Source organism: Vibrio sp. 10N.237.312.B06, assembly GCF_041464685.1.
Classification (GTDB): Bacteria; Pseudomonadota; Gammaproteobacteria; order Enterobacterales; family Vibrionaceae; genus Vibrio; species Vibrio tasmaniensis_A.
Genome location: NZ_JBFSPI010000006.1, coordinates 57,672 through 101,492, shown reverse-complemented (window position 1 = coordinate 101,492; position 43,821 = coordinate 57,672). Strand labels below are relative to the sequence as shown.

Here is a 43,821-nt window from a genome sequence, read left to right as displayed (position 1 = left end):
GCCCTTAGAGGGCGTCACCCAATAAGCCTCCGGCTCCGCCGGAGGTCATTTAACTGCTGCTTGTGCAGTCGTAAGGATGTTCTCACGGCCGCCCATGATCTCTACGAACGCTTTAGCACGTTGCTCGTAAGCCATTGGCTCTAATTGCCATGGATCTGCTTCGAAGAAACCGTTGTAACCAACGTAGATCTGACGAACAGCATGTGCAACGGTACCGTAGTGCTCTCCTAACCAAGGGTGCTCAGCAAGGTGCTTAGGAAGTTTAACGACTTCAACTAGCTCGTCCGGCGTCATACCTTTGTTCATGTAACGGATAGTTTGGTCATGCGTGTATTGAATCGCATCACGGTAAGCCGTTAGTACGTCAGCTACCGCTTCTTTACCTTCAACTGGACGACCGTGAGAGTTAATCATGATCTCAGTGTCGAACTTACGCATTACGTCGATGCCCTTGAACCACATTGATGGGTCACGGAATTTAGTACCACGAATAGTGTGAAGATTAGGGAAGTTCTCTCCTTGAAGTACTTCCGCAGCGTGCAGGATTTTCTGATCTGGGAAGTAAACCACTAACTCATCTTTCGTTTCAGATGGCACGTTCTCAATGTGCATTTTCACGCCAGCGATTTCGATTTCGATGTGGCTTTGGCTTGGTACAAGCAGGTTTGGTTCGATGAACGAAATTGCACCTTGCATGAAGCGTGGGCCAAGGCCGTCATTTACTGTACCGTGCTCACCTTCTTCTACGTGCTTAGCACCTGTGTAAGAAGTGCGGTGACCAAATAGAGTACCTAGGTTTGAAGACCAGTTAGCCACTGCAGCTGTTAGGCCTTCTTCAGCGATGATTTTTACTTCACCTGATGCTACTTCTTCGTCAGTAACCCATGCACGCACGCCAGAGATGTGGTCGATGTGGTTGTGAGAGTAGATGATTGCTTTAACCGGTTTGTCTGTGATTTGACGGAACTGCTCTTTAACCGATTGAGCCATTTCTACTGACTCGCCTGGATCAACAATGATGATGCCGTCAGTACCTTCAATCATGACTGGTGTGTCTAGACCGAAGCCGTAACCAAGGTAAATATTGTCATCTACTTGGATGATAGCTTGGTCCATTTTACGACCATGCTTGGTTAGGATTGGATGAACGTGGTCAGATTCTGCAGTGTAAGCTAGAGAATCGCCCGTTTTAGAAACAACCTGGATACGTTCGCCTTTACCCCAGAACATGTTTGACTTGTGTTCGAATAGAACCTCGCTTTTGTAGCGTGCATCAAGATCGATGTTTTGGTATTGAGCTGCGTTTGCCGTTTGAAGTTCTTGGCCTACTTTCGATACTGCTTCAACAGTGGGTGTTGCTGATGCAAAACCAGAAGCAAATAGAGCGCTTGCGATAGCAACAGGAAGAGCCATTTTTTTGAATGTATTAGTCATGATAGTGACCTTATATTTGGATACAGGAATTGGATTTCTTGACTCAAATAATAGAGAGGGTAGAGGTCGCTATCTACACGCTAATAGTATTTCAATGTATCGCTTTTGCGATGATTGGATTATCATTGATATTGTTTTTTCGATTTATATCGGAGGTTAAATTAGGAAGATTGGTTTGTGATAGATACAAAAATGCCCTGAAAACTAGGGCATTTCTTAAAGAACTAAAAGTAATATTTTCGATTATCTAAGTGCTTACCAAGCTCCTAAGTAAGACTTGTAAGATTGCAGGCGAACTGTTGCTGCGCCGATTACATCGATGAAGCCCCAGAACGGATGCGGCTTCTCAGCCGAGATCCAAGCCGCGCCAGTTGAACCAATAGGGATGTTGTAACCTTCTGGTTCGATGATCTCAAGTACGATAGTACGACCTAAAGCATTACCGTTTCTTACTACGTGTTGACCGACACTTTGTGGCCCCTGAAGTGGAGAAATACTCGACTCACCGGTACCTGCGTTAAAGCTGTGTACTTTTGCTCGGAACACGTGGCCTGGGTATGCATCAACGAAGAACTCAGCGAAGTCTCCTACTTGAACATAGCCATAAGTTTGGTCTGAAATACGCATCTCAAGAAACTTTTTGCTGGTGTTGTAGAGGTGCATGTTACCCATGACAGAACCTTCAGCAATATTCACTATCGATACCTGACCGTCAAATTCCGCTCTAATGGTTTTCTTTTCTTGCGCCCAATTTACTTTTTGTAGATCGGCTTTTAGCGACATAAGTTCAGCGTGCAGCACTCGAAGATCGGAGTCGTACTTTTCTACGTCACGCATATTGAAGATTTCAGGTGACGTTTCAGCACGCTCTAAGTCGCGATTCATTTGCTTGATCTCTTCTTCTTTCTGAACAATTGAAGATTCGATCTTCGCTTTGTCTGCGGCAGAATCGATGTCGACGAGCGTGTAGATTATGTCGCCTTCTTTAACCATTTGGTTGTGATCAACAAGCACTTTGTCGATCTGTTGGCCGAAGATAGGTGACATAACCGCGTGTGGTGCTTTCACTGTGGTTGAGTTCGTTAAATCAACGGGTGCCCACAAGCGAGAGATAACCGCTAATACCGCAAGAATCGTTACACCGCCAATGGCAGCCCAGGTATAGTTTTTGAAGTTCTTCTTAAGTGCGCCTGTCGCAAACAGTGACCATACAATTAGGATGTATGGAATCATCATCTCTTTCATTATGCGACCTCTTTTTCTGTAGGGGATGGTTTTGTTGGAGCCTTTTCTTCTGAAGCCTGTTCTTTTGAAGGCTGTTCTTTTGAAGGCTGAGCTTCTGAAGACGGTTCTACTGGAGACTGTTGTGTTTGAGACGGCTCTGTTACCGATTGTTCAGGTGATACGTGGACAGCGGCTGTCTCTGTACTGGTCGTGTCTTGTTTAGGCTGTACACCACGGCGAATCACATCACTCAGTGATTGACCAATATGCTTCCAGTTCGCCAATGCGATAACCAAAGCGATAACCCAGAATGTTTTGCTGATGAAGAGCCCGCAAAGTGACAGTGCAAACACGATTTGTACGTGAGCGCTTTTGTGCTCTTTTGCTTTATGCACTCCCAGTTCATGCAATTGCCACATGCCGTAAACACCGGCTAATACCACAGCAATGGTCACTGAGAACAAGTAACCAGAGAAGTATTCCATCTGGAAGAAGTTCATCATCATTTCATTGGGATGGTTGTTGAATTGAGACATGTCAATGTCTTTAGAATGGATAGTGCCTAACGGTGCAAGAGCCCATGCACCAGCAAACATCACCGCCATAAACAGGCAGAATTTAATCAAGACCATAGCAACGGCCCAGATCTTCTGGAAAACGATTTTTATAAAGTTCATATCTCAACCTACATCAATAAGAAGAGAGAATTTGCAGCCTAGAAGTCACCTTTAATGACATCTTAAAAAGTAGATGTCTATTATGTGGAGAGATTGGTGCTCATAATAAACAAAAGTAATAGATGATATTTAAAGTGATATTGCTCAGTCCAGACAACCGATTCTCGGTATCAAGAAGCGAATATGCTCCTCTACAAATCAATTCTTATTGTTAGCCTGAAACGCAGGTTGAATGACGATGCACTGTTGAACGAAATATTAGGCTCGTTCTTTTAGCTATTGTCTTCTTTACGTGTAATACCTCGTCTGTCGAGGGGATCTTCCATGGCAATTGACATAGTGTTGTAAAACATTTGTCAGCATTCTGTTTGGGCTAAGAATTGATTTGTTAGCAGGATAATAGGAAGAGTTTTGACCAGTATCTACCCAGAATTACGATTTGATAATATCGTAATTACGATTAGTAGTTTTAACTCTAAATCGGTAGATCGATTTATTTGAAAAGGCTCATATACAGATAGAAAACATTGTTCATTAACTTGGTTTGGATCATAGAAGTCGATGAAAAGTACTAAAAAGACTGGCCTAAAATATTGAATAAATTAGACCAGCTCTAGGGAGGATTTTAATCGATTATTTGAACGGGTTTAATGTAACAGGAGCAATAAAGAATTTTAGGTTCCAATCTGGTGCATATGGCACATACTCAGCTGGGTTGGTCGTATTAACATTTGCGTCTGGTTTCATTACGTAATATTGAAGTTCTACACCCCAACGAACAGGCATCGGTCCAATCTTAAACATATCGATATAGCCTAACCCGACAGGTACAGTAAATTGGTCGGAACCATCTTTTGTCCAATCAATTTGAATATTAGGCGTCATACCAATTAACGCGGTGTTGCTGACACGATAGTTTAAGAAGTACTGGATGTCCGCTTGATTGGTTGATTCAGTAACGCTGTCGCTACCGCCTACATCCCACCATTGCTGAGCTAAGAAACCAACGTTCCAGCTTTCAATACTTGCTGGGTTACCGGTTTCTTTACCAAGGCGAGCGACCATTGCCGCAGGGCCTACTTGCCATTTATCTTGGGTTAAACCATCAGTACCAGTTGGCATGATCACCGTTGGACCAACACCCCAAATCCAGCCGTCATCACGGTTAGGCGCTGCCATTGATAGAAAGACGGTGTCTCCCATGCCATTTGTACGACCTTCAAAGAAATCACCGTCTTCACGGTCACCTGGTGAACTGTAGTGGTTGGCTACCAGACGGTTCACCAAGTTCCATTCGCTATCCATGATAGGAACAGGCATTACTGGTTGAAAGCTGAAACGGTTTTGCATTTCATGGTGGCCATCTTCTTTCTCAAGAAAGGTGTAATCATTCTGAGTGATTAGCATCCATACGTCAGATACCGGGTTAGCCGATTTTTTTGCGGCTTCCTGAACTGAGAGTTGTTCCTTTTCAGCCAGCGCAGAACCAGAGTAAGCGATAGCCGCACCGCTTAAGAGTAGGGAAATTATTTTAGTGTTTTTCATATTGATACCGAGGGTCATTATTTTGGTGCCATTGTAGTATTCACAAAAGGAATGTATATGTACCGAACGGAAACTCAGTGTCATGTAATTTGAGACAATGTTGTGGTTTCAAAGCGCGTTGCATGAAGTACGCCCCATTATTAAAGGGCTTACGGAGAAGGGAGGGCTTTATTGTCTCAATATATGAAGATTTATTGAGGGTTGATGAGTGTGAGTAAAGTCTGGTTAATATGCTATTTATTAGCAAAATAATCGATGCGTTATACCTTTAATAAATGTTTTTATTGACGATATTTAATCGTTTTTACGATAGCATGGTGTTTATGGTCGCCTAACGAGTAATGATATATGAGCAACGAAATCCCCAATTTCAACCTACTTGCTGTGTTTTCTGCGGTGATGGAGCAGGGCAGTTTAAGTAAGGCTGCGGAGCAACTCAGTACCAACCAATCGACCATCAGTACCGCGTTAGCCCGCCTAAAAAAAGAGATTGGCCAAGAGCTTTTTGTTCGTAAAGGAAGAGGTGTTACGCCTACTTCTTATGCTCAAAGTTTGTATGAACAAATCAAAACGCCGATTCATGAATTGAATGATGTATTTCAGTCGATGGCTAATTTTGATGAGCAATCCTCTGAACGTAAGTTTGTGATTTCTTCACCTGAGCACTTACAGTGGATTTTACTTAATAGTTTCGCGGCGCTTCCCAATCAAAACTTGTCGCTAGAAGTCTTTGACCAACCAGACAGTGATGAGCGTATTTACGAAGACCTTTTGACTCAAGAGTTCGATGCAATGATCGATATTGTGGTACCTGAACACCCAAGCATTGTTAGTGAAACTCTATATGAAGGCGAGTTTGTTATTGTGTGTAGAGAGGATCACCCGAGAATCCAAGGTGAAATCAGCGAAGCGCAATTCATGAATGAAAAGCATGCCGTATTAGATAGAACACGGCGGAAAGTTCGCAGTTTAAATCACTACACATCATTGGATTTATCTAAGCGTAAAATCGTGTTTCACGGCCGATCACTGTTCAGTAATATCTTGCTATGTAGCCAATCGGATTACATCACCGTAGTGCCTTTATCTATGGCTGTGCAGTTTCAAGAAAGGCTAGGTTTACAGTTGTTTAAGCCACCTTTTGAATATCAGCCTATATCTCACTATTTGATTTGGTTAAAGAAGCAGAATAATGACCCTGCTCATAAATGGTTCCGAGAACAAGTCATCAGTACATCAGATGCGATGTCGAAGACGCTTAAAGATAGGCGTTTGCGGTTTTAATTGAGAGTCTAACTCGAAGGGAAGCATTGGCTTCCCTTTTTTGTGTCATTGAGTTCGTGCTAGTCATAAATTTCATAACAAAAAATTATCACATTGAGAATTTTTGATAATTTCCTTGATTCCTCGATGAATCGTATTATTTCACTCAGAGATTAGTGGATAACCTCCACTCAAAATCATAACGGCGCCATGCTTGTGGTGCCAATAAGGGTGAAATATGAAATTCCTACACACAATGATCCGAGTTGCTGATTTAGACAAGTCTATCGAGTTCTACACCAAGGTATTGGGAATGAAGGAACTTGAACGCCATGAAAACAAAGACTACCGCTACACATTGGTTTTTGTTGGCTACGAACAAGGCGGCACGACTATCGAGCTAACGTACAACTGGGATACTAACGAGTACGAGATGGGCAGCGCGTTTGGTCATTTGGCATTGGGTGTGGAAGATATTTACGCCGCATGCGACAAGATCAAATCACTGGGTGGCAACGTCACTCGTGAAGCGGGGCCAGTAAAAGGTGGCTCAACGCACATCGCATTTATCACAGACCCAGATGGCTACCAAATCGAACTGATTCAACTAGGTTAATCGAGGATATAACAATGACAAACGCACTATTTCAACCAATTCAACTTGGTAGTATCGAACTTAAAAACCGTATTGTTATGCCACCGATGACGCGTTCTCGCGCAACGCAACCTGGCAATTCAGCAAACGATATGATGGCGTCTTACTACGCTCAACGCGCTTCTGCAGGTTTGATTATCGCTGAAGGCACACAAATTTCACCTATGGGTCAAGGTTACGCTTGGACTCCGGGTATCTACTCTGATGAGCAGATTGCGGGTTGGAAAAAAGTCACCGATGCAGTACATGAAAAAGAGGGCGTTATCTTCGCTCAACTTTGGCATGTAGGCCGTGTAACACACCCAGACAACATTGGTGGTGAACAACCAATTTCGTCTTCTGCACTTAAAGCAGAAAACGTAAAAGTATTCATCGATAATGGCACTGATGAGCCGGGTTTTGTGGATGTGGTTGAACCTCGTGAGATGACGAAAGAAGACATCAAAAACGTGGTTGGTCAATACCGCCAAGCGGCTTTGAACGCGATTGAAGCGGGCTTTGATGGTATCGAACTTCACGCCGCGAATGGTTACTTGATTAACCAATTCATCGACTCTGAAGCAAACAACCGCACTGACGAATACGGTGGCTCAATTGAAAACCGTTTACGTTTCCTAGGTGAAGTGGTTGAAGCTATGGTCGAAGCGATTGGTGCTGACCGTGTAGGTGTTCGCCTTGCTCCGTTCACATCGTTGAATGGTACGGTTGACGCTACGCCAGTAGAGACTTACACAGCGGCGGCGGTGCTACTTAACTTATACAACATTGTTTATCTACACGTTGCAGAAGTCGATTGGGACGACGCACCTGAAACGCCAAAAGCGTTTAAAGCAGCGGTTCGTAAAGCTTACAATGGCGCGCTGATTTACGCAGGTAAATACGACAGCGAGCGCGGCGAAAAAGCGGTTGCTGAAGGCGTAACTGATATGGTTGGTTTCGGTCGTCCATTCGTAGCAAACCCAGATCTACCCGCTCGTATTCAAAATGGTTACCCATTAGCAGCGCACGATCCAAACACATTGTTTGGTGGTGCTGAAAAAGGTTTAACGGATTACCCAAAATACGCAGGCTAAAAATAGCTGCCTGAAGCTGAGTATTGAGATAATATCTCGATCCTGTTGAATGTTTATAAAAAGCAACCTGCAGAGTCGGGTTGCTTTTTTTGTTATTGGACCAAGTAAGATGACGAAAGCGATGCGCGGAGAGCTTTATCTCCTATTTGCTACCCTGTTAGCTGGGATTGGATGGATTGCATCTAAACTGGTGGTGTTAGAAATGCCTGGGCCAGTGTTCATTGGTGTGCGATTCTTCGTCGCTAGTTTGATTCTTTTGCCATTTTGTATTCATCACATTCGTAAGCTTTCGCTTAAGCAGGTACTTTCTCTTTGCGGCGTTGGCTTGTTGCTGTCTGCTTCATTGCAAGTCTGGGTGTATGCAGTATTGATGACGGAAAGTTTGTCGGAAGGAGCGTTTATCATGAGCTTAGCTATGATCATCGCGCCGTTTGTCTCTTGGGTTATATTTCGAGTTAAGCCTAATCGTGCCTTCTGGATGTCATTTCCAATTGCGATTATCGGTATGTTGCTACTGACCCTAACTAACGGTTGGCACGTTGAGCAGAGTCAGCTCTATTTCCTATTAGCATCGATGTTGCTTTCGGTTCACTTTGTCATGAATAAGCGAGTGATTACTAATATCAAACCTATAGCTTCAATTTGCGTTCAGCTTTTTGTGGTGGGTGTTAGTGGGTTAGCGTTTGCTTCGATGACCACTCAACCAGAGTTTGAAATAACTCAAACCTTAATATTCTGGTTTATCGTCTCAGCGGTTGTCGCGACATCGATCCGTTACTTATTGCAAACTGTCGGTCAGCACTCCGTGAACATGGAAGTGGCGGCATTGATCATGATTCTTGAGCCGGTGTGGACATTGTTATTGAGTGTCAGCGTGTTGGAAGAAACGGTTGAGATGCAAAAGCTACTAGGCGGAGCGGTAATTATTGGTTCGCTATTTTGTTATATCAAATGGTCGAGACGAAAATAAAACACTCGGCGCAAGGCCGAGTGCTCGTTGGTTGTTAGCGCATGTTTATAGCTCATTAAGCATGTACTAGCAGTAAGCTCCGGTCACAGTAAGATCAGATTGCTGCGACCATCTTTTGAAGTAGCTTGATCATCTGCTGTTGTTCTTCAGCGTCCAACTCATTCATCAGTTCTTTGTTTAAACGAGTAGGGATTGAAATCAACTGTTCTTCGAGTGCTTTCCCTTTTTCCGTTAAGTAGATTCTGAAAGAACGACGACTGTTTGGATCGGCTCTGCGTTCAACCAGCTCAAGCTTTTCTAGCTTGTCTAGTGTGCGAGTCGTCGTTGAATTCTCGACTTTGGACTTTGCCGCGATATCACGCTGAGTAATACCTTCCTCTTCCCATAGGCACATCAAGGTTGGCCAGAGCGCAATGGTTAAGCCATGTTCTTTCAATTCTGTGTCGAAATCTTTGCTCGCTTTATTGGCGATCACGTTGATCATCCAACCAAAGCTATTTTGCCTATCAAATTCTTGTGACATCCGTCAGTACCTAATTCTTACGATGACATTACAACTATTGTCATCGTAACTAATACCGATGCAATTAGCACCAACATTGCTTCGTTATTTGATAAAAAAGCGAATTGACTGCTAATTTTGAATTAATCGCGAATCGTGACCTTGGTAATCATAATATCTTCGCAAGGTACATCTTCGTGTCCCCAGCGAGTGGTCGTTGGAGCGACAGCAATCTTGTTGACCACGTCCATGCCTGCCGATACTTTGCCAAACACTGCGTAACCCCAACCTGCGTTGCTGGTCGCGGTATGGTCAAGGAAATCATTGTCGTCAAGGTTGATAAAGAACTGCGCCGTTGCTGAGTGTGGTGCGTCTGTACGAGCCATTGCCACTGAGCCAATCACGTTCTTTAGTCCACGATTTGCTTCATTGACGATAGGTGCGTGTGTTGGCTTCTCTGTCATGTCGATAGTGTGTCCACCACCTTGAATCATGAAACCCTCAATCACACGGTGAAATGTGGTGCCTTCATAGAAGCCTTCTTGGCAGTATTTAAGGAAGTTTTTTGAACTTACTGGCGCTTTCTCAAGGTTAAGTTCAATTTCGATGTCGCCAAAGTTAGTGGTCAGAATAATCATAAAGGTGCCCAATGTTCGAGTACTAATATTTGAGTACTACAGAGTAGTGGATGACGTAATAGGGTGCAGTATATGAGAAATAACGGCGGATGCCAGTGAACAGTGATTTTGACGTGTATTCAAGGGCGATCTGAATGATCTTCGAGCGTGCCATTGCGCGCTCACTTCACTCGTATAGACAAGAAAGCCAGCGAACAGGTCGCTGGCTTTTGAGCTTTTAGAGACTATCGCTTTTGATTAAAGCGTTAGAAGGTAATTCACCAGCTGGTTGTACTCTTCGTAGCTCTTGATTTGATCCGGTTTTACGATGTATTTGTTGTTAACTAATACGCCCGGAACGCCAGTTAATGTGCTCGCATCAAACTGCTTATCAAAACGCTTCTGCATTGAGTTAACTGCGAAACCGTTGTAGGCCGCATCAAACTTCTTCGCATCTACACCGTTATCAATGAAGATCTGGCGCAGTTCCGCTTCGTTTCTTGGGGTCTGTTGCTTCTCGTGAATTTTGGCGAACATTGCTGGAACCATATTGTCTTCAGCGTCGAGTGCAATCATGGTCGCGTAAGCTTTTGCCATAGGCACAGCCATGTCGTTGCCCATAAACGCTACGTGCACTTTTTGAAAGCTTGCTGATTCCGGTAGGTCTTTCTTTAGGTACTCAATGACGCCTTCAAACTTGTAGCAATGAGGGCAGTAAAACGAGAAGAACTCGGTAACGACTGGTTTATCTGCTTTCGCTACGGCGAGGATCTTGTAGTGAGTACCTTCTTCAAACTGAGCGGCATTAATTGAAGCGCTCATGATCAGAGCTGCGAATAGGCTAAATAGCTTTTTCATGTGTTTATTTCCTAAATTTGGATGTCATTGTTTACAGCGATAGAGCTGTATTAGTAATACGTTGGCAAGCGTTGCCAAATAGGGACAAACAATTAAGAAATAGGAGGGCGGTAAGGAGCTTGTGGCGACATGATTGCCTTGTGTGAAGGCTCTTTCTCGATTAAAGCCAATGAACCAATTTGGGTATCAAAAGACTCTGACACAATCAACGGTGGCATTTTAAGCAAGCATACAGAGCCACAGCAGTGGTGTTCTACATTGGGTTGCGCGCTGGAATATGGGAATGAGTCACTGGTGTCGAATGAGGAATCGGTGTTCTGCGATAAGGTTGATAGATTTTGAGTTGCCTGCATAGCATTGGCGTTCGCGATACTGTCCACACTGATGGTGGCCACTAACATAGCGAATAGCATAAAAGCATGTACCCAAATTTTGCTTATCAACTTTGGCATGAAATATTGGTCTTTGTGTCCGAACTAAGGTTGGTATGAATCACATTCTGCAACCGCTAAACAAGAAAGCGTGAAACGAGCGCATGATACATCACTCGTTTGCGCATCTCTAATTAAACCCAACAAAACTTAGCAGAGCTCAACTTTTATTAAGCTTGGTACTGTTTAAGGAACATCTCGACGCTGGAATTAATGATTATTTGTTTGTGCTGCTTATCCGGAGAGGGCGCGTGACCAATGATCTGTGGCCAAAATGCAAAAGATTTCAGCAGGGCGATAAACTGAGTGGATGCATACAATGGGTCGAGTTCAACCAAACGACCATCAGCCAATGCCGCTTTGATCCAAGTCGTCAGGCCGCTTTCTGCTTGAGAATATTTTTCCATCGCTTGATGCGCGAGTTCTGCGTTATGAAAATATTCAGAGAACAGTACGCGAGATAAGTCGATGAAACCTTCAGACTCGAGAAGCTCAAGTTCTTGGTTGGCTATAGAGGTAAGTTGTTCATCTAGCGGTTGTTCGGCTTGATAGGGGAACTGAGTCGCTGCGAGTGTTTTGCTCCAAATGCTGTCTAAAATCTCATCCAGTAGCAGTTCTTTGCTGGCAAAATGGTTGTAAACCGTGCGCTTTGATACTTCCGCGCGGCTCGATATTTTATCCATGCTGGTGGCTTTATAGCCATGCTCGGTGAACTCTGCGATGGCAGCGGCCACGATAGATTCGCGTTTTCTTTGGCTTAGTGTTTTTTTTACCGTCATCTGGATATTACTCAATATGTCGCGGTTAGCATTGCATACTCTAATTTTACACCAGTAAGTTTACTTTTAGAATACCAATCAGTGTATTGGTAATTAGCACGCTAGCACCTGAATCGCTTTGCAATGAACTGCGGGTGTCATAGAATCGAAAACGTATTCGAATTTTATTGATATCAACGGAAGAGAATAAACAATCAATGAGTAGTATTTTAGAGTGTATTCGTACAGTTGGACGAGGGGAAAGAGGTCGTAAGCCTTTGTCGTTCGAACAAGCCTACCGCATCATGGATGAGTATTTAAGCGGAGAGGTCGGTGACGACCAAATGGCTATGCTACTGATGTTGATTCGTGTGCAGAATGAAACCAATGAAGAGATCGCAGGCTTTGTAAAAGCGTTTCAATCTCGAGTGCCAGACTTAGGTGCTGATATCGATTGGCCGTGTTATGCAGGTAAGCGTAACGATAACGCCAGTGGAAAGCCTTGGAACCTGTTGGCAGCAAAAATTCTAGCTGACAACGGCTATAAAGTATTAATGCATGGCTACATGGACAAACCCAGTGGTCGTACGCATGCCGAAACGCATTTAGAATGTGTCGGCGTTCGCAGCGCGCAAGATCCGCAAGACGCAAAGCAGATTCTAGAAGCCGATGGTATTGCTTACTTGCCTTTGGCGAACTTCGCCCCACAAGCTCAAACTATGATTGGTTGGAAACATCGTTATGGACTGAGAACTCCGATTAATACCGTTGTTCGTGCATTGAACCCTGGTGGTGGACGTTTAGGCTTGCGTGGCAGCTTTCACCCTGGATTCCCACAGCTTCATGCAGAAGTTGAGCATGTGATTGGCAATAAATCCCACTCGGTGATTTCATTTAAAGGCATGAATGGCGAATCAGAATACAACCCCAAGGTAAGCCAAACTGTCTGGATGAGTTCTCCTGAAAAGGTGGAATCTTTCTACTGGGAAGGCACGATGAATGCTGAGCTGCCTCTACCTTCTGAATGTGTACTGGGTACACCGGAAGATGAGATGGATCTGATGGCGAATAGTGTTGTGGATAGTATGACGGCAATTTTATTCGCAGAAACGCACGATAAGGCTGAAGCTTACTCAAAGGCAGCGCGTTTGTGGGAAGCCTATTGCACTCGTTAGTAGCTACTAGCCAGTCGTTAAGAGCTAGCAAATAACGTATAGCGATTGAAATCGTGAATGAGAAGGTCAGCGAATGCTGGCCTTTTTCGTATATTTACCGTGGTAGGTATTCGCTGTTGAATTAAGTAGGCAATCATTGTCAAGGTGATTGCCTACTCATAACATGTTATTCAACGGTGTTCTGTGCTGTTGACCATGCTGCTTAAGCTTGCCGAACAAGACATGCGTTATGACTGCGCTATTTTAGGAATAGGCCGAAGTCGATCTCTTGTTCTCTTCCGTATTTAACCAGTTTCACTTTCAAGTTGTGTTCTGCTGCAAGATCAATAGCTAAGTTAGACATGCGCTTTATCTCATTAAAACAGCTTGAGATTAGGGGCTTTTCTTGGTTGTCGACAGTAGCGATAAGTGTGTTCTCTGTACCTTCGTTGTCTGCATAAACATACGCGTACATGTTGTTGTCGTGTTGCATAAATTACCTAAGCTGAGCTTTTTATTATTAGTGTGATGAAGGTTACAGTATTTATGTATTCAGGCTAGCTTATGGGAGGAATCAAAGGTAAGAGTTTGTAAGCGGTGTTTAAATTTTTGCTTCATAGGCATGCGTGCAAGCCTTTTGTTACCTCGTTTTTTGCTTTGGTAGGTTTTGCCTATCAATAAAATTGTTGAAATCCATTTAGTAAAATCAAGATTTTAGACAACAATTAAGGTAACACGATAGAAAAATCGATAACAAAACGTATTTTAGGGAGAACGCAATGCATTCTATTAAAGTGAAAGATTACATGACGCCGCAGGTTGTGACATTCACTCCTGATATGCCGTTAAGTCTCGCGTTAGACAGAGTAATGCGCAGCCATCATATGGGTGGTCCAGTCATTGATGATAATGAACAAGTGATTGGTTTCCTTTCTGAACAAGATTTACTCGAGAAGTTAGTGAAGGTGAGCTATTTCTGCCAAGACACGCATATTGTAGGTGATTGTATGTACCAAGAAGTTCTCTCGGTATCACCAGAATTATCCATTATTGAATTGGCAGATATGATGCAAGTTGGAAAACCCAAAGCTTATCCAGTACTCGATAACAAAAAGCTAGTGGGAATGATCACTCGAACCGATGTTTTGAGAGCAATCGGCAAGAACTTAGATGAATGCTTTAAACATCAGGTATAGTTTTAAACATCATGTATAGTGGTGTGTTAAGAACGATTATTTTTCTCAATACCCTCAATTGAAAAGGCGCACTAGCGCCTTTTTTCTTTGTAGAGCTTTTCTTGGTGGATCTTTTTTGTCGATCCCTAGTTTGTGGCTGACTAGCTTATAGAGCTTTATTTTGTGGTGTTCCAACTTTTGGAGGTTTCATGTCAAATCAAACTGCGAAGTTTGTAGAAGGTTCAACGATGCGCCACATATTGGTGATGTCGGGGGCTGGCTCTGTTGGTTTGATGGCGTTATTCGTGGTCGATTTACTCGATATGTTGTTCATCAGTATGTTGGGACAAGTCGAATTGGCCGCGGCTGTTGGTTTTGCAGGCACACTGACATTTTTCTCTACCTCCGTTTCGATCGGTACTTCTATTGCTATGGGTGCGTTGGTTTCCAAAGCTATTGGTTCAAAGAATCAAGAACACGCTCGAAACCTCGCTACTAGTATTATGCTGACTGCTTTTGTCATCAGTTTGACGATTACTGCGGTGATGTTCGCCTATATCCCAGAGCTACTTGCTGCGATTGGTGCAAAGGGGGTTGCCGCAGAGCGGGCGCAAGCTTACCTGCAAATCTTATTGCCAAGCGGGCCATTTCTAGCGCTAGCGATCTGCGGGTGCAGGCTTGAGAGCTGCAGGTGATGCCAAACGTTCGATGTGGGCGACCTTGTCGGGCGGCATTGTTAACGCGATTCTCGACCCTTTGTTTATTTTTGGTTTTGGTTGGAACATCGAAGGGGCGGCTATCGCTTCTGTCTTTGCTCGTTTTTCGGTACTCTTTTTCTCGCTTTACCCTTTGATTCGCAGTCACCAGCTGGTGGCTCCCCCTTCTTTTGTACAATGGCGCATTAATATTCGACCAATATTGGCTATTGCGCTGCCTGCTATTATCACCAATACCGCAACGCCTATCGGTAATGCGATTGTAACGACGGGGATTGCACAATACGGAGAGGATTTTGTCGCGGGCTTTGCCGTGATAGGTCGTCTGACGCCGGTTTGTTTTGCGGTTATCTTTGCTTTGTCTGGCGCTGTGGGCCCTATTATTGGGCAAAATTTTGGTGCAGAACGAATGGACAGAGTAAAAGAAACACTCAACAACTCATTGTTGGTTACTACGGCGTACACCATCGCCGTTTGTATTCTCTTATACTTTGTCCAAGACTATGTGATCCAAGGCTTTAGCCTACAAGGTGATGCAGCAATTATTGTTGCCGCATTCTGTACCTATGTGGCGTTAACCTTCACCTTCAACGGCGCACTGTTTGTTGCCAACACGTCTTTTAATAACTTAGGTAAACCGCTTTACTCGACAGCACTGAATCTGGGTAAAGCCACTCTCGGTACATTGCCGTTCGTTTACTTAGGCTCGCAATGGTATGGCGCATTGGGTGTGCTGTATGGGCAAGCTTTGGGCAATGTTTTGTTCGGAATACTCGGTACCCTAGTGCTTCGCTATCATATTGCCGAGCTTATGCAAGGTTCCCAAGTTGATCCTGTAGAAGACGATGTGTCGATAGTCAGCTTGAATACACAACCATTCTGTTCACATGATGCCGTTCTTATTGATGATGTATCGGCGAACAGAGAAGAGTGTAAAGAGCTCAAGTCGCAATAACAGCGACACTCCAATATAGATTAGTTGGTTTGTAAATTTCTTCTTGGTCTTGGACAATTTGTTCTTGACCTTGGAGTAGTCTCCAAGGTTTATACTTTTGTTGTACTTAAGGTTCTGTTGCTCATGAGTGAGCAATAACCTCAAGGCTTTTGAGTATTAAGGAGATACATTATGTGCGCAAAACACGCAGCGTGCCGCTCAACAAAAGTGGACGTTCAACCACAAGCGACTGGAGCAAGTTGCTCTAGCCCTAAAATTTCAAGCATTACCGCAGCAGGTACTTCATCTTCATGTTGCAGCTCTTCTGCTACTGCGTCTTCATCGTCAGGAGATGATTGTTGTGGTTCAGACAGTGGAGAAGAAGACAGTCAGTCCTCTACTCAAACTTTAAATGCCCAATTTTCTAAAAGTTGGTTGGTCTCAGGAATGGACTGCCCAGCTTGTGCTAAAAAAATAGAGAAAGCCGTTAGTAACATTGAAGGTGTTATTCAAGCCAAAGTTCTCTTTGCCACCGAAAAGCTAGTTGTGAAATTCGACAATGAAAGTCTTGCCGACACCATTGAACAGGTCTCTATCAAAACGGGCTTCCCTCTTTCGGAAGTTGGTTCTAAAAAAGAAAAACAGCACCCCGAGACTTTTTGGCAAGCTCATATCCAACCTAATTTACAAATTATAGCGATTGCAGCCGCAATGCTCTTCGCAGCACTGTTGAAAAGTACTTCTCCTCAACTAAGTGAAGGTTTGTTTACCGTAACCTGTTTGCTTGGTTTGTATCCAGTGGCCAAGAAAGCAGTTCAGTTGGCACGTTCAGGTACGCCGTTTGCAATCGAAACCTTAATGAGTGTTGCCGCGCTCGGTGCTTTATACCTTGGCGAAACCGCTGAAGCTGCGATGGTTCTGTTACTGTTTTTGATTGGTGAGCGTCTAGAGGCATTTGCTTCATCAAGAGCAAGAAGTGGTGTTCAAGCCTTAATGGCACTGGTGCCAGAAAATGCCACCAAGATTATCAACGGCGACCGTGTTGACGTTGCAGTAAGTGAACTTGCTCCTGGTGACGTGATTGAAGTGGCGGCGGGTTCTCGTTTACCTGCTGATGCTCAACTTATTACCGACGCTGCGAGCTTTGATGAAAGTGCGCTAACGGGTGAGTCTGTTCCTGTCGAACATATAGCAGGCAACAGCATCATGGCTGGTGCTGTGGTGGTCGATAAAGTCGTTCGTATCACCATCACGTCAAAACAGGGTGAGAATGCGATCGACCGTATTCTTCACTTGATTGAAGAAGCAGAATCTCGTAAAGCACCGCTTGAACGTTTCCTCGATAAGTTTAGCCGCTGGTATACACCGTTAATGATGTTAGTGGCTCTTTTGGTCATCATCACCCCACCATTGCTGTTCGCGCAGCCTTGGGAAACCTGGGTTTACCGAGGTCTAGCTCTATTGTTGATTGCTTGTCCGTGTGCGTTGGTAATCTCGACACCTGCTGCAATTACTTCTGGTTTAGCAGCAGCGGCGAAACGTGGCGCATTAATAAAAGGCGGCGCGGCACTAGAGCAGTTAGGGAAAATTCAAACGATTGCCTTCGATAAGACAGGTACGCTGACTGAAGGTAAGCCTCAGGTTACGGATATTCAACCTCTATCAGGTTGGAAACAAGACGCGATGCTTCGTGTAGTTGGGGCGATTGAAGTTGGTTCGACTCATCCTTTGGCGCAATCGCTTGTCGCTAAAGTTAAAGAGCTGAATGTTGAGATCCCTGAGTCACACAACAAGAAAGCGCTCATTGGTAGCGGTGTTGAAGGCGATGTCGATGGTGTTAAGTATCAGGTTTTATCACCGTCTAAAGTCACGTTCGCTCTTGGACCCGATGTGGTTTCTCAGGTAGAAGCATTAGAAGGCGAGGGCAAGACGGTTGTGGTTGCTCTTGAGCTTAAAGATCTAGAAGAGTCAACAGAACAAGCTACGACTGTGATTGGTTTGATTGCTTGGCAAGATACGTTACGTAGTGACGCTAAGCTTGCGATTGAACGACTTAATGACTTGGGTATTCAATCAATCATGCTCACAGGGGATAACCCACGAAGCGCAGCAGCGATCAGCAGCAAAATTGGTATGCAATATAAAGCGAGCCTGCTTCCAAGTGACAAGGTGTCTTATGTTGAAGAGTTATCTCAACAGTCACATGTTGCTATGGTCGGTGATGGCATCAACGATGCGCCAGCAATGAAAACGGCGAATGTCGGTATTGCTATGGGTGGTGGTACTGATGTTGCGCTTGAAACGGCAGATTCAGCACTGACTCACAACCGTTTAACTGAGCTGCCCGCGATGATTGAATTGTCGCAAGCGACTATGAATAACATTCGTCAAAACGTAGCACTAGCGCTCGGTTTGAAAGGTGTGTTCTTGGTGACCAGTTTGCTTGGTATTACAGGGCTTTGGGTTGCCGTTCTTGCAGATAGTGGCGCGACAGCTCTGGTGACACTCAACGCACTGCGCCTGCTTCGATTCAAGTCTAAAGCGGATTAAGTTAAGCTCTCAGACATAGACGCTCTTAATTTTAAAAGCGTCTTATATAAGAAGCATCTCGCATAAAAGCGCCTTTAGCGGTCATACGTTAAAGGCGTTTTTTGTCTCATTAGTATGCAACGCAGCCGTTCGGATTGCTTATTTTTGTGATGCCAATCGGTTTTTCGTGAAACCTGAAATGTTGTTGCGATCATTGGTGTGATGTTCGTCACTTAATTTCATTATGAGCTTGGTTAGAGTGTGTTCGTACCCCACGAATTTACTATGAGCTTAAATAAGGGTAAAAAACCCAATAAGCCAAAAGGAGCGAACTATGTCTCAAGCTGTTTTCCACTTAGGTGTTACTGAAGCAGATCTTAACGGTGCTACTCTTGCGATCATTCCTGGTGATCCTGCTCGTGTGCAAAAAATTGCAGAAGAGATGGAGAATCCCGTATTTCTTGCGAGTCACCGTGAATACACGCTTTACCGCGCAGAGCTAGACGGTAAGCCAGTTGTTGTATGTTCAACAGGTATCGGCGGCCCATCTACTTCTATCGCAGTTGAAGAGCTTGCTCAGCTTGGCGTTCGTACTTTCCTACGTGTTGGGACGACTGGTGCGATCCAACCTCACGTAAACGTGGGTGACATGATTGTTTCTACGGGTTCTGTTCGTCTAGACGGCGCTAGCCTGCACTTCGCTCCTATGGAGTTCCCAGCAGTTGCTGATTTCGAAGTTGCTACAGCAATGAAAGCAGCAGTTGAAGAATCAGGCGCAGCAGTTCACATGGGCGTAACCGCTTCAAGTGACACTTTCTACCCAGGTCAAGAGCGCTACGACACGTTCTCTGGTCGCGTGGTTAAGCGTTTCCAAGGTTCTATGCAAGAATGGCAAGACATGGGTGTTCTTAACTTCGAAATGGAATCTGCAACGCTACTAACAATGTGTGCAAGTTCTGGTTTGAAAGCAGGTTGTGTTGCTGGTGTGATCATCAACCGTACTCAAAAAGAGATACCTGATCACGAGACACTAAAAGTAACGGAAGCGCGCTCAATCAAAGTGGTTGTAGAAGCTGCTCGTAAAATGCTTTAAGTCGGTAACAGTACTTTTAGTTTTCAAGTGCTTTAAGTCTTCAAGTGCTTTAAGTCTTAAAACGACTTCAAATTTTGAAAATGGCCACATCGAATGATGTGGCCATTTTTTTGCGTGTTTACAAGTCCTTTGAGCTTTTTACCTTGTCAATACGGGCGGGGTAGTGGATATAAGTCATTTACTACGATTGGCATAATCGTTACGGGTACAAAAAAGGCGAGTGACTTAAGTGGTCATTCGCCTTTTTGTTTTTTGAGAATTCGATATGTTCGAGTTTCTTAAATTAGCACTCTAAATCTTCATCACCACCGGCAGCGGTAAACCATGCCGCGAGATGTGTTTTAAGATCTTTTAATTCGTCAGGGCCAATCAATGCTAGGCCAAGATCTTCTGCTCGTGTGATGTCATTATGACGAAGAGGGCGGAAGCTCACCAACATTGCACGGGCCTGTAGGCCACCTAGCAGGTCTCTGAGCGATTCCAGCTTGTACAAGGTATCATCTCCATCATCTCGCATACCTTTGGTCTTACACTCGATGATGTGCAGCTTATTGTTCACTACAGAAGCAACATCAAGCTCATTACGAACCTCACGCTCACCGAGTTGACGATAAACCTGAACATTCAAAGAGCGGTCTTGAATGGTCGGCATGTCATCTTGGATCTGTTTAACGGTGCTATGAACCAATGTCTCAAGCCATTCGCCGTTTGAGAAGCGTCGCGCGTCTTCATTGGCAAACGTCAAAATACCATTGTCATAAGTGGCAATCTTAGCTTCAACCAAATCGCTCAACAGCATGTTCAGCTCGCGATAACCTTGTTGCTTCTCAGACAAGCCCACATCAAGCCTCTGTTCTTTACGGCAGGTCGTTGCAAGGTAGTTCAATGTAGCAAGGCCTGGGCCTAATTCTAATGCGTTACTTGCCCAACGCTCACCCAGTTCATAAAGTTTTTGGTCAAGTTGCGGAGACAGTTGTACATCGCTGAATTCACCACGAGCACCGAATACCGTTAAGTAGTCATCGATGGTGATGCGGTCTTGAACTTGTGCGTCTTCTTTCCCATTCGGGTAAAGCCAGCACAGCTTGTCACTGTTTGGTTCAACAACAAAGATTGGCCAGTGGTAAGTACGAAATACTTCGTAGACAGACAGTAGGCGGTGACGAAGGCCACAACTTGCGTTGAGCTTCACTTCTTGTCCCCGAGCTTTTAAGTCTTCAGCAAGGTTTTGGATCGATTCTTTAATTGCAGAGGTGTTTACGATAGTTGGAATCTCGAAAAATTCACTCGTAATATCACGCTTCTGCAAAACGCTGTCTAAGCGTTGATAGATACTGATTTGATTTTTGTCACCGATGAACACGATGTGAGTGCTGATCGTTCGGTTGTCGAGTAGTGGGGTGATCAACCGAATGGGGTCTTGATCGATAATGCCAACATGAACAGCCATATAAATTCCTTAATAGCGGCTCGCTCATAAAGGTGAAAGAAAAACGGGAAGCAGCAAGCCTTTATAATCATATAATGACAAAGCTCATAAAAAACAAGGGCAACCCTTGATAAAAGTTGCCCTTGTTCAATTAGTTATCACTATTGGGTGAGATATCCCAACATTTCAGGTGAATATCTATTGGTTCTTCGTTTACTTATAGCTTGAATTGATGAACTAAATCGCCTTGCTGGTTTGCCAGAATTGTTAGGTTTTGGCTTGCCTCTGCAATTGATGACATCGCTTGATAACTCTTATCAGCAATCTGGTTGATGTCTTCAATGTTACGCGCGATATCACCCGAAGTTTCACTCTGCTCAGCCGCGGCTTGAGAAATGTGCGTACTCATTCGACTGATTTCTAGAATCAATGCCTGAATTTCTTCCATAGCACTATTGGCACTTGAAGCTTGTTCAACCGACATATCCATATCGCTCATGCAGCTTTCAATCACATTACTTGCTGTTTTAGAACTTGATTGTAGGTTACTGATCATGGTCTCAATTTCAGACGTCGATTGAGTTGTCTTTTGTGCCAGTACTCGGACTTCATCTGCAACGACAGCAAATCCACGGCCTTGTTCACCTGCGCGTGCGGCCTCGATTGCTGCGTTGAGTGCAAGTAGGTTGGTTTGATCAGCAATACCACGAATAACATCGAGGATAGAGCCAATCTGGCTACTCATTTGTTGTAGCTCGCCTACAGCACCCACGGATTCAGTCAGGCGCACCTCAAGTTGATTAATGGTACTGATGTTGGTGTTCATGACCTGGCGACCTGATTCAGAAGCCGATTCTACTTGTTGAACCATAGTTAATGAGCTTTGTGCGCTGTTTGCTACTTCTTGTACAGAGTGAGACATTTGTGTCATTGCCGTTGCGACGGTTGCTGTTTGTTCACGCTGGCTGTTCAATTGAGCCTGTGTCTCAGAAGAGGTTTTTTGGTTTACGCTTGCAGTATTGGTTAGGTCATCTGAAGCATCATTCAGTTTCACCAGAATATTGTGCAGGTTGTCGGCTAAGGTATTGATGTGACGGCTTACTCGGCTGAATTCGTTGTCGTATCGAATATCGATACGCTGAGTCATATCTCCTTCGGTCAGGCCTTCTAATGTACCGAGGATGCGCGTTAGTGGCTCTCTTACACTATGTGCAATGTGGTAACCAATTGCTGCAGCGAATACGGTGACAACAATGCCAATTGCAATCGCTTTGAATAGACCGTTGTCGTAGATGCTGCTCGCATCTGCTAATGATGAGTTGAGTTGCTCTTCCGCTGTGACGTTGAAAGAATCCAGTACCGCCATTGCTTGGTCGACTTCAACGGCTAGATTAGCAATGTTGATGTACAAGGCTTCTTTCGCTTTCAGATAGTTATTATGTTTATCTAAAACACCGCCTTTTTGTCCCACGTCTTTGGTGAAGTTTTTAACCGATTCATCGAAAACATTTTTAATCGCAGGCAATTGTGTTGCTAAGCCACGGTACGCGTAGTTTAGGTGGGTAACGGCCTTTTTGTTTTGGTTAACGGCTTTTTGTACGAAGGCAACATCAGAACTTGCTAGTGCATCAGAGGTAATCACCTCCGCGTCTTGTAGTTTAATAAAGTAGCTCTTTGCCATCACTTTTACAGAGATACTTTTTTGGTCGGCAACGTACTCTTTCATGCCAACGGTCAATTCTGAATGTAAGCGTTGGAAATCACGTGATGCTTTTTGTACTTGCTCTTGCGCCTCAAACATAGCGATATAATTGTTCATCGCTTCATCTGCTTCGGTGAAGTAACGTTCTTCCATTGCTCTTAATTGCGTGATGCGCTCAGTGAGCGAGGTATTGTCTTGGCTTGCTGTTTCTAGGCTACCTAGAACTTCAGAAAAAGCGTTTTGTGATGCAGCAAACTCTGTACGCATTGCAGACATACGCTCAGAATTTTGTGTGGTTAAGAAGTCTTTAAATGACTTGTCAGCGGAAAGTAATTGGACACTTGTTTGGTTTGAAAGCGCAACCAGCGGCAATGAGACTTTTGAGACGCTCTCAAAATTGCTATGTATCTGATTCATGCTGCTCATCATGATGGTTATCGTGACTGCGAACATGATGATGATCAGTGCGAAACCAGCGTACATACGCTTGATCACAGATCCCTTCATGACTTTCTCCCTAAATAAATGTGGACCTAATACCAGGTCAAAACAAAACTAACAAAATTATCAGGATTCTATTGAGCTCGGCTTACGCATTTTATGACGCACACGTCAAAAATAGCCCTTTGTCCTAGCCAATATGCTGTTCTTGAGAGGTAAGGCGTGTTTTTTTTGATTTGAACGGTGTTTTTTATTATGCTTTAAAGCAGGTTTATTGTGGTTTGATGCGGCATAGCGCATACTCAAAGCATTAAAAAATAAATGTTTTATCGGAGAGATACATGGCTGAAGAAACCATTTTTAGTAAGATCATCAATAAAGAAATCCCAGCAGATCTACTATACCAAGACGATTTAGTAACCGCATTTCGCGATATTAACCCTCGTGCTCCTAGTCATATTCTAATTATTCCTAACAAGCTGATTCCAACAACGAATGATGTTGAAACGGAAGATGAAGCAATGATGGGACGTATGTTTACTGTTGCTCGTAAGTTAGCAAAAGAAGAAGGCATTGCAGAAGATGGCTATCGTCTTATTGTGAACTGCAATTCTCACGGTGGCCAAGAGGTTTATCATATTCACATGCATTTGGTTGGTGGCCGCCCACTTGGTCCGCTTTTAATGAGTTAATTAAAAGGCTAATAAGCTAACGAAACAGTTAATGATCTCATTAATACAAGTTAATGGTTAATTAACATAAACAGCGAGTTGGAAAATTTGTTGTTTGTATGCCAACTTTTAGTTTTATCTGTTGTCTGAATATCGGCTTCGCTCAGGCAGAGCCAATTAAGCAAGGGATTACCTTGCTTAAGATCCTTTTTACAACGTGTTTCGTTTTGATAATGAGACCCTAACAAAGTTGGCATTTTAAACATGCACGGAGACGATAAGTGAAGCACCAGTTTAGATTCGCTTCCATTGCCCTGTTATCGGCGTTGACAGCGGGTTGTGCGAATATGTCGGCAGGGAGCCTGTTCAGTCATTACAGCGCGCAAAACAAAGAAATTTACCAAGCAGTCAAGTCTGGGGATTATTCAACGGCTCAACAAGAGTTACCAGATTACGTAGCAGGTGACATTCTTGATAACTTTGAAAAAGGTAGAATTAATCTACTTGATCAAAAATATCCTGAGAGTAAGTCGTCGCTCGAACTGGCCGATCAGGCAGTAAAAGATCAGCAAAGTAAAGCGGTGATCTCTGTATCAGACAGTGCAACCAGTGTCGGCGCGTTGGCTGTGAATGACAATATTACCGAGTATGTGCCAGCCGATTATGAGTTGGGCTTTCTGCATTTATATCTTGGTTTGAATTATTTAAAGAAAAATGACTTAGAAGGTGCGGTGATCGAAATGCGTCGCGCTAACCAAGTTCAGGAACAAGCCAAGAAACAACGTGAAGCTGAGTTAGAAAGTGCTGCTAGCGACGCAAAATCTCAAGGGTTGTCTGCCAACGTGGGTAGTATTCTTGCGAATTATCCTGATGCGGGTAAAAAGCTGCAATCTGTGCAAAATGCGTATCTGATGTTTTTGTCTGGCCTGCTTTACGAAGCATCTAACGATCTGAACAGCGCTTATGTGGACTATCGACGTGCTTTGGCCATCATGCCTGAGAACCAAGAAATCATCGATAGAACCATGGCAACAGCTGCTCGCTTAGGCATGCGACAAGATTTAGCAACACTGAAAAAGCGCTACAAACAGTCATCTAAGTTAGGGGCAAGCGAAGGGCGAGTAATTGTGCTTCAAGAACAAAGTGCAGTTCAAGCGATGGACAGTTGGCGATTAGATTTGCCTATTTATGACAGTCGCGATCAGGGCGCAATATATTCTCTGGCGCTGCCATATTACCCGCGCCAAAACGTAGAACGTTTTTCTGCGCTACGAATCAGCGGGCAACCGTTGTCTGAGCATTTGATTACGGATGTGAATGCGATGGCGCAGAATGATTTATCTGAACGTATGACGAGCATTGTTATTCGCCAAGCGTTACGTGTGGTCGCGAAAGACCGCATCCGTAAAGAAGCAACTCAAGGTAACGATGTCGGTAACATTTTGTTCAATGTCTGGAATGCATTCACGGAACAACCAGACACTCGAAGCTGGCAATCTTTACCTGCGGAAATAAAGACCAGCACGTTTGTAGCAAACAGTGGTCAATATACGTTAGAAGCGGGCACTAAAACGTATGACTTTGATATTCGAGAAGGGCAGACCACTTTGGTGTGGATTTCTCGACAAGGAAACAATGCAACAATGTGGCATAAACAGCTAGGGAGGCTGTAATGAAAAAGTGGTTAGTGAGCTTAGCAGCGGTTATGGCTCTGGCTGGTTGTGCTGATAATACAGCTGGCGTAAGGGTAGATAGTCAAACTCAGAACGTTTTCTTTGGTGATAAGGTATTGGGTAGCCGCTTACAGGTTGAAGATATCCGAACTGACCTCGTCGACGGTCATACGCGAGGAATCGTGCGTTTAAACAGTAACTATAAAGGCGATCAACATATCCTTTATCGCTTTTACTGGTACGACGATGCTGGTCTTGAGGTCAACCTAAAGCAAGGCCCTTGGAAGCAAGCGATTGTTCGTGGCTTTGAAAGTATTTCGTTGTCGGAAGTGTCGGTAAATCCGAAAGCGACTCAGTTCAGAGTTCAGTTCAGAGAGCAGTAAACTTTCGTTTGGAACCGCTCATATTTAGAGTGGTTCCAAGCTTTATAGCAAAGACGAGATAGAACGGGTCTAAGGATTCGAAAATACAAAAATTTAAGAGAGTGGGTAACCCCACTTAGTGATTAGTTAAGGAAACAAAATGAAAAAGAGTGTCATTGCGCTACTAGGTTTAGCGGTTATTTTAGGCGGTTGTTCAAACAAGGTAAGCTACGGTGATGCACAATCAGTAGAAACCACGACAATCGATTTCGGTTCAACTGACCTTCAAACGATTGCGGGCGAAATGGTCGATAGCATGATGGCGTCTGGTTCTGTGTCTTATATTACTCGTGAGCAACGTCCAATCGTGTTCGTAGAGCGAATCAAGAACAAAACAAGTGAGCACATCGATACTGAGTCAATCACTGATACCATCAGTACTAAAATGCTGAACTCTGGTAAGTTCCGTTTCGTTGATATGGACCGTGTAGAGTCTGTTCGTGAACAATTGAATTTCCAAAATAACGATGAGCTTGTAAATCAAAGCTCAGCAATCCAATTTGGTAAAATGGTTGGTGCTCAGTACATGTTGTACGGCAACCTATCAAGCATCGTTAAGAAAGCGGGCAGCGACGAAGACGTATACTACAAAATGACCATGCGCCTAATGGATCTTGAGTCTGGCTTGATTGAATGGGCTGACGAGACTGAAATCCGTAAGCAACAATCTAAGAGCTTGCTGGGCTTTTAATTAAGTTTACTTGGCAACTAAACGCAGCCAGTTTTGACAGCGTCTAGTCTTGGCAGCGCATAGCTTGGCCACACAGAGCTTGGTTACACGCCAATGCAGTGCATGATGTGCTGTTTATGAAGAGACACTGGCTTTTGGTCAGTGTCTTTTTTGTAGGGAAATAAAGACGTTTATAGGGAGTAAATATGGCAATTTTTTCTTGGTCTGAGGCTAAGCTTCTTGATACCAGTTTGAGTTCGCTTGATGGTTACTTTTCTGAGCCACCTGTTAGAGCTCAAACGCTGACCGGCGGGTTGACTAATCGATGTTGGAAGTTGGTTGATGCCGATGGTACTGCGTATGTCTGGCGGCCAACTACACCTATCACCAAAGCGTTCTTCATCTCTCGTCATGAAGAGTACCAAGTGCTGTCTACGATTGAACGTCTAGGTATTGGACCAAGTCCAATAGTGGTCAATGAGCAAGGCTTATTGGTTGAATGGATTGCGGGTGAGACGCTTTACGAAGGCTTAGAGCTTGATGATTTGTTGAAGACTCTGATCTCGGTGCATCTGGTTAATACCGCGCGATTGCCGCTCCAACCGTTCAGTTTCACAGCGCGAGTCGATCATTACTGGCTCCAACTTGATGCGATTCATAAGACGGAAGCCTGCACCAATATTTATCAAGAGTGGCGCGTGGCTCCAAGTATCCCAAATGTTGACCTGTCTTTGTGCCATTTTGATTTAGGTGGTTATAACTTAGTGAGAAATAGCGATGGGATTAAGATTATTGATTGGGAATATGCAGCACTAGCAGACCCTAGACTTGATCTTACGTTGACCATTGCTGTTGCAGGATTACCAGTTGCTGAAGCCGTTGATAAGTACTGTCAGCTGCGAGGTATCCATGATGTTCAGCCTTGGCTCGATGGGGTAGAAGCATGGTTACCAAGAAACCAGATGATGGCGATGCTATGGTATTTACTTGCTCATCAGCTCTGGGGAGATGAAAGTTATCTGCGTGAAGCAGAGGCGCTGAGTCACACTTTATGTAGCTAGGATCACGTTTAGGAAGTGAAAAATATAATTTCGTTCGTGTTCCCTTTAAAACCTTATTTTTCATGTTAGATTAATTAAAACGTACCAATATTCAACAAGGAGGTACTAATGATTATTTATCTACATGGCTTCGACTCAACTAGCCCGGGCAATCACGAAAAAATACTGCAGTTGCAATTCATTGATGATGACGTTCGTTTCATCAACTACAGTACTTTGCATCCAAAACACGATATGCAACATTTGCTAAAAGAAGTGCATAAAGTGATAGAGCAATCCGATGACCCGCATCCGATCATTTGTGGTGTAGGCTTAGGTGGTTTTTGGTCTGAACGTATTGGTTTCTTATGTGGTATTAAGCAGGTGGTGTTCAACCCGAATCTGCACCCTGAGAACAACATGGTAGGTCGAATTGACCGTCCAGAAGAGTACGAAGACATCGCGACTAAGTGTGTTGCTCAATATCGTATGAAGAACAAAGGTCGCTGTTTAGTGGTGCTTTCTCGTGAAGATGAGATTCACGACAATACCAAAACAGCTGCCGCGTTAGAAGATTATTATGATGTCATCTGGGACGAAAAAGAGAGTCATAAGTTCAAAAAAATCTCTCAGCACTTGCAGACAATGAAAGCGTTTAAAAACGCTTAATTATTCCAGTTATTTTATAAAAGCAGCACTCAATTGAGTGCTGTTTTTTTATCCAAATTAGCAAGCGATGCCCGAAGGGTTCGAGCTGAGCACCCCGCAAAAAGCGTTTTACTCTTTGTTGAGGGAGATTTGCTTAGAATGACCAGGCTACTTCCCCCTTGCCGCGATTAAAACGCTTTTATATCGAACGAAATTTGACCGTGAAAAGGTCAATGTGCCCTAGTCATATAGATTTTATCGATGAGTTTGCGCAAACGTTAACTAATCAGTCACGAATCCTCATTGTGGGTAAGGATTTTTGTTGCGGTCATCTTTTTGCTATATATAATGTTCTAAAGCAAAATATTTTGATAAATGTCAAAAAAAATTGAGAGCGAGTGATAAAACTTGCCCATAATTTGTGCTCTGCCTCTCAGGTAGACACCTTTTTCATCCTCGTGAGCAAAGTGACAAACCAATGTTTGTTGCTTGTAATCCCTCTAACTACTCAGTGAGCTGTTGTTACTTATTATCACAGTCATCAAATGAGCCGCAGCCTTTGGAATTGAGGCCGAGTAGATACATAGAATTTATCGGTTGGAGTAATCGAGCCGAACCCCATTTATTCATTTTGTAGAGGATTGTCATTGTGACAAAAATTATCGTAGTAGGCGGCGGTGCTGGTGGTTTAGAACTAGCAACTAAGCTAGGCCGCACTTTAGGTCGTAAGAAACGTGCCCAGATTACTCTGGTAGACCGTAAAGCAAGCCACCTATGGAAACCATTGCTTCATGAAGTAGCCACTGGCTCATTGGATGAAGGTGTTGACGCGCTGAGCTACCGCGCACACGCGAAAAACCATTGCTTTGATTTCCAAATGGGCAGCCTGAACGATATCGATCGTGAACGTAAAGTGATTGCGTTGAGCGAGTTGACTGATGAGCACGGTGAGTTACTGATGCCAAGCCGTGAACTTGAATACGACATTCTTGTGATGGCGTTAGGTTCAACGTCAAACGACTTCAATACCCCAGGTGTTCGTGACAACTGTATTTTCCTTGATAGCCCAGAGCAAGCACACCGTTTCCGTACAGAAATGAACAACCAGTTCTTAAAGCTGCACGCTAAGAATGGTCAAGGTACGGTAGACATCGCGATTGTTGGTGCTGGCGCGACAGGTGTTGAGCTTTCTGCAGAACTGCACAACGCAGTGAAAGAGCTTCGTACATACGGTTTTGGCGACCTAGATTCAAGCAAGCTGAACGTTAACCTTGTTGAAGCGGGTGAGCGTATTCTTCCAGCTCTTCCTCCTCGTATTTCCAGCGCAGCACATTCAGAGCTAACTAAGCTTGGCGTCAACGTGCGTACAACGACAATGGTTACACAAGCTGATGCTGACGGTCTAACGACCAAAGATGGTGAGAAGATCCCAGCACAGATCATGGTATGGGCTGCCGGAATTAAAGCACCAGATTTCATGAAAGATATCGGTGGTCTTGAGACGAACCGTATTAACCAGTTGGTTGTCAAAAACACGCTGCAAACTACGCTTGATGACAACATCTTTGCTATCGGTGATTTGGCGCAATGTACACAAGCGGATGGTTCGTTTGTTCCACCACGTGCGCAAGCGGCTCACCAAATGGCAAGCTGCGCATTTAGCAACATCATTGCTAAGCTGAACGGTCGTGACCTGAAAGACTACATCTACAAAGATAAAGGCTCACTGGTTTCACTAAGCCGTTTTTCTACAGTAGGTAGCTTGATGGGTAACCTGACTAAAGGTTCGATGATGGTTGAGGGACGTATTGCTCGTGTAGTTTACATCTCTTTGTACCGAATGCATCAGATGGCACTTCACGGCTTAATCAAAACATCACTGATGATGCTGGTTGGTCGTATTAACCGTGTCCTTCGTCCAAACCTAAAGCTTCACTAATCAGGTAAGCCTTCGACGGTCATTACGCTGATAATAAAAAATAGCTCTGCGGAGCTCTTTTTTGATCGTGTCGAGTACGTGTTATTACGGATTGTTACTCGATTAAGCGATTAAAGCGATTAAAGCGATTAAAGCGATTAAGATAATGTAGGTAACACAGAATAAACCACGCCATCTTTCGGTTTACCGTTAAAGATAAAGCGATTCTTTGCAATTGCTTCACGTTCAGCGCCACATTTCTCGATCAGCTTTTGACTGGGTAGGTTCTCTGTATCGCAGACAATCTCCAAACGCGTCAACTTGAGCATTGCGAAGCAAAATTCAAATAGGGCAAGCATTGCTTCTTTCGCGACCCCTTTTCTCTGAAATTGATCGCCCACCCAATAACCTAAACTTGCCATATTAAAGGTGTGGTAAAGCTCATTTATGGCCACCATGCCGACTAACTTTTCGCTTTTTCGTTCGAAGATACCAAAGCCAAACGCATCGGCTTTAACCCAGTTTAAGCGAGTCGCAAGAATGAATCTCTCGGCCTCGACGGTCGAAAACTCGTCGTGGCACCAGTCGAGCCATGGCAATAAACTCGGGGAGGATTTAACCAGCTGCGAAAACTCTTGAGCGTCTGAGGCTTCAATGATTTTTAGGTTGAGGTGTTGAGTATTTATCTGAAAGTCAGGGCTCATAAGAAATACCGAATTACATGTAAGTACTGAACAAAGGATTCAGTGCAGAATAAAGATAGATAGCACTTAATAAAACGCCCTCACTAGGAGGGCGGATTGAATTATTTATATAATTATAGCCGAATCGGCAAGTAACTTACTGCGCCACGCGTCGAACTTGAATAACCATTCCAAGAAGTGGGTGGTCAAGGTAGTGAGTTTCTGTACTGCGCATACGACGTTTTTGGTCCATGCGGTAGCTCTTAAGAAACTCTTGGACTTCAACCGTCGGAGAAATCTCCGTTAGATTACCCACTTGCACGTTACTTTCTGCACCACTTACAGGTGAATCTAGCTCGATTTGTTGCTCTTGTAGAGTCACTTCACGAACGCTCGGCGCTTTTAAATCCAATGTCGTTTCAGCGTATAGATAGTGCTGAACGTAGATTTGCAGCTTGCCGTCTAACTCGTAAAGCGGCTTATCGATAGTCTCTTCTTGAAAACCATTCGGATTTGATGCAGTTACTGCACCTTTCTCAGAACCGTCGGCATTAAACTGTTTAGAGAAGTCTTTACCGGCCTGAATATGGAAAACCGGTGCCGAGCTTTTGCCTTGGTCGCCTTGACGCCAAGCGGTATGCATCAGAACTTCAAAGCCTGCGTGTTTGCGTAGCTTATCTTTCTGAGGTGTTAACTTGTATTCCGAGTAAGGCAGCATCTGCACGTCTTTCTTCGCTCGGTATTGGGTATCTTGAAATGAACCTACGCGCTCAAGTGAAATCTGAGGCTGTGTGTTTGGCCAAGATTCATTCACTTTTTCTGCATCAACAGCACGCTTAAAAATGATCACTTCTATATCAAATTGTCTCTGCGCCAAACTTGGCAGTGAGACGAACAATAGTAGCAGTGGGATCAGTCTTTTCATTTTTACTCCGTCTTCCAGCCGAATTACCGGCTGGATAATTTATATGTGCAAGTGGATTGGGTCTTATGCCGAAGGAAGCAAGTTCTGTCTGAATTCGCCCAATAAATCACTAACAAATTGAATTCGTTTCCGTCTGTCGACCAATGGTATCGTAAACTTGAACTTTGTTGGTCCTTCCATTGAAAACTTTTGCGGTTGAGATTGCAACAGTTTAACAAGGTAGGTCGGGTTTATGTCAGCATCCGGGTAGAATTCTAAGAATCCACCTTTATCATGAGCCTCAATTTTCTTCGCTTTGATAGACGCCGCGGCTAATTTTAGCTCTGAAACTGACAACAAGTTCTTGGTAGCATCCGGCAGAAGGCCGAAGCGATCAATCAGCTCGACTTTCAACTCTGCCAATTCGTCGGTGTCACTCACACTCGCAATACGCTTATAAGTAGACAAACGTGTATTGATGTCTGGGATGTAGTCATCCGGCAACAGTGCTGGCAGGCGCATCTCAATTTCAGTTTGTTCACGCAGTAGGTCATCAAGCGATGGCTCTCTACCTTCTTTCAATGCTTCAACCGCTTGCTCAAGCATCTCCATGTAAAGCGTAAAGCCAACCGACTGGATTTGACCACTCTGTTCATCACCTAACAGCTCACCCGCGCCACGAATCTCTAAATCATGGGTTGCTAGCGTAAAGCCTGCACCTAAGTCTTCAAGTGAAGCAATGGCGTCTAATCGCTTGACGGCATCTTTGGTCATTGCTTTCGGGGGAGGTGTTAGCAAGTAGGCATAAGCTTGGTGGTGAGATCGACCCACACGCCCACGCAATTGGTGCAACTGTGCTAAACCAAGGTTATCGGCTCTGTCCATTAAGATGGTATTGGCTGTTGGTACGTCGATACCGGTTTCGATGATGGTTGTACACACTAGCAAGTTAAAACGCTGGTGGTAGAAATCATTCATGATGCGTTCTAGTTCGCGCTCTCGCATCTGGCCATGAGCCACGGTGACACGCGCTTCTGGAATCAGTTTCTGTAGTGATTCAGCCGTCTTTTCAATCGTGTCGACTTGGTTGTGTAAGAAGTAAACTTGACCACCACGCATGATTTCACGAAGTACCGCTTCTCTGACGATCGCGTCATCACTCTCACGGACAAAGGTCTTTATTGCTAAGCGTCGTGCTGGTGGTGTTGCGATGATTGACAAGTCACGCATGCCGCTCATTGCCATGTTCAATGTACGTGGAATTGGCGTCGCGGTGAGCGTTAGGATATCGACATCCGCACGCATTGCTTTCACTTTTTCTTTCTGACGCACACCAAAGCGGTGCTCTTCATCGACAACCAACAGGCCAAGGTCTTTAAACTGAAGGTCACTTGAAAGTAACTTGTGAGTACCCACTAAGATGTCGACCTTACCGTCGGCGACATCTTGCATGATCGATTTCTGTTCTTTGGCTGATTTGAATCGAGACAGAACCTCAACACGAATCGGCAAGTTGGCGAAACGGTCGCGGAAGTTTTCAAAGTGTTGCTGAGCAAGTAACGTTGTCGGTACTAACACGGCCACTTGTTTGCTGTTATCGGTACACACGAACGCGGCACGCATTGCGACTTCTGTTTTACCAAAACCAACATCACCACACACCAAGCGGTCCATGGCTTTTGCTTGGCACATATCAGACATTACCGCATTAATTGCCATCGCTTGGTCATCGGTTTCTTCAAACGGGAAGCCAGATTTGAAGGTTGCGTATTGACCACGATCGAGCACAAATTTGTAACCCGGCTTAAGCTCACGCTTGGCGTAAACATCGAGCAGTTCGGCTGCGACGTCACGGACTTTCTCTGCAGCGCGCTTACGAGCTTTCTGCCATGCTTCACCGCCAAGTTTATGTAGCGGTGCAGAATCTTCAGCACCACCAGAGTAGCGGCCAATTAAGTTCAGAGATGCAACTGGTACGTAGAGCTTGGCATCGTTTTGATACTCAAGTGTTACGTATTCGGTTTTCATACCACCCGCTTCTAGGGTCTGCAGGCCTATGTAGCGACCAATACCGTGGTCAATGTGAACAACCGGTTGGCCCGGTTTAAGTTCCGCTAAGTGACGGATTACGGTGTCGCTGTTTACGCTTTTCTTATCTTTTTTTCGACGCTGAACAACGCGATCACCCAATAGATCACTTTCACAGATAAGGGCGATGTTTTGCTCTTCGTGGATAAAGCCATGCTCAGCAGAACCTAGGATCAGGGTGAACTTATCTTTACCTTTAATTGCCGCGTCGAGGTTTTCAACTTCGCTTGGACGAACTTTGATGCCTCGAAGCAATTCACTTAGAGCTTCACGGCGGCCTTCAGACTCAACCGAAAAGACCACTTTTCCGTCGAAGGTTTCAGTGAACTTTCTTAAGTTAGACAACGGTTCTTTATTCTGATGTTGAACGCTGAGATCTGGTAGAGACGTAACTGGAAGGTTGGTACGCCCAGCTTTTTCTTCAATTGAATCTAAGCTCAGATTGACCTGTGGCTTTTGTTTGAAGTGTGCGAACAGTTCGTCTTTCTTTAACCACAGTTGTTCAGGTGTGAGCAGCGGTCGTAATGGATCAACACCGCGTTGTTCGTATCGATGAGAAACGTCGGTTAGGAACGAATCTACTGCGGTCTCGACATCACCTAGAACGAGGATTTGCGCTTCATCGGAAACATAATCAAACAAGGTTTCGGTGTGCTCGAAGAACAGCGGTTGCCAATACTCAATACCAGCAGGCCACGTGCCTTTAGAAACCTGCATATAAACCGATTCTGGTTCACGGCGCGCATCAAACTGTTGGCGCCAACGAATACGGAAATCTTCAATCGCTGTTTCCGAGGTTGGGAATTCGTGAGCAGGCAGCAGTCGAATCTCAGAGATGTCTTCGATAGAGCGCTGGTTTTCAGGATCGAAAGTACGGATCGTGTCGATCTCGTCATCGAAGAAGTCGATACGATACGGGTCTTTGCTGCCCATTGGGAACAGGTCGAGAATAGAACCACGGCTAGCGTATTCACCCGGGCCAAACACTTGGTCAACATAGCGATAGCCCGACTTTTCGAGTTGCAGACGTAATTTCTCTAGTGAATAGAGATCGCCTGTTTTCACCATTAACGTGTGTTGTAGTAAGAAGTCGCGCGGTGACTGGCGTTGCAATAACGTGCTGATCGGAACGATCGTGATGCCATCTTTTAGCGTTGGCAGTGCGTAAAGGCGTGCTATACGATCTGAAATGATCTCTTGGTGCGGAGAAAAACTGTCATAAGGCAGTGTTTCCCAGTCTGGGAATAGTGCGACTTCATGTGCCGTAAACTGTTCAATTTCAGATTGAAGCTTGAGTGCGATCTGAGGATCAGGCACTGCAAGTAAAGTATGGTTGTTATGCTGCTCCGCTAGTTTAGCGATAGTAAGCGCGAGAGATGAACCAACTAGGTTACCGATGTGCTTTTTGTCACCGGCACCTTTGAGCTTAGGTAGTGTGAAAATGGATTGTTTTGTCATGTCTATTTACTTGTTATCTCGTTCTAGAGAGCGTTGACGTAAGAGCTTTTGTTGTTGATGGAGCGCAGCCTTGATCAACAAGTCTTGGTCAGTATCACGAAGATGAGCATATTTGAATTTGATTTCGAAGCCTGAATCTTTAGGTTCGCTAGCGAAGACCTCCGCGTAGCAATAGATAGCGGCGGCAGGGTGCTCGATAAAGAGCTTGGCTTTAACTAAGCGACCCGCTTCGATATCTGTTTTGGAAAAACACGAGAACTGACTCGCGCCAAATGAATACGTGTGGGTACGAAATTGTTCATCATCTTGTTGCGATAACATAAAGCTCAACAAGAGGTTTAATTTAGAGTTCTGTGCATCCAATAAACTGATGACATTCTTCAAGTCGCTGTTTTTCAGTTCGTTGCGAGCACTGTCAGCTAATAGATCCAATTGGCTAAATTCACTTGCCACTACAAAAGGGGCAGGGATCTCTGATTCGAACTGAATCTGAGAAGGTAAAGCGAAGTTACTGTCCATTGGCTCAATATTAGCGGTAAGGCTGTGGTGAACGGTAAAAAACTCTTGTTCTGTCATGCGTTAGTTCCTTGAAGTGATCTATTGATTATCGCTATGTGGCCGCAGTAATCAAGGTCAGTTAATTGAAAGTCTCAAATAGTTGTTTGAAAGTTAGCTATTTGACAAGGTTCTGTTTTTCAAGCCTAACTAATTGAGTTAATTCACTCTATATTTTCAATTAACCCCTACACAGTAACGGCAATACCCGTTACATTAACCCGCATCTCCTTTAGATGGTTCAAAGTATGTTTCATCCTATTTCATTGTTTGTTGGCCTGCGTTATTTGAAAGGCCGTTCAGGTGATCGCTTTAGCCGTTTTGTTTCTTATATGTCGACAGCCGGAATTACCATTGGTGTGCTGTCTCTGGTTACTGTTTTGTCGGTAATGAATGGATTCGAAGCGCAGTTAAAAGACCGAATTCTTGGTGTCCTTCCTCAAGCCGTCGTTTACGAGCAAGGAGGCACAACGTCACTTTCTGCTCAAGCCCCTAGCTTTGCGGAGCAAATGTCGCTCAATGGCCACGTAGAACCTATTGTTCGCAGTGAAGCGGTGATCCAAAGTCCTGCTCAGTTATCTGCGGGCTTGTTAATCGGTATTGAGCCAAATTCAGATGACCCTCTTCAGAATCATTTAATTGCTGGCAGACTGTCTTCACTCAAAGCTGGTCAGTATCAGCTTTTCCTTGGTCATACCTTGGCAAGAAACTTGAAAGTGTCTATGGGCGACAAAGTTCGCTTAATGGTCACCAGTGCCAGCCAATACACACCGTTAGGGCGCATACCTAGCCAACGAAATTTTACCGTAGCTGGCATTTTTAACACGGGTTCGGATATCGATGCTCAATTGATGGTGACAGATATCAACGATGCTGGGCGTTTGATGCGCTATAAATCAGACACCATTTCAGGCTGGCGACTGTTTTTTGATGACCCATTTGAAGTGGCAGAACTATCAAACCAACCGCTACCGGAAGGTTGGGTGTGGAGCGATTGGCGAGACCAACGTGGCGAGCTATTCCAAGCCGTTCGAATGGAAAAAAACATGATGGGTTTGATGCTTGGGCTGATCATTGGTGTTGCTGCGTTTAACATTATTTCTGCGCTTATTATGGTGGTGATGGAGAAACAGTCCGAAGTCGCCATCTTAAAAACCCAAGGTATGCGTGATGGTCAAGTCATGGGGATCTTTATGGTTCAAGGTGCAAGTAGTGGTGTGATTGGCGCATTATCTGGTGGCATCCTGGGCGTGATTTTAGCTTCGAACCTCAATACTATTTTAGAGGCGATGGGTGTTGCTCTGTTTTCATTTGGTGGACAGTTGCCAATATTGATTAATCCAATCCAAATTGCGGTTGTTGTGGTTCTGGCTATTGCACTTAGCTTGATTGCCACTGTATTCCCTTCTTATCGTGCATCGTCTGTAAAACCTGCTGAGGCCCTTCGTTATGAGTAATTTCCTTCAATGTAATGATATCCGTAAAACGTACCGTGAAGGCTCGTTAGATACTGAGGTTCTCAAGGGCGTCAGCTTCGAAATAGAAAAGGGTGAGCTAGTAGCAATCATTGGTACATCCGGTTCAGGTAAAAGTACGCTATTGCATATTTTAGGGGCGTTGGATGATGCTTCTGATGGTAGTGTCAGCTTTCTCGGACAAGACTTAGCGTCTTTGAGTTCGAATAAGCAGGCCAAGCTTCGCAACCAGCATCTTGGCTTTGTTTATCAATTCCATCATCTTCTTTCTGATTTCTCAGCGTTAGAAAACGTAGCGATGCCGTTGTTGATAGGTGGAGAGAAGCCAGCGAAAGCTAAACAAGAAGCACAGTTGCTACTTGATAAAGTGGGGCTAAGTCATCGTGTTGACCACCGACCTTCAGAACTTTCAGGTGGTGAGAGGCAACGAGTGGCAATTGCTCGTGCATTGGTGAACAAGCCTGCGCTAGTGTTGGCGGATGAGCCGACTGGTAACCTAGACCACAACACAGCACTTTCTATTTACGACTTAATGCGCGAACTGAACCGTGAGTACGATACTGCCTTTTTGGTTGTGACTCACGATGGTGAACTTGCCGGTAAGATGGATCGCCAACTTCACATGCAAGATGGTTTACTGGTCAACGTAGAAAAAGAGGATAGCTAAGTGTTTTCTTCTTTATCTCTATTGATAGGCGGCCGATTTAGCCGGGCGAAACAACGAGACAAAATGGTGTCGTTCATCTCCTTGTCTTCGACAATTGGTATTGCTGTTGGTGTCGCGGTAATCATTATCGGCTTATCTGCAATGAATGGTTTTGAGCGAGAGCTTCAATCACGAGTACTTTCTGTCATTCCTCACGGTGAGTTTGAGGGCGTGAATAAACCAGTAACTCGCTGGGAGCATGTGATTGAGGAGTCGGTAAAGCACGATAAAGTCGTTGCTGCTGCGCCTTATGTGAAAATTACCGCGCTTGCCGAAAAAGGCAAAGAGTTGAAAGCAATTGAAGTTCGCGGCGTTGACCCACAACTTGAGCAACAAGTATCGAGCCTATCGAGTTTTATCGATAAGCAAGCTTGGAGCGATTTTAAGGCAGGGCAACAACAAATCATTTTGGGCTCTGGTGTGGCCAATGTACTTGGCGCGAAAGTCGGTGATTACCTGACTCTGATGATCCCGACGGTGAATGGGTCGGTTAAGGTTCAAGCAGCTAAACGTGTTCGAGTCAAAGTGGTTGGCTTGCTGACGCTTAATGGCCAAATTGACCACAGCTTAGCTTTGATCCCGATCGGCGATGCGCAAATTTACGCAAACCTAGGCGAGGCAGTGACAGGGGTTTCTTTAAAAGTGACCGATGTTCTGAACGCGAACTCTATTGTGCGTGAGGTGGGTAACCAGCTTGATGTGTATGTGTATCTACGAAGCTGGCAACAGAAGTTTGGCTTCTTGTATCGAGATATTCAGTTGGTTCGCACCATTATGTATCTGGTGATGGTACTGGTTATTGGTGTTGCTTGTTTCAATATTGTCTCGACATTAATGATGGCAGTAAAAGACAGAGCATCAGAGATAGCGATTTTAAGAACCATGGGCGCATCGGACGGCCTTGTGAAACGCATTTTCGTTTGGCAGGGCGTATTCTCCGGTGTGTTAGGTAGTTTGGTGGGCAGTGTAATAGGCGTGTTAGTGGCGCTTAATCTCACGACACTTATCAAAGGGCTTGAAAGGCTAGTTGATCACCAGTTCTTGTCCGGTGACATCTATTTTGTCGACTTCTTGCCATCACAACTCGATATGACGGATGTTGTTGTGGTTTCAGGTACAGCGATTGTATTGAGCCTATTGGCGACATGGTACCCAGCATCACGAGCAGCCAAGTTAAACCCTGCCTCGGTGCTTAGCTCGAAGTAATGCGCTGAGTAATACTTCATGTAGCATGATAGACAAATGGCATACACAAAAAAGGATCCCTGATGGGATCCTTTTTTTGAATTCAATCTGCATTCTTTACGACTGTGGTTACATCCCAATATTGCAGAGTTCTGCGGTTCATCTGACTTTAACTTGTGTGCGGTTTAAGTGAAGCGCATACAAGGATAGATTGAACGACAAGGAAAAGTTGTCAGTACCTTGCTTGACGCTTCTTCCAACTTCTTACTACTGAGTAACGCCATAACCCGCGAATACCAAAGTAGCCAATCATTGCTGAAACCACGCCACAAATCAGGCAACCCAGTAAGAAAGGAGGCCCGATTGTATTCATTTGCGCCAAGATGAAGTCCCAAGACAATTCGAAATGGAAGGCTTGAGGTGGTACATGCATAACAAACGCCCCGACTTTATAAGCAAAGTAGAAGAGAACGGGCATAGTGACCGGGTTACTGATCCAAACAAGTGCGACAGCCAAAGGTAGGTTAACGCCACATGCGACAGCAAGGCCTGCAGACATAATCATTTGGCTTGGTAGAGGGACAAACGCCATGAATAACCCAACAGCGAATGCGCCAGCCGCAGAGCGACGATTAAGACACCATAAGTTGGGGTTGTACAAAACATTGCCAAAAACTTTCAATGCTTTCTGACGCTTGATTAGCTCATGGTCAGGCATAAATCGTTTGATAAACTTTCTTGGCATAGGAGGAAGCTACTCTCTTGTTTAACACTTGGTTCTTGATTTCATTTGCTGCGACAGTTGTGTCTGCCAGCTTCTGGCCTGTGATGCCTCATTGGGTTTGGGCACCATTGATGCTGTTGTTACTACTAGCATCAACAAAGTATAGCGTTTTCCGGAGTGCAAGAGGTCTAGCAACAGCATTGATACTAGTTATCTGCCTAGGGAATGTAATTGAAATACAAACGAGTCGCTTATTTCAATCAGGGCAGAATACTACCATAAATGCTTCGGTTGTTAGCCTTTTTAGTGAAAATAGCCACGGTTTTGAAAGCGTAATAGTAGCTAGATCAATTGGCGGCGAAAAATTAATCTTTCCTCAATTAATAAAATTACGTTTGTTTACTCCTTTTAAGTTAACACTCGGAGATGATGTCAATTTATCTGTGTATATAAAGCCTGTATGGGGCAAGCTCAATGAAGCAGGCTTTGATTTAGAAAAGTATCTTTTTAGTGCAGGTGTGGTTGCCAATGCAATTTACAGATCTGGTACAAAGTATCGCATTCATACCAATAGCAATTTACGGTCCTATTGGTTTGAAAACAGTCTTGAAAGGTTAAGTCAACTGGCAAATCAAGACCTCATTATGGCTTTGAGTTTTGGTTATCGAGACCTTATTCACTCTCAGCGTTGGGACTTACTTAAAAGCAGTGGTTTGATTCACTTGATGGCTATTTCGGGGCTGCATATTGGGATTGCCTTTGGTATCGGCTATCAAGTAGGAAAGGTATTCAGGTTACTATCATCTTCACTTCTTTGGTTGCCCACAATATTCGGAGTCGGCTTAGCCTATTTCTACAGTTGGTTTGCTGGGTTCACGCTGCCCACCTTGAGAGCTTTGGTGATGTGTATTATCGCCAGCTATTTCTTGTGGCGTGGGCAAAATATCAGTTTGTTTCGGTATGTCGCCTTAAGTCTGTGCGTGGTTCTGCTAATTTGGCCATTTTCAGCATTATCGAGTAGCTTCTGGTTGTCTTTTGGTGCGTTAGGTGCCGTTCTTTACATTGCGTTAAATAGTCAGTCATCCGATTCAAACTCAACATTTATCGACCGAGCACTGCAGCTCTTCAAGATTCAGTTAATGCTGACATTCCTGATTGCTCCCTTTTCGATGCTGTTCTTTAATGGGGTCAGCTTAGTCTCTGTTTTCTACAACTTGCTCCTTTTACCTTGGGTGTCGATGGTGGTTATTCCACTATTGTTCCTGGCAATGTTCTTTAGCTTAATATTGGCGCCAGTATCAGGTGGCGTTGGCTTAACTACATTCAACAATGGTTTGTCTGAACAATTATGGATGTTGGTCGACTTATCGCTTGAGCCTCTCGTATTTAGTCTTCCTTTCTCTGAACGATTTTGGTTTCAAGTGGATAATCACACGATTGAGTTGTCTGTATTCCTCATCTTGTTTTTCGGTTTTGTCAGTCGATATTTCAAGCGAGCACTATCTATATTGATTATTACCGTGTTTGTACTGTGGTGGGAGTTCGGCAAGCCTCAACAAGACAAACTAACTATCGATATCTTGGATGTTGGTCACGGGTTGTCTTTGCTCTTAGAAAAGAACAATCAGATTGTTGTTTACGATCTTGGTAACGCATGGCCAGGAGGTTCCATTGTCGAATCCTTACTTATTCCTACTTTGAATCAGAGGGGAATTCATGAGTTGGAGGGTGTAATAGTGAGTCATTTCGATTCTGACCACGCTGGTGGCTATCCGTCGTTACTTGAAAATTACAACCCTAAGTGGTTAAGAGCCAGTCAGAATATCAGTCAACAAGGACAATCTACGATTCAAGAATCGTCAAATATTCAAGCATGTATTTTAGGAGAAGTATGGACTTGGCAAGGGGTTGCTTTTGAGGTCTTGTGGCCTCCCAAACAAGTGAAGAGGGCGTATAACCCACATTCGTGCGTGGTCAGGCTTTTTGACCCCGCTCTAGAGTTCTCGATGTTACTTACTGGTGATATTGAATTGGTCAGTGAGTGGTTACTTGCACGCGAAGGCGAACGGCTTCGAAGTGACGTAATGCTTGTTCCTCATCATGGTAGCAATACGTCTTCGATCGCCAGTTTTAATGAGGCCGTTTCACCTCAGTTAGCGATCGCTTCTTTGGCCAAAGGCAATCAATGGGGGATGCCGAGTGAATCCGTTATTGAACGTTATCACGACGCAGGGAGTGCTTGGCTTGATACTGGAGAAAGCGGCCAAATAACCATCAGTATTGGTCAAGAAGGTTGGCAATATCATGAGATTAGAGAACAACAAGGCAGACAGTGGTATAGGCAGATGCTTCGTAAGGGAGTAGAATAGGAAGATTATTGTGAGAAAATTAAGCGATTCTATGTCAACACAAACAGATGAAACTACCTGGGTCACATTTAAAAGACTTTGGACTTATATTCGACTATATAAGGCCGGCCTTGGTGTTGCGGTTATTGCGCTTATTATAAATGCTGTCACTGATACCTACATGATTTCCTTACTAAAGCCGTTACTTGATGAAGGCTTTGGTAATGCAGAATCTGACTTTTTACGTACGCTCCCTCTCATTATCTTTGTCATGATGTTCGTTCGTGGCATCAGTGGCTTTGTTTCAACTTATTGTTTGAGCTGGGTTTCAGGCAATGTGGTCATGGAAATTCGACGTAAAATATTCAGCCATTTTATGCATATGCCAGTTTCTTTTTTTGATAAAGAGCAGACTGGTGCGCTGCTATCTCGAATTACTTACGATTCAGAGCAAGTCTCTGCGGCAACCAGTAAAGCACTAGTCAGTATTGTCCGTGAAGGCGCAAGTATTATTGGCCTGTTGACGCTGATGTTCTGGAATAGCTGGCAGTTGTCTTTGGTGTTGTTCGCTGTCGCCCCTCTTGTCGCATGGGCAATCAGTATCGTATCGAAGCGATTCAGAAAGATCTCTAAGAACATGCAAACCAGTATGGGTCACGTCGCTTCTTCTGCAGAACAAATGCTGAAAGGACATAAAGTCGTTCTAACGTATGGCGGACAAGATCTAGAAAAACACCGCTTTGACCAAGTTAGTAACCAAATGCGCCAACAAAGCATGAAGCTAATCACTGCTCAAGCGGCCGCTAACCCAATTATTCAGATGATTGCCTCACTTGCAATCGTAGTTGTTCTATTCCTTGCTAGTGTTGATTCAATTAAAGCAGAGCTTACTCCTGGTACGTTCACTGTTGTGTTCTCGGCGATGTTTGGTTTACTACGCCCACTAAAAGCTCTGACTAACGTAACGTCTGAATTCCAACGTGGTATGGCAGCGAGTACGACCCTATTTGGTTTGATGGATCTAGATACGGAACAAAATAAAGGTACGTTGAAGCCTGAAACCGTAGCGGGTGAAGTCGAAGTAAAAGATGTGACATTTACCTACCAAGGTGCAGAGAAAGCAGCGCTTGATAAGGTCAGTTTTAATATACCGAAAGGCAAGACAGTCGCACTTGTCGGCCGTTCAGGTTCGGGTAAGAGTACCATTGCCAACCTATTTACTCGTTTTTATGACGTAGACTCTGGCTCTATTGAGCTTGATGGTCACGACATTCGTGATTATGAGTTAAGAAATCTACGTGAGCACTTCGCTCTTGTTTCCCAGAATGTGCACCTATTTAACGATACGGTTGCGAACAACATCGCTTACGCAGCTGAAGAACAGTATTCACGTGAACAGATCGAACACGCGGCTAAACTTGCGCATGCAAGCGAGTTTATCGAAGGCATGGAAAATGGCATCGATACGGTTGT

General features: G+C 44.3%; 36 protein-coding genes and 3 pseudogenes (1 of these 39 cut by a window edge). 21 read left to right on the top strand and 18 right to left on the bottom strand.

What is annotated here, in order from left to right; genetic code table 11:
- Positions 1-48: 48 nt before the first annotated feature.
- The 4 genes and pseudogenes from AB6C75_RS03090 to AB6C75_RS03075 all read right to left on the bottom strand — a co-directional run.
- A pseudogene (locus tag AB6C75_RS03090) lies at positions 49-1,434 on the bottom strand (alkyl sulfatase dimerization domain-containing protein); the annotation flags it as partial.
- Between the two features lie 255 nt (positions 1,435-1,689).
- Positions 1,690-2,679: an efflux RND transporter periplasmic adaptor subunit gene (locus AB6C75_RS03085; RefSeq protein ID WP_009847180.1), complete on the bottom strand. Its 990-nt coding sequence runs from the start codon at positions 2,677-2,679 to the stop codon at positions 1,690-1,692.
- Positions 2,679-3,335: a magnesium transporter gene (locus AB6C75_RS03080; protein WP_372106823.1), complete on the bottom strand. Its 657-nt coding sequence runs from the start codon at positions 3,333-3,335 to the stop codon at positions 2,679-2,681. The genes AB6C75_RS03085 and AB6C75_RS03080 overlap by 1 nt, the downstream gene beginning before the upstream one ends.
- Before the next feature lie 633 nt (positions 3,336-3,968).
- Complete coding sequence (locus AB6C75_RS03075; protein WP_372106821.1) at positions 3,969-4,898, bottom strand: hypothetical protein; 930 nt, start codon at positions 4,896-4,898, stop codon at positions 3,969-3,971.
- Between the two features lie 330 nt (positions 4,899-5,228).
- Here AB6C75_RS03075 and AB6C75_RS03070 point away from each other — a divergent pair, with 330 nt between their 5' ends.
- From AB6C75_RS03070 to AB6C75_RS03055, 4 genes are all read left to right on the top strand, one after another.
- Positions 5,229-6,164 (top strand): LysR family transcriptional regulator, encoded by a 936-nt coding sequence (locus AB6C75_RS03070; protein WP_372106819.1) that lies wholly within the window; start codon positions 5,229-5,231, stop codon positions 6,162-6,164.
- 217 nt (positions 6,165-6,381) lie between these two features.
- Positions 6,382-6,759 (top strand): lactoylglutathione lyase, encoded by a 378-nt coding sequence (gloA, locus tag AB6C75_RS03065; RefSeq protein WP_017101600.1) that lies wholly within the window; start codon positions 6,382-6,384, stop codon positions 6,757-6,759.
- A 14-nt stretch (positions 6,760-6,773) separates the two neighbouring features.
- A complete protein-coding gene (locus AB6C75_RS03060; protein ID WP_102250149.1) occupies positions 6,774-7,871 on the top strand; it encodes an alkene reductase in 1,098 nt (365 codons plus the stop codon).
- 109 nt (positions 7,872-7,980) lie between these two features.
- Positions 7,981-8,841: a DMT family transporter gene (locus AB6C75_RS03055; RefSeq protein ID WP_372106817.1), complete on the top strand. Its 861-nt coding sequence runs from the start codon at positions 7,981-7,983 to the stop codon at positions 8,839-8,841.
- A 94-nt stretch (positions 8,842-8,935) separates the two neighbouring features.
- Here the strand turns inward: AB6C75_RS03055 and AB6C75_RS03050 are convergent, their stop codons facing one another.
- The 6 genes and pseudogenes from AB6C75_RS03050 to AB6C75_RS03025 form a co-directional block, all read right to left on the bottom strand.
- Positions 8,936-9,364, bottom strand: coding sequence for a MarR family winged helix-turn-helix transcriptional regulator (locus tag AB6C75_RS03050; RefSeq protein WP_372106815.1), 429 nt, complete (start codon positions 9,362-9,364; stop codon positions 8,936-8,938).
- A 17-nt stretch (positions 9,365-9,381) separates the two neighbouring features.
- A pseudogene (locus AB6C75_RS03045) lies at positions 9,382-9,486 on the bottom strand (hydrogenase); the annotation flags it as partial.
- Positions 9,487-9,981: a peptidylprolyl isomerase gene (locus tag AB6C75_RS03040; RefSeq protein WP_017101604.1), complete on the bottom strand. Its 495-nt coding sequence runs from the start codon at positions 9,979-9,981 to the stop codon at positions 9,487-9,489.
- Between the two features lie 237 nt (positions 9,982-10,218).
- Positions 10,219-10,818 carry a thiol:disulfide interchange protein DsbA/DsbL gene (locus AB6C75_RS03035; protein WP_372106813.1) on the bottom strand — a complete coding sequence of 200 codons (600 nt, stop codon included), beginning with the start codon at positions 10,816-10,818 and terminating at the stop codon, positions 10,219-10,221.
- A gap of 92 nt (positions 10,819-10,910) precedes the next feature.
- Complete coding sequence (locus tag AB6C75_RS03030) at positions 10,911-11,270, bottom strand: hypothetical protein (RefSeq protein ID WP_102278338.1); 360 nt, start codon at positions 11,268-11,270, stop codon at positions 10,911-10,913.
- 149 nt (positions 11,271-11,419) lie between these two features.
- Positions 11,420-12,028: a TetR/AcrR family transcriptional regulator gene (locus tag AB6C75_RS03025; RefSeq protein ID WP_372106811.1), complete on the bottom strand. Its 609-nt coding sequence runs from the start codon at positions 12,026-12,028 to the stop codon at positions 11,420-11,422.
- A gap of 167 nt (positions 12,029-12,195) precedes the next feature.
- Here AB6C75_RS03025 and AB6C75_RS03020 point away from each other — a divergent pair, with 167 nt between their 5' ends.
- The gene (locus AB6C75_RS03020; protein WP_372106809.1) at positions 12,196-13,182 is read left to right on the top strand and encodes a glycosyl transferase family protein; all 987 of its coding nucleotides are present in this window, start codon (positions 12,196-12,198) and stop codon (positions 13,180-13,182) included.
- 238 nt (positions 13,183-13,420) lie between these two features.
- Here the strand turns inward: AB6C75_RS03020 and AB6C75_RS03015 are convergent, their stop codons facing one another.
- Positions 13,421-13,654 carry a hypothetical protein gene (locus tag AB6C75_RS03015; RefSeq protein ID WP_012604416.1) on the bottom strand — a complete coding sequence of 78 codons (234 nt, stop codon included), beginning with the start codon at positions 13,652-13,654 and terminating at the stop codon, positions 13,421-13,423.
- Between the two features lie 286 nt (positions 13,655-13,940).
- Here AB6C75_RS03015 and AB6C75_RS03010 point away from each other — a divergent pair, with 286 nt between their 5' ends.
- From AB6C75_RS03010 to udp, 4 genes and pseudogenes are all read left to right on the top strand, one after another.
- Entirely contained in the window at positions 13,941-14,357 is a 417-nt protein-coding gene (locus AB6C75_RS03010; protein WP_009847166.1) for a CBS domain-containing protein, read from the top strand.
- Positions 14,358-14,545: 188 nt separating this feature from the next.
- Positions 14,546-16,007, top strand: a pseudogene (locus AB6C75_RS03005) (MATE family efflux transporter).
- A 171-nt stretch (positions 16,008-16,178) separates the two neighbouring features.
- Positions 16,179-18,536, top strand: a complete 2,358-nt coding sequence (locus AB6C75_RS03000; protein WP_372106807.1) for a zinc/cadmium/mercury/lead-transporting ATPase — start codon at positions 16,179-16,181, stop codon at positions 18,534-18,536.
- 313 nt (positions 18,537-18,849) lie between these two features.
- Entirely contained in the window at positions 18,850-19,608 is a 759-nt protein-coding gene (gene udp / locus AB6C75_RS02995; protein ID WP_009847163.1) for a uridine phosphorylase, read from the top strand.
- Positions 19,609-19,891: 283 nt separating this feature from the next.
- Here udp and AB6C75_RS02990 read toward each other — a convergent pair whose 3' ends face one another.
- Both AB6C75_RS02990 and AB6C75_RS02985 read right to left on the bottom strand, forming a co-directional pair.
- Positions 19,892-21,058, bottom strand: a complete 1,167-nt coding sequence (locus AB6C75_RS02990) for a DUF1887 family protein (RefSeq protein WP_009847162.1) — start codon at positions 21,056-21,058, stop codon at positions 19,892-19,894.
- Between the two features lie 196 nt (positions 21,059-21,254).
- Positions 21,255-23,246, bottom strand: a complete 1,992-nt coding sequence (locus AB6C75_RS02985) for a methyl-accepting chemotaxis protein (protein ID WP_017096887.1) — start codon at positions 23,244-23,246, stop codon at positions 21,255-21,257.
- Positions 23,247-23,521: 275 nt separating this feature from the next.
- Here AB6C75_RS02985 and hinT point away from each other — a divergent pair, with 275 nt between their 5' ends.
- The 7 genes from hinT to AB6C75_RS02950 all read left to right on the top strand — a co-directional run bounded on the left by hinT (position 23,522) and on the right by AB6C75_RS02950 (position 30,243).
- The gene (hinT, locus tag AB6C75_RS02980) at positions 23,522-23,872 is read left to right on the top strand and encodes a purine nucleoside phosphoramidase (protein WP_012604413.1); all 351 of its coding nucleotides are present in this window, start codon (positions 23,522-23,524) and stop codon (positions 23,870-23,872) included.
- A gap of 260 nt (positions 23,873-24,132) precedes the next feature.
- Entirely contained in the window at positions 24,133-25,524 is a 1,392-nt protein-coding gene (locus tag AB6C75_RS02975) for a COG3014 family protein (protein ID WP_017104113.1), read from the top strand.
- On the top strand, positions 25,524-25,907 hold the full coding sequence (locus tag AB6C75_RS02970) for a YcfL family protein (protein ID WP_009847158.1): 384 nt from the start codon (positions 25,524-25,526) through the stop codon (positions 25,905-25,907). Before AB6C75_RS02975 ends, AB6C75_RS02970 begins: the two co-directional genes overlap by 1 nt.
- A 139-nt stretch (positions 25,908-26,046) precedes the next feature.
- On the top strand, positions 26,047-26,637 hold the full coding sequence (gene lpoB / locus AB6C75_RS02965) for a penicillin-binding protein activator LpoB (protein ID WP_009847157.1): 591 nt from the start codon (positions 26,047-26,049) through the stop codon (positions 26,635-26,637).
- Between the two features lie 185 nt (positions 26,638-26,822).
- Complete coding sequence (locus AB6C75_RS02960; protein WP_372106804.1) at positions 26,823-27,677, top strand: phosphotransferase; 855 nt, start codon at positions 26,823-26,825, stop codon at positions 27,675-27,677.
- A gap of 108 nt (positions 27,678-27,785) precedes the next feature.
- Positions 27,786-28,325: an alpha/beta hydrolase YcfP gene (gene ycfP / locus AB6C75_RS02955; protein ID WP_017093527.1), complete on the top strand. Its 540-nt coding sequence runs from the start codon at positions 27,786-27,788 to the stop codon at positions 28,323-28,325.
- 628 nt (positions 28,326-28,953) lie between these two features.
- Complete coding sequence (locus tag AB6C75_RS02950) at positions 28,954-30,243, top strand: NAD(P)/FAD-dependent oxidoreductase (RefSeq protein ID WP_017096883.1); 1,290 nt, start codon at positions 28,954-28,956, stop codon at positions 30,241-30,243.
- Positions 30,244-30,380: 137 nt separating this feature from the next.
- Here the strand turns inward: AB6C75_RS02950 and AB6C75_RS02945 are convergent, their stop codons facing one another.
- The 4 genes from AB6C75_RS02945 to AB6C75_RS02930 all read right to left on the bottom strand — a co-directional run bounded on the left by AB6C75_RS02945 (position 30,381) and on the right by AB6C75_RS02930 (position 35,931).
- Entirely contained in the window at positions 30,381-30,926 is a 546-nt protein-coding gene (locus AB6C75_RS02945) for a GNAT family N-acetyltransferase (protein WP_372106802.1), read from the bottom strand.
- Between the two features lie 136 nt (positions 30,927-31,062).
- Positions 31,063-31,830 (bottom strand): peptidoglycan binding protein CsiV, encoded by a 768-nt coding sequence (locus AB6C75_RS02940; RefSeq protein ID WP_372106800.1) that lies wholly within the window; start codon positions 31,828-31,830, stop codon positions 31,063-31,065.
- Between the two features lie 63 nt (positions 31,831-31,893).
- Positions 31,894-35,355, bottom strand: a complete 3,462-nt coding sequence (gene mfd / locus AB6C75_RS02935) for a transcription-repair coupling factor (protein WP_372106798.1) — start codon at positions 35,353-35,355, stop codon at positions 31,894-31,896.
- Positions 35,356-35,361: 6 nt separating this feature from the next.
- Entirely contained in the window at positions 35,362-35,931 is a 570-nt protein-coding gene (locus tag AB6C75_RS02930; RefSeq protein WP_009847150.1) for a hypothetical protein, read from the bottom strand.
- A gap of 227 nt (positions 35,932-36,158) precedes the next feature.
- Here AB6C75_RS02930 and lolC point away from each other — a divergent pair, with 227 nt between their 5' ends.
- The 3 genes from lolC to lolE are packed head-to-tail and all read left to right on the top strand — an operon-like array spanning position 36,159 to position 39,297.
- Positions 36,159-37,367, top strand: a complete 1,209-nt coding sequence (gene lolC, locus AB6C75_RS02925; RefSeq protein WP_009847149.1) for a lipoprotein-releasing ABC transporter permease subunit LolC — start codon at positions 36,159-36,161, stop codon at positions 37,365-37,367.
- The gene (gene lolD, locus AB6C75_RS02920) at positions 37,360-38,052 is read left to right on the top strand and encodes a lipoprotein-releasing ABC transporter ATP-binding protein LolD (RefSeq protein ID WP_372106796.1); all 693 of its coding nucleotides are present in this window, start codon (positions 37,360-37,362) and stop codon (positions 38,050-38,052) included. Before lolC ends, lolD begins: the two co-directional genes overlap by 8 nt.
- Positions 38,053-39,297 carry a lipoprotein-releasing ABC transporter permease subunit LolE gene (gene lolE, locus AB6C75_RS02915; RefSeq protein ID WP_372106794.1) on the top strand — a complete coding sequence of 415 codons (1,245 nt, stop codon included), beginning with the start codon at positions 38,053-38,055 and terminating at the stop codon, positions 39,295-39,297.
- Between the two features lie 211 nt (positions 39,298-39,508).
- On the opposite strand, the gene AB6C75_RS02910 is transcribed toward lolE, so the two are convergent.
- Positions 39,509-40,021 carry a DUF2062 domain-containing protein gene (locus tag AB6C75_RS02910; protein WP_009847146.1) on the bottom strand — a complete coding sequence of 171 codons (513 nt, stop codon included), beginning with the start codon at positions 40,019-40,021 and terminating at the stop codon, positions 39,509-39,511.
- A 215-nt stretch (positions 40,022-40,236) separates the two neighbouring features.
- Between AB6C75_RS02910 and AB6C75_RS02905 the strand changes: the two genes are divergently transcribed.
- A complete protein-coding gene (locus tag AB6C75_RS02905) occupies positions 40,237-42,369 on the top strand; it encodes a DNA internalization-related competence protein ComEC/Rec2 (protein ID WP_372106827.1) in 2,133 nt (710 codons plus the stop codon).
- Positions 42,370-42,400: 31 nt separating this feature from the next.
- On the top strand, positions 42,401-43,821 hold the 5' portion of the coding sequence (gene msbA / locus AB6C75_RS02900; RefSeq protein WP_009847143.1) for a lipid A ABC transporter ATP-binding protein/permease MsbA. The gene runs 328 nt beyond the window's last position; only the first 1,421 of its 1,749 coding nucleotides appear in the window; it begins with the start codon at positions 42,401-42,403; the stop codon falls past the right edge of the window.

Bases quoted from the DNA above. Each gene is read 5' to 3' on its own strand.
- AB6C75_RS03085 (WP_009847180.1), bottom strand. From the start codon at position 2,679: ATGAAAGAGATGATGATTCCATACATCCTAATTGTATGGTCACTGTTT.
- AB6C75_RS03080 (WP_372106823.1), bottom strand. From the start codon at position 3,335: ATGAACTTTATAAAAATCGTTTTCCAGAAGATCTGGGCCGTTGCTATG.
- AB6C75_RS03075 (WP_372106821.1), bottom strand. From the start codon at position 4,898: ATGACCCTCGGTATCAATATGAAAAACACTAAAATAATTTCCCTACTC.
- AB6C75_RS03070 (WP_372106819.1), top strand. From the start codon at position 5,229: ATGAGCAACGAAATCCCCAATTTCAACCTACTTGCTGTGTTTTCTGCG.
- gloA (WP_017101600.1), top strand. From the start codon at position 6,382: ATGAAATTCCTACACACAATGATCCGAGTTGCTGATTTAGACAAGTCT.
- AB6C75_RS03060 (WP_102250149.1), top strand. From the start codon at position 6,774: ATGACAAACGCACTATTTCAACCAATTCAACTTGGTAGTATCGAACTT.
- AB6C75_RS03055 (WP_372106817.1), top strand. From the start codon at position 7,981: ATGACGAAAGCGATGCGCGGAGAGCTTTATCTCCTATTTGCTACCCTG.
- AB6C75_RS03050 (WP_372106815.1), bottom strand. From the start codon at position 9,364: ATGTCACAAGAATTTGATAGGCAAAATAGCTTTGGTTGGATGATCAAC.
- AB6C75_RS03040 (WP_017101604.1), bottom strand. From the start codon at position 9,981: ATGATTATTCTGACCACTAACTTTGGCGACATCGAAATTGAACTTAAC.
- AB6C75_RS03035 (WP_372106813.1), bottom strand. From the start codon at position 10,818: ATGAAAAAGCTATTTAGCCTATTCGCAGCTCTGATCATGAGCGCTTCA.
- AB6C75_RS03030 (WP_102278338.1), bottom strand. From the start codon at position 11,270: ATGCCAAAGTTGATAAGCAAAATTTGGGTACATGCTTTTATGCTATTC.
- AB6C75_RS03025 (WP_372106811.1), bottom strand. From the start codon at position 12,028: ATGACGGTAAAAAAAACACTAAGCCAAAGAAAACGCGAATCTATCGTG.
- AB6C75_RS03015 (WP_012604416.1), bottom strand. From the start codon at position 13,654: ATGCAACACGACAACAACATGTACGCGTATGTTTATGCAGACAACGAA.
- AB6C75_RS03010 (WP_009847166.1), top strand. From the start codon at position 13,941: ATGCATTCTATTAAAGTGAAAGATTACATGACGCCGCAGGTTGTGACA.
- AB6C75_RS03000 (WP_372106807.1), top strand. From the start codon at position 16,179: ATGTGCGCAAAACACGCAGCGTGCCGCTCAACAAAAGTGGACGTTCAA.
- udp (WP_009847163.1), top strand. From the start codon at position 18,850: ATGTCTCAAGCTGTTTTCCACTTAGGTGTTACTGAAGCAGATCTTAAC.
- AB6C75_RS02990 (WP_009847162.1), bottom strand. From the start codon at position 21,058: ATGGCTGTTCATGTTGGCATTATCGATCAAGACCCCATTCGGTTGATC.
- AB6C75_RS02985 (WP_017096887.1), bottom strand. From the start codon at position 23,246: ATGAAGGGATCTGTGATCAAGCGTATGTACGCTGGTTTCGCACTGATC.
- hinT (WP_012604413.1), top strand. From the start codon at position 23,522: ATGGCTGAAGAAACCATTTTTAGTAAGATCATCAATAAAGAAATCCCA.
- AB6C75_RS02970 (WP_009847158.1), top strand. From the start codon at position 25,524: ATGAAAAAGTGGTTAGTGAGCTTAGCAGCGGTTATGGCTCTGGCTGGT.
- lpoB (WP_009847157.1), top strand. From the start codon at position 26,047: ATGAAAAAGAGTGTCATTGCGCTACTAGGTTTAGCGGTTATTTTAGGC.
- AB6C75_RS02960 (WP_372106804.1), top strand. From the start codon at position 26,823: ATGGCAATTTTTTCTTGGTCTGAGGCTAAGCTTCTTGATACCAGTTTG.
- ycfP (WP_017093527.1), top strand. From the start codon at position 27,786: ATGATTATTTATCTACATGGCTTCGACTCAACTAGCCCGGGCAATCAC.
- AB6C75_RS02945 (WP_372106802.1), bottom strand. From the start codon at position 30,926: ATGAGCCCTGACTTTCAGATAAATACTCAACACCTCAACCTAAAAATC.
- AB6C75_RS02940 (WP_372106800.1), bottom strand. From the start codon at position 31,830: ATGAAAAGACTGATCCCACTGCTACTATTGTTCGTCTCACTGCCAAGT.
- mfd (WP_372106798.1), bottom strand. From the start codon at position 35,355: ATGACAAAACAATCCATTTTCACACTACCTAAGCTCAAAGGTGCCGGT.
- AB6C75_RS02930 (WP_009847150.1), bottom strand. From the start codon at position 35,931: ATGACAGAACAAGAGTTTTTTACCGTTCACCACAGCCTTACCGCTAAT.
- lolC (WP_009847149.1), top strand. From the start codon at position 36,159: ATGTTTCATCCTATTTCATTGTTTGTTGGCCTGCGTTATTTGAAAGGC.
- lolD (WP_372106796.1), top strand. From the start codon at position 37,360: ATGAGTAATTTCCTTCAATGTAATGATATCCGTAAAACGTACCGTGAA.
- AB6C75_RS02910 (WP_009847146.1), bottom strand. From the start codon at position 40,021: ATGCCAAGAAAGTTTATCAAACGATTTATGCCTGACCATGAGCTAATC.